The 47,328-nt window shown below is 71.0% G+C and carries 49 protein-coding genes and 2 pseudogenes (1 of these 51 running past the window's edge); 26 read left to right on the forward strand and 25 right to left on the reverse strand.

Going from position 1 to position 47,328, the window contains the following annotated elements; translation table 11 throughout:
* The 3 genes from ACTMTI_RS39305 to ACTMTI_RS39315 form a co-directional block, all read right to left on the reverse strand.
* Positions 1-725, reverse strand: partial view of a VWA domain-containing protein gene (locus ACTMTI_RS39305; RefSeq protein ID WP_441125846.1) — the 5' portion only. 223 nt of this gene lie to the left of the window's left edge; only the first 725 of its 948 coding nucleotides appear in the window; the start codon lies at positions 723-725; the stop codon falls past the left edge of the window.
* Entirely contained in the window at positions 722-1,654 is a 933-nt protein-coding gene (locus ACTMTI_RS39310; RefSeq protein ID WP_441125847.1) for a DUF58 domain-containing protein, read from the reverse strand. The genes ACTMTI_RS39305 and ACTMTI_RS39310 overlap by 4 nt, the downstream gene beginning before the upstream one ends.
* A gap of 90 nt (positions 1,655-1,744) precedes the next feature.
* Positions 1,745-2,746 carry an AAA family ATPase gene (locus tag ACTMTI_RS39315; RefSeq protein WP_441125848.1) on the reverse strand — a complete coding sequence of 334 codons (1,002 nt, stop codon included), beginning with the start codon at positions 2,744-2,746 and terminating at the stop codon, positions 1,745-1,747.
* 55 nt (positions 2,747-2,801) lie between these two features.
* Between ACTMTI_RS39315 and ACTMTI_RS39320 the strand changes: the two genes are divergently transcribed.
* A complete protein-coding gene (locus ACTMTI_RS39320) occupies positions 2,802-3,575 on the forward strand; it encodes a hypothetical protein (RefSeq protein ID WP_441125849.1) in 774 nt (257 codons plus the stop codon).
* Positions 3,576-3,621: 46 nt separating this feature from the next.
* A complete protein-coding gene (locus ACTMTI_RS39325) occupies positions 3,622-4,482 on the forward strand; it encodes a DUF2268 domain-containing protein (protein WP_441125850.1) in 861 nt (286 codons plus the stop codon).
* 125 nt (positions 4,483-4,607) lie between these two features.
* Here ACTMTI_RS39325 and ACTMTI_RS39330 read toward each other — a convergent pair whose 3' ends face one another.
* Together ACTMTI_RS39330 and ACTMTI_RS39335 are read right to left on the reverse strand one after the other, a co-directional pair.
* Positions 4,608-5,255, reverse strand: a complete 648-nt coding sequence (locus ACTMTI_RS39330) for a response regulator (protein ID WP_441125851.1) — start codon at positions 5,253-5,255, stop codon at positions 4,608-4,610.
* Positions 5,252-6,475, reverse strand: a complete 1,224-nt coding sequence (locus tag ACTMTI_RS39335) for a sensor histidine kinase (protein ID WP_441125852.1) — start codon at positions 6,473-6,475, stop codon at positions 5,252-5,254. Before ACTMTI_RS39335 ends, ACTMTI_RS39330 begins: the two co-directional genes overlap by 4 nt.
* 145 nt (positions 6,476-6,620) lie before the next feature.
* Between ACTMTI_RS39335 and ACTMTI_RS39340 the strand changes: the two genes are divergently transcribed.
* On the forward strand, positions 6,621-7,187 hold the full coding sequence (locus ACTMTI_RS39340) for a ClpP family protease (protein WP_441125853.1): 567 nt from the start codon (positions 6,621-6,623) through the stop codon (positions 7,185-7,187).
* Between the two features lie 2 nt (positions 7,188-7,189).
* Positions 7,190-7,807, forward strand: coding sequence for an ATP-dependent Clp protease proteolytic subunit (locus ACTMTI_RS39345; RefSeq protein ID WP_441125854.1), 618 nt, complete (start codon positions 7,190-7,192; stop codon positions 7,805-7,807).
* A 62-nt stretch (positions 7,808-7,869) separates the two neighbouring features.
* Here the strand turns inward: ACTMTI_RS39345 and ACTMTI_RS39350 are convergent, their stop codons facing one another.
* Positions 7,870-8,397: a hypothetical protein gene (locus tag ACTMTI_RS39350; RefSeq protein WP_441125855.1), complete on the reverse strand. Its 528-nt coding sequence runs from the start codon at positions 8,395-8,397 to the stop codon at positions 7,870-7,872.
* A 237-nt stretch (positions 8,398-8,634) separates the two neighbouring features.
* Between ACTMTI_RS39350 and ACTMTI_RS39355 the strand changes: the two genes are divergently transcribed.
* Entirely contained in the window at positions 8,635-9,396 is a 762-nt protein-coding gene (locus ACTMTI_RS39355) for a TSUP family transporter (RefSeq protein ID WP_441125856.1), read from the forward strand.
* Positions 9,397-9,405: 9 nt separating this feature from the next.
* Here the strand turns inward: ACTMTI_RS39355 and ACTMTI_RS39360 are convergent, their stop codons facing one another.
* Positions 9,406-10,554 carry an MFS transporter gene (locus ACTMTI_RS39360; protein WP_441125857.1) on the reverse strand — a complete coding sequence of 383 codons (1,149 nt, stop codon included), beginning with the start codon at positions 10,552-10,554 and terminating at the stop codon, positions 9,406-9,408.
* Between the two features lie 52 nt (positions 10,555-10,606).
* Positions 10,607-11,362, reverse strand: a complete 756-nt coding sequence (locus ACTMTI_RS39365) for a DeoR/GlpR family DNA-binding transcription regulator (RefSeq protein WP_441125858.1) — start codon at positions 11,360-11,362, stop codon at positions 10,607-10,609.
* Between the two features lie 44 nt (positions 11,363-11,406).
* Between ACTMTI_RS39365 and ACTMTI_RS39370 the strand changes: the two genes are divergently transcribed.
* From ACTMTI_RS39370 to ACTMTI_RS39380, 3 genes are read left to right on the forward strand one after another with little or no spacing between them, the layout of a single operon-like run.
* On the forward strand, positions 11,407-12,378 hold the full coding sequence (locus ACTMTI_RS39370; protein WP_441125859.1) for a helix-turn-helix transcriptional regulator: 972 nt from the start codon (positions 11,407-11,409) through the stop codon (positions 12,376-12,378).
* A gap of 42 nt (positions 12,379-12,420) precedes the next feature.
* On the forward strand, positions 12,421-13,035 hold the full coding sequence (locus tag ACTMTI_RS39375; protein ID WP_441125860.1) for a LysE family translocator: 615 nt from the start codon (positions 12,421-12,423) through the stop codon (positions 13,033-13,035).
* Positions 13,036-13,057: 22 nt separating this feature from the next.
* Positions 13,058-13,270 carry a hypothetical protein gene (locus ACTMTI_RS39380; protein WP_441125861.1) on the forward strand — a complete coding sequence of 71 codons (213 nt, stop codon included), beginning with the start codon at positions 13,058-13,060 and terminating at the stop codon, positions 13,268-13,270.
* An 86-nt stretch (positions 13,271-13,356) separates the two neighbouring features.
* On the opposite strand, the gene ACTMTI_RS39385 is transcribed toward ACTMTI_RS39380, so the two are convergent.
* A complete protein-coding gene (locus ACTMTI_RS39385) occupies positions 13,357-13,719 on the reverse strand; it encodes a cupin domain-containing protein (protein WP_441125862.1) in 363 nt (120 codons plus the stop codon).
* Positions 13,720-13,806: 87 nt separating this feature from the next.
* On the opposite strand from ACTMTI_RS39385, the gene ACTMTI_RS39390 reads away from it, so the two are divergent.
* Complete coding sequence (locus tag ACTMTI_RS39390; RefSeq protein WP_441125863.1) at positions 13,807-13,929, forward strand: hypothetical protein; 123 nt, start codon at positions 13,807-13,809, stop codon at positions 13,927-13,929.
* 34 nt (positions 13,930-13,963) lie between these two features.
* On the opposite strand, the gene ACTMTI_RS39395 is transcribed toward ACTMTI_RS39390, so the two are convergent.
* Positions 13,964-14,725 carry an SDR family NAD(P)-dependent oxidoreductase gene (locus tag ACTMTI_RS39395; protein WP_441125864.1) on the reverse strand — a complete coding sequence of 254 codons (762 nt, stop codon included), beginning with the start codon at positions 14,723-14,725 and terminating at the stop codon, positions 13,964-13,966.
* A 142-nt stretch (positions 14,726-14,867) separates the two neighbouring features.
* Here ACTMTI_RS39395 and ACTMTI_RS39400 point away from each other — a divergent pair, with 142 nt between their 5' ends.
* From ACTMTI_RS39400 to ACTMTI_RS39410, 3 genes are all read left to right on the forward strand, one after another.
* Positions 14,868-15,908, forward strand: coding sequence for a LacI family DNA-binding transcriptional regulator (locus ACTMTI_RS39400; RefSeq protein WP_441125865.1), 1,041 nt, complete (start codon positions 14,868-14,870; stop codon positions 15,906-15,908).
* Between the two features lie 185 nt (positions 15,909-16,093).
* Positions 16,094-17,419 carry a lanthionine synthetase LanC family protein gene (locus ACTMTI_RS39405; RefSeq protein WP_441125866.1) on the forward strand — a complete coding sequence of 442 codons (1,326 nt, stop codon included), beginning with the start codon at positions 16,094-16,096 and terminating at the stop codon, positions 17,417-17,419.
* A gap of 109 nt (positions 17,420-17,528) precedes the next feature.
* Complete coding sequence (locus ACTMTI_RS39410) at positions 17,529-19,802, forward strand: HelD family protein (RefSeq protein WP_441125867.1); 2,274 nt, start codon at positions 17,529-17,531, stop codon at positions 19,800-19,802.
* A 4-nt stretch (positions 19,803-19,806) separates the two neighbouring features.
* Here the strand turns inward: ACTMTI_RS39410 and ACTMTI_RS39415 are convergent, their stop codons facing one another.
* On the reverse strand, positions 19,807-20,736 hold the full coding sequence (locus ACTMTI_RS39415) for a LysR substrate-binding domain-containing protein (protein ID WP_441125868.1): 930 nt from the start codon (positions 20,734-20,736) through the stop codon (positions 19,807-19,809).
* Between the two features lie 71 nt (positions 20,737-20,807).
* Between ACTMTI_RS39415 and ACTMTI_RS39420 the strand changes: the two genes are divergently transcribed.
* Both ACTMTI_RS39420 and ACTMTI_RS39425 read left to right on the forward strand, forming a co-directional pair.
* Positions 20,808-21,758 (forward strand): reductase, encoded by a 951-nt coding sequence (locus tag ACTMTI_RS39420; protein WP_441125869.1) that lies wholly within the window; start codon positions 20,808-20,810, stop codon positions 21,756-21,758.
* A gap of 1 nt (position 21,759) precedes the next feature.
* Positions 21,760-22,641 (forward strand): aldo/keto reductase, encoded by an 882-nt coding sequence (locus tag ACTMTI_RS39425; RefSeq protein ID WP_441125870.1) that lies wholly within the window; start codon positions 21,760-21,762, stop codon positions 22,639-22,641.
* 45 nt (positions 22,642-22,686) lie between these two features.
* On the opposite strand, the gene ACTMTI_RS39430 is transcribed toward ACTMTI_RS39425, so the two are convergent.
* The gene (locus ACTMTI_RS39430; RefSeq protein ID WP_441125871.1) at positions 22,687-22,836 is read right to left on the reverse strand and encodes a hypothetical protein; all 150 of its coding nucleotides are present in this window, start codon (positions 22,834-22,836) and stop codon (positions 22,687-22,689) included.
* Positions 22,837-22,903: 67 nt separating this feature from the next.
* On the opposite strand from ACTMTI_RS39430, the gene ACTMTI_RS39435 reads away from it, so the two are divergent.
* Positions 22,904-23,173, forward strand: a complete 270-nt coding sequence (locus ACTMTI_RS39435; protein ID WP_441125872.1) for a hypothetical protein — start codon at positions 22,904-22,906, stop codon at positions 23,171-23,173.
* 37 nt (positions 23,174-23,210) lie between these two features.
* Here ACTMTI_RS39435 and ACTMTI_RS39440 read toward each other — a convergent pair whose 3' ends face one another.
* The gene (locus tag ACTMTI_RS39440) at positions 23,211-24,116 is read right to left on the reverse strand and encodes a sterol desaturase family protein (protein WP_441125873.1); all 906 of its coding nucleotides are present in this window, start codon (positions 24,114-24,116) and stop codon (positions 23,211-23,213) included.
* Between the two features lie 5 nt (positions 24,117-24,121).
* A complete protein-coding gene (locus tag ACTMTI_RS39445) occupies positions 24,122-25,030 on the reverse strand; it encodes an AraC family transcriptional regulator (protein WP_441125874.1) in 909 nt (302 codons plus the stop codon).
* Positions 25,031-25,057: 27 nt separating this feature from the next.
* Here ACTMTI_RS39445 and ACTMTI_RS39450 point away from each other — a divergent pair, with 27 nt between their 5' ends.
* From ACTMTI_RS39450 to ACTMTI_RS39475, 6 genes and pseudogenes are all read left to right on the forward strand, one after another.
* On the forward strand, positions 25,058-25,459 hold the full coding sequence (locus tag ACTMTI_RS39450) for an ArsR/SmtB family transcription factor (RefSeq protein ID WP_441125901.1): 402 nt from the start codon (positions 25,058-25,060) through the stop codon (positions 25,457-25,459).
* 261 nt (positions 25,460-25,720) lie between these two features.
* Positions 25,721-26,410 (forward strand): TetR/AcrR family transcriptional regulator, encoded by a 690-nt coding sequence (locus tag ACTMTI_RS39455; protein ID WP_441125875.1) that lies wholly within the window; start codon positions 25,721-25,723, stop codon positions 26,408-26,410.
* Positions 26,403-27,326: an ATP-binding cassette domain-containing protein gene (locus ACTMTI_RS39460; RefSeq protein WP_441125876.1), complete on the forward strand. Its 924-nt coding sequence runs from the start codon at positions 26,403-26,405 to the stop codon at positions 27,324-27,326. The genes ACTMTI_RS39455 and ACTMTI_RS39460 overlap by 8 nt, the downstream gene beginning before the upstream one ends.
* The gene (locus tag ACTMTI_RS39465) at positions 27,323-28,921 is read left to right on the forward strand and encodes an ABC transporter permease (RefSeq protein WP_441125877.1); all 1,599 of its coding nucleotides are present in this window, start codon (positions 27,323-27,325) and stop codon (positions 28,919-28,921) included. The genes ACTMTI_RS39460 and ACTMTI_RS39465 overlap by 4 nt, the downstream gene beginning before the upstream one ends.
* A 313-nt stretch (positions 28,922-29,234) precedes the next feature.
* On the forward strand, positions 29,235-29,819 hold the full coding sequence (locus ACTMTI_RS39470; protein WP_441125878.1) for a recombinase family protein: 585 nt from the start codon (positions 29,235-29,237) through the stop codon (positions 29,817-29,819).
* Positions 29,820-30,650: 831 nt separating this feature from the next.
* Positions 30,651-31,061, forward strand: a pseudogene (locus ACTMTI_RS39475) (transposase); the annotation flags it as partial.
* A gap of 11 nt (positions 31,062-31,072) precedes the next feature.
* Here the strand turns inward: ACTMTI_RS39475 and ACTMTI_RS39480 are convergent.
* Positions 31,073-31,540, reverse strand: a complete 468-nt coding sequence (locus ACTMTI_RS39480) for a LysR family substrate-binding domain-containing protein (RefSeq protein WP_441125879.1) — start codon at positions 31,538-31,540, stop codon at positions 31,073-31,075.
* A gap of 26 nt (positions 31,541-31,566) precedes the next feature.
* On the opposite strand from ACTMTI_RS39480, the pseudogene ACTMTI_RS39485 reads away from it, so the two are divergent.
* Positions 31,567-32,517 (forward strand): annotated as a pseudogene (locus tag ACTMTI_RS39485) (Tn3 family transposase); the annotation flags it as partial.
* An 80-nt stretch (positions 32,518-32,597) separates the two neighbouring features.
* Here ACTMTI_RS39485 and ACTMTI_RS39490 read toward each other — a convergent pair.
* Both ACTMTI_RS39490 and ACTMTI_RS39495 read right to left on the reverse strand, forming a co-directional pair.
* A complete protein-coding gene (locus ACTMTI_RS39490) occupies positions 32,598-33,338 on the reverse strand; it encodes an SDR family NAD(P)-dependent oxidoreductase (RefSeq protein WP_441125880.1) in 741 nt (246 codons plus the stop codon).
* Entirely contained in the window at positions 33,335-34,186 is an 852-nt protein-coding gene (locus tag ACTMTI_RS39495; protein ID WP_441125881.1) for an NAD(P)-binding domain-containing protein, read from the reverse strand. Before ACTMTI_RS39495 ends, ACTMTI_RS39490 begins: the two co-directional genes overlap by 4 nt.
* 65 nt (positions 34,187-34,251) lie before the next feature.
* Between ACTMTI_RS39495 and ACTMTI_RS39500 the strand changes: the two genes are divergently transcribed.
* Positions 34,252-37,356 carry a BTAD domain-containing putative transcriptional regulator gene (locus ACTMTI_RS39500; RefSeq protein WP_441125882.1) on the forward strand — a complete coding sequence of 1,035 codons (3,105 nt, stop codon included), beginning with the start codon at positions 34,252-34,254 and terminating at the stop codon, positions 37,354-37,356.
* 105 nt (positions 37,357-37,461) lie between these two features.
* The gene (locus tag ACTMTI_RS39505; RefSeq protein ID WP_441125883.1) at positions 37,462-37,692 is read left to right on the forward strand and encodes a hypothetical protein; all 231 of its coding nucleotides are present in this window, start codon (positions 37,462-37,464) and stop codon (positions 37,690-37,692) included.
* A gap of 97 nt (positions 37,693-37,789) precedes the next feature.
* Here the strand turns inward: ACTMTI_RS39505 and ACTMTI_RS39510 are convergent, their stop codons facing one another.
* Complete coding sequence (locus ACTMTI_RS39510) at positions 37,790-38,719, reverse strand: tyrosine-type recombinase/integrase (protein ID WP_441125884.1); 930 nt, start codon at positions 38,717-38,719, stop codon at positions 37,790-37,792.
* A gap of 102 nt (positions 38,720-38,821) precedes the next feature.
* Positions 38,822-39,397, reverse strand: a complete 576-nt coding sequence (locus ACTMTI_RS39515; RefSeq protein WP_441125885.1) for a TetR-like C-terminal domain-containing protein — start codon at positions 39,395-39,397, stop codon at positions 38,822-38,824.
* A 67-nt stretch (positions 39,398-39,464) separates the two neighbouring features.
* On the opposite strand from ACTMTI_RS39515, the gene ACTMTI_RS39520 reads away from it, so the two are divergent.
* Positions 39,465-40,793, forward strand: coding sequence for an alpha/beta hydrolase (locus ACTMTI_RS39520; protein ID WP_441125886.1), 1,329 nt, complete (start codon positions 39,465-39,467; stop codon positions 40,791-40,793).
* Here the strand turns inward: ACTMTI_RS39520 and ACTMTI_RS39525 are convergent.
* On the reverse strand, positions 40,745-41,227 hold the full coding sequence (locus ACTMTI_RS39525) for a Tn3 family transposase (RefSeq protein ID WP_441125887.1): 483 nt from the start codon (positions 41,225-41,227) through the stop codon (positions 40,745-40,747). The two genes, ACTMTI_RS39520 and ACTMTI_RS39525, sit on opposite strands and share 49 nt — an antisense overlap.
* A 215-nt stretch (positions 41,228-41,442) precedes the next feature.
* Here ACTMTI_RS39525 and ACTMTI_RS39530 point away from each other — a divergent pair, with 215 nt between their 5' ends.
* Complete coding sequence (locus ACTMTI_RS39530; protein ID WP_441125888.1) at positions 41,443-41,823, forward strand: hypothetical protein; 381 nt, start codon at positions 41,443-41,445, stop codon at positions 41,821-41,823.
* Between the two features lie 100 nt (positions 41,824-41,923).
* Here ACTMTI_RS39530 and ACTMTI_RS39535 read toward each other — a convergent pair whose 3' ends face one another.
* From ACTMTI_RS39535 to ACTMTI_RS39555, 5 genes are all read right to left on the reverse strand, one after another.
* The gene (locus ACTMTI_RS39535) at positions 41,924-44,041 is read right to left on the reverse strand and encodes a tyrosine-type recombinase/integrase (protein ID WP_441125889.1); all 2,118 of its coding nucleotides are present in this window, start codon (positions 44,039-44,041) and stop codon (positions 41,924-41,926) included.
* Complete coding sequence (locus ACTMTI_RS39540; protein WP_441125890.1) at positions 44,041-45,207, reverse strand: tyrosine-type recombinase/integrase; 1,167 nt, start codon at positions 45,205-45,207, stop codon at positions 44,041-44,043. Before ACTMTI_RS39540 ends, ACTMTI_RS39535 begins: the two co-directional genes overlap by 1 nt.
* Positions 45,176-46,003, reverse strand: coding sequence for a Tn3 family transposase (locus tag ACTMTI_RS39545; RefSeq protein ID WP_441125891.1), 828 nt, complete (start codon positions 46,001-46,003; stop codon positions 45,176-45,178). The genes ACTMTI_RS39540 and ACTMTI_RS39545 overlap by 32 nt, the downstream gene beginning before the upstream one ends.
* A gap of 50 nt (positions 46,004-46,053) precedes the next feature.
* Positions 46,054-46,635 carry a recombinase family protein gene (locus ACTMTI_RS39550; protein ID WP_441125893.1) on the reverse strand — a complete coding sequence of 194 codons (582 nt, stop codon included), beginning with the start codon at positions 46,633-46,635 and terminating at the stop codon, positions 46,054-46,056.
* A 207-nt stretch (positions 46,636-46,842) separates the two neighbouring features.
* Positions 46,843-47,151 (reverse strand): hypothetical protein, encoded by a 309-nt coding sequence (locus ACTMTI_RS39555; protein WP_441125894.1) that lies wholly within the window; start codon positions 47,149-47,151, stop codon positions 46,843-46,845.
* Positions 47,152-47,328 lie beyond the last annotated feature (177 nt).

A 47,328-nucleotide genomic window follows, 5' to 3' on the forward strand; every position in this document is an offset into this window, starting at 1 on the left:
GGCACGTTCACCGGCCTGCCGTCGATGTTGACGGTGCCCTCCTGGGTGCCGTACGCGATCGTGGAGACCGGCACGCGGGCCTGCTGGGCCGCCTCGATGGCCTCGTTGACGGACCTGCCGGAGGTGTTGTCGCCGTCGGACAGCAGCACGATCGCGGCGGGCGGCGGGTCGGTGGCGGCCTGCTGGTCGAAGGAGCGCAGGGAGTCGAGGGCGTTGAAGACGGCCTCGCCGATCGCGGTGCCGGGGCGGGTGGTGAGGTTGCCGATCGCGGTGATCACGGCCTGGTGGTCGGTGGTGGGGGAGATGACGACGTTGGCCGAGCGGGCGAAGGACACCACGCCGACGTTGAAGCGGTCGGGCAGCTCCCTGGCGAACGCCTGCGCGGCGGCCTTGGCGGCGGCGATCCTGTTGGGCTGGACGTCGTCGGCGTCCATGGACAGCGACACGTCCAGCGCGATCATGATGGTGGCGCGGTCGCGCGGCACGCGTACCTGGTCGGCGGGTTTGGCGGCGCCGATGACCAGGAACGACATCATGACGAGGAACAGCGCGGGGGCGACGTGGCGGCGCCAGCCGGGCCCGGCGGGGGCGACGAGGTTGAGCAGGGCCAGGTTGGTGAAGCGCACCGTGTAGCGGCGGCGGGCGAACATCGAGGCGATGTAGCCCGCCACGAGCAGCAGCACCAGGACGAACAGCCACAGCCAGCCAGGAGCGAGAAACGTCATGTGGGTCTCCTGTGGGCGAGGTGGCTCGTGCGGCGCTGGCGCAGGACGAACTGCGCGACGTCGAACACCCAGTCCCGGTCGGTCCGCAGCACGAGGTGGGCGATTCCGGCGCGGCGCAGCGCCAGGCGGGTGCCCTCGCGCTGCAGGGCGGCCGCCTCGGCGTACGCTTGCCGGATTTTGGGTGAAAGATGCACTTCGCGTACTTTCCCGGTCTCGGGGTCGGCGAACGCGACCCGGCCCACGTCCGGCAACTCGAGCTCGCGCGGGTCGATCACCTCGACGGCCAGCACCTGGTGGCGGGCGGCCAAGCGCCTGATGGGGCGCTCCCAAGGGCGTTCGGCGTCGGGATCGAGGTCGGGGTGGGCGTCGAGGAAATCGGAGACGATCAGCCGCATGCCGCGGCGCCTGCGGCTGGCCGACAGCACCTCGATGGCCTCGGCCAGGTCGGGCGGGTCGGGGACGATCCGGCCGCGCGGGGCGTCCATGAGCGAGTGCAGCAGCCCGTACAGGGCGGGGCGGCCGGTGCGGGCGGGCATGCGGTGGATGTACTCGTCGTGCAGCACCAGCGCGCCGAACCGGTCGCCCATCCTGCTCGACAGGAACCCGATCGCGCCGACCGCGGACACGACCAGGTCGCGTTTGTCGGTGTCGGCGGTGCCGAAGTCCATGCTGGGCGACAGATCGGCCAGCGCCCAGGTCTCCAGCTCGCGGTCGGCGATCAGGTCGCGCACGTGGGGGACGGTGGTGCGGGCGGTGACGTTCCAGTCCATGCGCCGCACGTCGTCCTCGCCGGGCACGTAGACGCGGCTGTCGCCGGCCTCGCTGCCGGTGCCGGGCAGCAGGCCCTGGTGAGCGCCGTGCAGCAGCCCGTCGAGGCGCCTGGTGACCGTCAGCTCCAGCCGCCGCAGTGCCTGCTCCGCTGTGCTCATCGGTCGCTCACCGCTCCCCATTCGCTTCGCGGCCGCACTTGTCCCTCGCGCGTCCACTGCGCTCACTGCGTCGAGTTCGCTCCGTCGTGCTCAACGGTTCTGGTTCCAGACGACGAGGGGCGGAGGCACGGCGTGCAGAATCTGCTTGACGACCTGTTCGGGGTCCACGCCGTCGGCCAGGGCGTCGAAGGTGAGCATCATCCGGTGGGCCATGACGTCCACGGCGACGTCGCGTACGTCGTCGGGCAGCAGATAGTCGCGGCCGCGCAGCAGCGCCAGCGCCCGCCCCGCCGAGACCAGGCCCAGCGTGGCACGCGGGCTGACGCCGATCTCGATGGTCTCGGCGAGGTCGCCCAGGCCGTACTCGGTGGGGGAGCGGGTGGACATGACCAGCCGTACCACGTAGTCGGCGACGAGCTGGTGCACCGAGACCTGCTCGGCCGCCTCCTGCAGGGCCAGCAGCTTGTCCGGATCGAGCACCCGCTCCGGCACGGGCGGGGTGACGCTCATGCGGTGCAGGATCTCCAGCTCCTCGTGGGCGCTGGGATGCGGCACGCGTACCCGGAACAGGAAGCGGTCGCGCTGCACCTCCGGCAGCGGATAGACGCCCTCGGACTCGATCGGGTTCTGGGTGGCCAGCACGATGAACGGCTTGGGCAGCGGGTGGGTGACGCCCGCCAGGGTGACCTGGCGCTCGGCCATCACCTCCAGCAGCGCGGACTGCACCTTGGCCGGGGCGCGGTTGATCTCGTCGGCCAGCAGGAAGTTGACGAACACGGGGCCGAGCTCGACATCGAACTTCTCGTTGGAAGGGTGGTAGACCCGGGTGCCGATGATGTCGCTCGGCACGAGGTCGGGGGTGAACTGGATCCGGGCGAACGTGCCGCCCACGACGGTGGCCAGGGTGGAGGCGGCGAGGGTCTTGGCGACGCCGGGCACTCCTTCGAGCAGGCAGTGCCCGCGGGCCAGCAGGGCCACGATGAGTCTTTCGACCATGTGGTCCTGCCCGACGATGACACGCCGGACCTCGTCCAGACTTTGACGCAGCAGTGCCGCGCCGTTCTCCCCTGGCAACTCTTCGGCGACGCTCATGACGCCATTCCACCAAACGAGCCGCAAACGTGCACCACGCCACGTCTGTGCTTTCATGGCAAACGTGGCAAGTCCGTTGCAGTACGGAGATCCGCCCCGGCTGGGGCCCTATGTGGTCCAGGCGCGCCTGCACCAGGCGCCGGCCGGTTTCGTCTACCTGGGCCAGGCGCCTGACGGGCGCGCGGTGTCGCTGGCCGTGCTGACGAGGGGGGCCGCGTTCGACGCCGCGGCCCGCGACCGGTTCGTGACCGCGATCAAGGAGGCCGCCGGGGAGCGGTCCGGCGTGCGCGGCTGGCTGGGACGGGCGGCCAGGCCGCGCGGCGGCGCGGTGCTCGACGGCATGCCCGAAGTCCTGGACAGCGACAGCGGGCAGGCGCCGTGGGTGGCGGTGCCGTACGTGCCTGGCCGGCCGGGGGCCGAGCGGTTCCTGGAGCCGGTCATGGTGGGCGGCACGCTGATCGGGCAGGCGCACGGCCCCGACTTCGTCCCGTACTGGCTGACCGACCGCGCGCCCGCCCTGCCCAGGCCGGCCACGCAGCGCCGGCCGCTGACCGAGACCCGCAAACGGGTGCTGATGGCCGCGCTGGCGCTGGTGCTGCTGGTGCTGCTGGTGGTGACCATCCTGCTGCTGCTCCTGCTCGGCCGGCGCGACAGCGAGACGCAGCCCAGGCAGCTGCCGCCGACGATGTTCGTGCCGACGCCGCCGCCGACCCCGCAGACGCCGCAACCGCAGCCGTCGCCGTCGCCGTCGCCCTCGCCGACCGAGAGCGGGCAGGCCACGCCCGGCCGTTCACCCGGGGACGACCCCGGCGAGGAGTCGCCGCTGTAATCGGGGGTTGAGCCTCACGTTGCGTGTGGCTCTAGCGTCCGCAGGCATGGAATTCATCATTCACGACACGCTCACGGCGATGGCCGATCTGCTCGGGCGGCCGCTGGAGAGCCGGCCCGGCGCGCTGCGGGAGCTGCTGGCGCCGATGCGCTCGGCGATCCCGATGCCCGGCGACATCGTCGACATCCACCACCAGGGCGGCGGCTTCCGCGTCGACGCCGACGACCCCCGCTACCTGCCCGCCGTACGGCGCATGATCGAGGCCGACGTGCTCGGCCAGGTGCGGCACGAGCTGGAGCGCGCCTCGGAACGCCTGCGCAAGGCCAAGCAGGCCGACTCGCTGCAGGTCATGTTCGTGATGGGCGATCCCGGCGACGAGCACCTGATGAAGGGCTCGGGCGGCTATTACGGCATGGGCGGCGCGCCCGGCTGGCTGTACCTGCTGGCCTGGCCCTCGGAAGAGGTGATCGGCCGGATCGCGCACCTCGCGGTGCACGAGTTCCACCACAGCGTGCGCTTCGCCAACGTGGAGTGGAACCCGGTCACGGTGACGGTCGGCGAGCACGTGGTGGCCGAAGGGCTCGCCGAGGCGTTCGTCCGCGAGCTGTCGGGGCCGCAGGCCATGGGGCCGTGGTCGGCGATGGTGACGGGGGAGGAGTTCGACCGCGCATACGAGCTGATCATGGCGGACTTCGGCCTGGCCGGGATGCAGCACACCTCGGCGTACGTGCTGGGCGACAGCGCCATGCGCAAATTCGGGCAGGAGCCTCGCGGCATTCCCGACATGGCAGGGTACGCGGTGGGGTTGCGGCTCGTCGATCAGGCCCTGGCCGCCACCGGCCTGACCGCCACGGAGGCGACCCTGCTGCCCGCGGCGGAGCTCATGCGGCGCGCAGGCATCCGCTAGCGCCTGCCCGGTACGGCGGCCCCGGCCGGAGCGGCCTGCTCCAGCGGGGCCTCCTGCGGCCGGGCCTTGTTCAGCGGGCCTCCTGCGGCCGGGCCTTGTTCAGCGGGCCTCGTTCGGTGGGGCGTTCAGCCAGGCGAGACGAAGCCGGACTCGTAGGCGGCGATCACGGCCTGGGTGCGGTCGCGCGCGCCCAGCTTGGCGAGCACGTTGCCGACGTGCGTCTTGACGGTCTCCTGGCTGACGACCAGCTCGGCGGCGATCTCGTGGTTGGACAGCCCTTTGGTCATCAGCCGCAGCACGTCGCCCTCGCGCCCGGTCAGCCGGCCGATCCCGGGCACGCCGGCGCCACCGGCCGGGCGGCGGCCGGCCAGCGCCCGGATCGCGGCGGGGAACAGCAGCGACTCGCCCGCCGCGACCAGCTTGATCGCCTGTACGAGGTCGTCCGGCCTGGTGCGCTTGAGCAGGAATCCGCTGGCCCCGGCGCGCAACGCGTCGTAGACGTAGTCGTCGTTCTCGAACGTGGTCACCACGAGCACCTTGGGCGGGTGGTCCAGGGCCAGCAGCCGCCCGGTGGCCTGGATGCCGTCCAGCGCGGGCATGCGCACGTCCATCAGCACGACGTCGGGCCGTTCGCGGCGTACCACGGGCACGACCGTCGCCCCGTCGGCGGCCTCGCCGACCACGGTCAGGCCGGGTTCGGTGTCGATGATGATCCGCAGGCCCGCGCGGATGAGGTCCTCGTCGTCGGCGATCACGACTTTGAGCGGCGTCATGGGCTCGACCGTAGTGGCAGGCGTACCGTGACCGTCCATCCGGCGTCCGTGGGGCCGGCCTGGAGCTCTCCACGCAGGAGCCGGACGCGTTCGCGCATGCCGGCCACGCCCCTGCCGCCGCTGCCCCGGCCGTCGGCGCCGCCGCCGGTCCCCTTGCCTCGGGGGCGGCCGCTGTCGCTCGGGTTGGTGACCTCGAGCCGCAGGTCGTCTCCGTGGACGGCGGCGGCCAGGCGCACCGGGCCGTGGCCGTGCCTGATCGCGTTGGTGAGCGCCTCCTGGAGGATGCGGTAGGCCTCCCTGGAGACCACGGCGGGCACACCGGACAGGTCGCCCACCTCCTGCCGCACCTGGGCGCCAGAGGCGGCGACGAGCTCGTCGAGATCGGCGAGCGTGGCCTGCGGGGCTTTGCCGGTCAGGTCGCCTTCGCGGAGCACGCCCAGCACGTGGTCGAGATCCTCCAGGGCGGCGCGGGCCGACTGCTCGATGGCGGCCAGCGCGCCCCTGGCCGCGGCGGGGTCGCGGTCGAGGATCCGGCCCGCGGCCGCGGCCTGCAGGGTGACCACGCTGAGCGCGTGCCCGACCGAGTCGTGCAGCTCGCGGGCCAGCCGGTTGCGTTCGGCGAGCGTACGGGCGTGCTCCTCGGCGGCCGCCAGGCGCTCGGACGGGGTGGGGCCGAGCAGGACGGGCGCCAGCCGGGCCAGCAGCTCGCCCGCCCCCGCCGCCGCCGCGATCAGCGCCACCAGCAGAGCCAGCCCGCCCAGCGCCCACAGCACCGCCGCCGACCCCGGCGTGACCAGCTGCCCGAGCACCGTCATCGGCCGCCCAATGAACGCCAGCACGAGCGTGAACACCGTGAACGGCACGATCGCCAGCGTGCAGCCGCTCAGCACGCCGCCGACCGCAAGGTGCAGCGTGAACCAGGCGGCGGTGCGGCGGCGTTCCTGCCAGGAGCGCCGCTCCTGCCGCGGCGGCGTCTCGACGCGCGCCCCCAGCAGTCCTTGCGCCGCGCTCACCTCCAGTGCCCGCACCGGCAGGAACAGGCCGGTCACGGCCACGACGGGCAGCACCGCCGCGAACACGCCGACCTGGGCGGGCAGCAGCAGGTTCGCCGGCTCGCCGTGCCGGACGGCCGCGATCAGGACGCCGGCCATCATGTACGGCATCAGCAGCGCCCCGCCCAGGATGAGGCACACCCATCGGCGGAACAGGTTCTTTCTCACATCCGCGATTGTATGTCGACGGTTATTCGCTCTGGGAGTAATGCGCCCTTAGAGAAATGCGCCCCCAGCGAAAAGATTCCATAATTACCGGCCACCGGGTCTAGCGTTTTTTCTTGGAAATGCCCGCAGAGAAAGGTGATGCGTCATGACGGAGACCACCCAGCGCGCGGCCTGGCCTGACCAGCTCAGCCAGCGCCTGCTGAAAGAGCGCATCGTCGTCCTCGGCCAGGAGGTCGACGACGACATTTGCAACCGGCTCTGCGGGGAGCTCCTATTGCTGGCGGCCGAGGATCCCAAGCGGGACATAACGCTTTACATCAATTCCCCGGGCGGATCCGTGTCCGCGGGGATGGCGCTCTACGACATGATGCAGTTCATTCCGTGTGACGTGGCGACGGTGGCGATGGGATTCGCCGCCTCCATGGGCCAGGTGCTGCTGACGGCGGGCGCGAAGGGCAAGCGCTACGCCCTGCCCAACGCCCGCATCGTCATGCACCAGCCGCTGGGCGGCATCGGCGGCTCGGCCAGCGACATCCAGATCCAGGCCGACAACATGCGCTACACCAAGCGCCGGATGGCCGAGATCATCGCCCATCACACGGGCCAGCCGCTGGAGCGCATCCAGGCCGACTCCGACCGCGACCGCTGGTTCACCGCCCAGGAGGCCCTGGACTACGGCATCGTCGACCGCATCGCAGAAGGGATGAACTGAAGATGAGCGGCCGTTACGTGCTTCCCTCGTTCACGGAGCGCACCTCGTACGGGATGAAGGAGATGAACCCGTACAACAAGCTGTTCGAGGACAGGGTCATCTTCCTGGGGGCGCCGATCGACGACACCGTGGCCAACGACGTCATGGCGCAGTTGCTCACGCTGGAGTCGCTCGATCCCGACCAGGACATCAACCTCTACATCAACTCGCCGGGCGGCTCGTTCACCTCGATGACGGCCATCTACGACACGATGCAGTACGTCCGGCCGCAGATCCACACGGTCTGCATCGGCGAGGCGGCCTCGGCGGCGGCCGTCCTGCTGGCGGCCGGCACGCCGGGCAAGCGGGCCGCGCTCCCGCACGCCCGCGTCCTGCTGCACCAGCCGCACGCCGAGGGCGGGCGCGGGCAGGGCAGCGACCTGGAGATCCACGCCAGGGAGATCCTGCGGATGCGTGACCAGCAGGAGGAGATCCTGGCGCGGCACACGGGGAGGGGAGCTCTGGAGGTCAGGAAGGACATCGAGCGGGATCGGATCTTCACGGCCGAGCAGGCCCGCACCTACCGGCTGATCGACGACATCTACGCCTCGAGAAAGCGCACCCTTCTCCCGTCCCGCTGACCCCGCCGCACGCGGGGTGGTCCGCCTCCGGCGCGGTCACCCCGCCAGGGTCGCGTGGGGCCCTAGTACTTCGGGCAGTCCTGCTTGGCCAGAATCAGGCTCATCCCGGCGACCTCGTTCTTGAGCCGCGATACGTAGAAGAGGTAGAGCGCCTTCTTGTTGCCCGGCACGGTGACGGCTGGATACCCGCCCGGACCACGCCGCAGATTGGGGTAGGCGGCCTTCAGTTGCGCCCTGGTGGAGCCGATGCCGATGCCCCGAGGCGTCTTGACGCCGGAGGGAGCGACGATCATGGAAAGGCCGTACTTCTTGGAGATGTACATCCCTACCCGGTAGTTGGGGTACGGGTTCTCCTTCAGGTCCCAGCCCGTACATCTGGCGGAGTCCCCGACTGGTTTGTGGACGATTCTCCCGGTCGCCCTGGCCTTCGCAGCGGTCATGCCGAGCTTCAGGCTGCCATACCCGTACGGCCCCAGCGTCGCCTTTTGGCTGGCGAGCGCCGCGGGCGCGACGGCGACCGGCACGACACCTCCGGCCAGCGCCACCACCAGCGCCGAACGGCCGATCCGCAGGGCGGTCGTCTGCTTCACCGTGGTTCCTCCTTGATCATTGACTCGGCCACCTTAGTGAGAGTTCGGATCTTTTGTGGAGGATTCGCGCGATTGCGGACCTGCGTCGTCGCCCGACCCGCCCGTGACCGGCTCCGCCGCGGCGTCCGCGACCGGGGACGAGGGCGGTGGGGTCTGCGGTGATAGGGGGCCTGAATCCACCTAAAGTGCGACTTGTACACTCTTGACGTTTCTTGGGGGAAAACGGGGGAGTGGCACGTGCCGCTGGAGCAGGTCCTGGTGTTGCTGGCCGCGGCGGCGGGTGCCGGGTGGATCGATGCCGTCGTGGGCGGGGGTGGGCTGCTGCAGCTTCCCGCCATCATGATCACCGGTATGCCGACCGTCGAGGCGATGGCCACCAACAAGCTGTCGTCCGTCTTCGGCACCACCTCGGCGGCGGTGGCGTACGCGCGCTCCACCAAGGTCGACCGGCAGGTGGCGCTGCCCGGCGCCGGGCTGGCGCTGCTCAGCGCGGGGCTGGGGGCGTGGGCCGCGGCGGCGATCTCCGCGGAGGTGCTGCGGCCCGCCGTGATGGTGGTGCTGGTGGCGGTGGCGGCGTTCGTGACGTTGCGGCCCGCGCTGGGGTCCGTGCCGCAGCCGCAGTTACGCACCAACGCCAGGGTGTACTCCGCCGTGGCCGTGGCGGGGGTGGGGATCGCCTTTTACGACGGCATCATGGGGCCGGGCACGGGAACGTTCCTGATCATCGCTTTCACCACCATCCTCGGGCTGGACTTCGTCTCCGCCTCGGCCTCGGCCAAGATCATCAACATCGGGACGAACGTGGGCGCGCTGGTGGTGTTCGGGATGCAGGGGCACGTGCAGTGGGCGATCGGCCTGAGCATGGCGGTGTGCAACATCGCCGGCGCCCAGCTCGGCGCCCGGATGGCGCTCAAGCGAGGCGCGGCGTTCGTGCGGATCGTCCTGCTGTGCGTGGTGGCGGCCATGGTGGTCAGGCTGGGCTGGCAGCAGTTCGGCTGAGCGAGCCGGTCAGCCGGCGGGTTCCTTGGCACGGGCACGCAGTGCCGTGGCGGTCAGCGCGACGAAGGCGGCCAGCAGCGCCGGGACGGCGAGGGCGCGCGGCAACCCCGTCAGCTCGGCCACCGCGCCGATCACCACCGGCCCCGACAGGAACCCCAGGTAGCCGATGGCCGCAACCCGCGCCAGCGCCCGCCCCGCGAACGCCGGGTCGCGGTGCCCCGCGGCCGAGAACACCTGCGGCACGATGCACGACAGCCCCGCCCCGAAGCAGCCGAACCCGATCACGGCCGCCACCGGATGCCCGCCCAGCAGCCCCAGCCCGAGTCCCGCGGCGGCCAGCAGCCCGCAGCAGCGCACCAGCGGCACCGGCCCGAACCGGGCGGCCAGGCGGTCTCCGGCCAGCCGTCCGATGGTCATCATGAGGGAGAAGGCAGCGTACCCGGCGACGGCGAACCCCGGCGCGGCGGCCAGGTCCTCGCGCAGGTAGACCGAGCTCCAGTCGGCCGCGGCCCCCTCGCCCACCAGGCAGCAGAACGCCAGCACGCCCAGGAACACGATCCCCCTGGGCAGCCCGCCCCCGCCCACGCCGCCCGAGCCGGGAGCCGCCGACGGGACGGTGCGCAGCGCCCACCGCGCGGCCCAGACCGCGAGGATCGCGATGAGAGCCCCCATCGACCAGAACGTGGCCGCGGGCGTCAGCGCGGCGTGCGCGAACAGGCCGCCGGTCGTGGCCCCCGCGAACCCCCCGATGCTGAAGACGGCATGGAACGACGACATGATCGGCCGCCCATGGGCCCGCTCGACCTCGACGGCGTTCGCGTTCATGGCCACGTCGATGGCTCCGTGCACGATTCCGAACAGCAGCAGCGTGCCCACCAGCGCGGTCAGGCCGCTCGCGTAGGCGGGCGGGACGAGCACGACGCCCTGCAGCAGCGCGGCCGGGATCATGACGCGGCTGCTGCCGTGGCGGTCCACCAGGCGGCCGACCACGGTCATGCCGATGACCGCCCCGGCCGCGATGGCGAGCAGGGCCAGGCTGAGCTGGCCGTCGCCGAGGCTGAGGCGCTCCTTGATGGCGGGGATGCGCGCGGTCCAGGTGCCGATGGCCGCGCCGGACAGGAAGAACAGCAGATGGACGGCCGTGCGCTCGCGCCTCACCGGCCCGCTCCAGCGGCGGCCCGCGCCGCTCCGGCCCTCGTACGTCCAGGCCTCACGCGGGCACCTCCCTGACCGTGACGCCGGCCGCCAGCAGGGCGTCGCGTTCCTCGCGCGGTATGCCGGAGTCGGTCACCACCACGTCCAGGCGCGAGATCGGGCACACCGCGCCGAAGGCCGTGCGCGCGAACTTGCCGGAATCGCAGGCCACGATCACCCGCCTGGCCACGCCGATGGCCGCCTGCTTGACCGCGACCTCGGGAAGGTCGTGGGCGGTCAGGCCCTGTTCGGCGGACAGGCCGCAGCAGCCGATCACCGCCGTGTCGAAGCGCAACGCCTTGATCGAGCTCTCCGTCAGCGGGCCCATGACGTTCAGCTCGCCCTTGCGTACCTCGCCCCCGGGCAGCACCAGCCGCACTCGCGGCGCGCCGGCCAGCAGTGACACCGCCTGCAGGGCCAGCGGCAGCACGGTCAGGCGGCGCTCGGTCAGGGCGCGGGCCACCTCCAGCGCGGTCGTGCCGCCGTCGAGCACCACCGCCTCGCCGTCGGCGATCAGCGTGGCCACCTCGGCACCGATGCGTTTCTTGGTCTCCACCGCCTCCCGCTCGCGCACGCCGAACGGCGGCTCCTCGCCGCGCAGCAGCAGCGACAGCGCGCCGCCCCGGACCCGGCGCACCACCCCCTGCTGGGCCAGCTCGTCCAGGTCGCGCCTGATGGTCATCTCCGACACGCCGTGCTCGGCGGCGAGCTCGGCGACCGACACGGTGTCCTGTTCGCGTAACGCCTTCATGATGGATGGCAAACGTTCCATGTGTTCATATAAACACCGTAAATGTGCGCAATACAATGATGTGTATGCGTGCCAGCCGTCTGCTCTCGCTGCTCCTGCTCCTGCAGTCGCGTGGCCGCATGACCGCGCCCGAGCTGGCCGCCGAGCTGGAGGTGTCGGTCCGTACGGTGTACCGCGACGTGGAGGCGCTGGCGGCGGCCGGCGTGCCGGTCTACGCCGATCGCGGTCCGGCGGGCGGCTACCAGCTGCTGGACGGCTACCGCACCAGGCTCAACGGGCTGACGGCCGAGGAGGCGTCGTCGCTGTTCCTGGCGGGGTTACCGGGTCCGGCGGCCGAGCTGGGACTGGGCGAGGTGGCGGCGACCGCCGAGCTGAAGCTGCTGGCCGCGCTGCCGCCCGAGCCGCGCTCACACGCCTCCCGGATGCGCGAGCGGTTCCTGCTGGACGTGCCGAGCTGGTATCGCTCGGGCGACGACGTGCCGCATCTGAGCCAGGTGGCCGAGGCGGTGTGGGACCAGCAGCCGCTGCACATGACCTACCGGCGCTGGGGGCGGCAGGACGTCGACCGGGTGATCCACCCGTACGGGCTGGTGCTCAAGGGCGGCTCCTGGTATCTGGTGGCCGCTCCGGCGGACGGTGAGCCGCGCACGTACCGGGTGGCGCGGATCCTGACGCTGGAGACGTTGCCGGGGCGCTTCCCGCGGCCGGAGGGGTTCGACCTGGCGGCGTTCTGGCGCGAGTTCGCCAAGGAATTCCGGGAGCGGATGTACACCGCCGAGGCCGTCATCAAACTCGCCCCGGGCAAGGGCGAGCTGCTGGCGTACACGCTGGGCCAAGACGTCGTCGGCGCCGCGCTGGCCGCGGCGGGGGAGCCCGACCCCGAGGGCTGGGTCACGCTCACCCTCCCCGTCGAGTCGATCACGCACGCGCGCTGGCTGCTGCTGCGCATGGGGGCCGACGTCGAGGTGCTCAGGCCGCCCGAGCTGCGCGCGCTGATGGGCGAGGCGGTGGCCGAGCTGAGCAAGATGTACGGCTGAAATCCAGGAGAGATTCCGGGGCGGTTCTGTCACGATCTTCGCATGTATCTTCTCGCGTTCGCGGGCGCGTGCATCCTGGTGGCCATGGTGCCCGGGGTCAGCACGGCCATCATCCTCCGCCAGACACTGCGGGCCGGCCGCGGCAGCGGGCTGGCCGCCACGCTGGGCAACGAGACCGGCATCCTGCTGTGGGGGCTGGCCGCCGCGTTCGGGCTGTCGGCACTGCTGGTGGCCTCGCAGCTGGCCTACGACATCATGCGCGTCGTGGGCGCGGTGGTGCTGGTCGTGATGGGCGCGCAGGCGCTGTGGCAGGCCCGGCGCGGCGCGCCCGCGCCTCCCGAAGGGGCCACCGTGGCGGGGTGGCGCGGCTCGTACCTGGCCGGGATCGGGACGTGCCTGGCCAACCCGAAGGCGGCGGTGTTCGCGATGTCGTTCCTGCCGCAGTTCGTCCCGGCCGGGCAGAACGTGCCGGCGACGCTGGTGACGCTCGCCGTGGTGTGGGTGCTGATCGACCTGCTCTGGTACGGCGCGCTCATCTGGGCGGTCGCCAAGGCCAAGGAGTGGCTCGGCCGCCCGGCGGTGCGGCGCCGGCTGGAGCAGATCTCCGGCGTGGTGCTCATCGGGCTGGGTGTGCGCCTGGTGGTCGAGTCCCGGTGACGGGCTGGATTACCGTTAGGGCATGACGAACGACCTGGCTGCCCTCGTGCTGCAGGCGCAGGACGAAGATCCGCTGCGGGCCCTGCACGCCACCACCGCGCTGCGCCGTGAGATCGAGCGCCTGGAGGCGGTCCAGGTGCGGCGGGCCCGGGTGGCGGGGCTGGCCTGGGCGCAGATCGCCGACGCGATCGGCGTGAGCAAACAGGCCGTGCACAAGAAATACGGCCGGCGCTAGCGCTGCTCCCGCACCGACGGCCAGGGCACGCGGAGCAGCCTGGGGCAGCCCGCGCCCGGGTCGGCACAGTGGGCGCGGGCCACGGGCTAGCCCGTCTTGGCCTTGGCGTATTCGGCGGCTCCGCCCGCGAAGTCGTAGACGATCGCCGGTTCCTCGCCGACCACCCACGCGTCGTGCCCCGGCGGGCAGACGAAGATCTCGCCGGGGCCTACCTCGGCCTCGGCGCCTTCGTCCATCCGGATGCGCAGGCGTCCCTGCACCACGAGTCCGTTGTGGTGGACCTCGCAGGAGTCCGTTCCCGCGATGGGTTTGACCGATTCCGACCAGCGCCAGCCCGGCTCGAACGTGGCCACGCCGAAGCTCAGCCCGCTCAGGTTGAGCACTTCCAGATGGCCCCTCGGGAAGTCACGGCGTTCGTCCGGCTTGTCGATGCTCTTGACCTCGATCATGACGTCCCCCTTCCGTCGGATCCAGTCTTTCACCGGGTCTAAACCGTCACAAGCGCCTGAACTGCGCCTTTACGGGTGCTCGACCCGATGGGTGGACTGGACGACGCCCGCGTGCAGCCGTTCGTCACCGCCATCGCCGAGCGCGCCTGCCCCGGCCCCCGGCCGGTGCCGCGGGCGCGCAGGCCGTGCCGGGGTGAGGGCACCTGGTAGTGTTCCAGGTTATTAATCTACAAAGTAAAGGCGCTCAGTGGACGGCGAAGCCGCCGTCGACGAAGAGCATCTGGCCGGTGACGAAAGCGCAGGCATCACCGGCCAGGAACACCGCCGCCCCCGCGAAGTCCGCGGGCACGCCGTTGCGCCCGGTCATGTGGCGGGCGGCGAGGGCTTCGACGCGGCCCGGGATGGCCTGGGCGGGCTCGGTCAGCGGAGTCAGCACGAATCCGGGGATGATCGTGTTGACGCATACCCCGCCGGCCGACCACGCCTCGGCCTGGGAGCGGGTCAGGCCGGCGAGGCCGGCCTTGGCGGCGCCGTACACGCCGCTGTCGCCGAAGGCGCTGACGGTCTGCTGCGAGCCGATGTTGATGATGCGTCCCCAGCCGCGCGCGGCCATCTTCGGCCCGAAATGCTGGCCGAGGAGGTACGGGGCGGTGAGGTTGACGGCGATGGTCTGCTCGTAGTCGTCCAGGGTGAGCTCGGCCATGGGCTTGCGGATGTTGTTGGCGGCGTCGTTGACCAGGATGTCGATGTCGCCCGCGGTGTCGCAGACCCGCTGGACGTCGTCGCGGTCGCCGAGGTCGGCGCTGATGCGGCCAGCGGTGACGCCGTGCTCGCGCAGCCGGGTGGCGGCCTGGTCGAGTTCGTGCCGCCTGCGGGCCACCAGGACGACCTCGGCCCCGGCCCGGCCGATGGCCTCGGCCATGACGTACCCGATGCCGGAACTGCCGCCGGTCACCAGGGCGCGGCGGCCGCGAAGGGAGAACAGTTCGCGCAGAAAGTCAGACACGATCGGACAAGCTAGCATCCTCCCGTCCCTGGCACGCCGGCCAGTGGGCCGCCACCGTACCTTGATCGAAGAAGCGCGCTCGGGTGCGGGGGGAGGGGCGCGCGCTCGTACAATCGGCACGTCCCAGGGGAGAGGCAGGCGGATGACCACGCGCGAGCGGCCGCGGCGGGTGACGATCGCCGATGTGGCTCGGCACGCCGGGGTGTCGACGACGGCGGTGTCGAAGGTGCTGCGCAGCGCCTACGGTGTCAGCCCGGCCATGCGCGAGCGGGTCAAGGCCGCCATCGACGAGCTCGGCTACCGGCCGCATGCGGCGGCGCGGGCGATGCGCGGGCGAACGTTCACGATCGGGGTTCTGCTCCCCGATCTGCGCAACCCGTTCTTCCCCGACATCCTCGACGGGCTGTCAGAGCAGCTCGCCGGCACCGACTACCAGGTGATCATGGTGCAGGGCGGGCCGGACACCAAGGCGGAGACGCGGGCGATCGACGCGCTGGTGGACCGGCAGGTGGACGGCATCCTCATGATCGCGCCGCGGGTGAGGCGGGTGCGGCTTGAGGAGGTGGCCGCGCAGATGCCGACGGTGGTGCTGGGCCTGCACGGCAAGTCGGCGGTGTACGACGTGGTGCACGACGATGACGAGCTCGGCGCGGAGCTGGTCGTGCGGCACCTCATCGGGCTGGGGCACCGCAGGATCGCGCACGTCGGCTACACGCCGGGCCTGCGGGAGCGGACCTCGGGGGTGCTGGACGAGATCAGGGCGGCGACGTACGAGCGGGTGATGCGCGAACACGGCCTGGAGAGCGAGATCGCGGTGGCGACGGCCGCCTACACCGAGGAGGGCGGCTACCAGGGGGCGCGAGAGCTGCTCGAACGCGCGCCGCGCCCTACGGCGATCTTCGCGGGGGCGGACCTGGCCGCGTTCGGGGCGTTGCGGGCGCTGCACGAGGCGGGGCTGTCGGTGCCGGAGGACCTGTCGCTGGCCGGCTACGACAACACCCGGCTGGCGGCCCTGTCGAACATCTCCCTGACCAGCGTGGATCAGGACGGCGCGGTGATGGGGCGGACGGCGGGGCGGCTGCTGCTGGAGCGGATCGAGGGGCGCACGTCGTCGGTGCGGTTCTCCGTCACGCCGACGCTGGTGCCGCGCCGCTCGACCGGTCCGCCCCCGCCCGGCGCGTAGCGGGCTGCTCCTACCCCGGCTGGGGGTGTGCCGTGGGCGGCCCTCACCGGCCTGGGGCCGGGGGCGCGGGACGGGACGTTGACGAGCGAATCGCCGGGGGAGTGCGTGGGCGGTCGACGGCGGCGGGCCGGTTTGGGAGAATGTGAGGCCCTGCAGTCGGCGACCAGGAAGCGTCCCGGTGTGCCATGAGCTTGGATCGGGCCCGCTCGGCGGGCGAGCCTGCGCAGGCCCCGCTGCGGGTCGCGATCGGGGCGGCGCGCTGGATCAGGAGCGCGGCCGCCGACGACGGCCGCTGGCTGGCCAACCCCGACGCGCGCGGCAGGTCCGCGCTGGCTCCCGAGCCCGCCTCCTTGTACGCCGGCGCCCCCGGCATCGTGCTGTTCTTCCTGGAACTGGCGGCGGCCACGGGCGAGGAGGAGTATCTGCGGGACGCGCGGGCGGGCTGCCGCTACCTGGTCTCGGCCTGGCGCGAGGTGACGGACGTGACCTTCCACCACGGGCTGAGCGGGATCGCGGTGGCGTTGTGCGAGGCGGGCTGGGCGCTGGGCGACGGCGTGCTGGAGGAGGCGGCCGCGGCGGCGATGGACCGGGTGGTACGCGCGGCGCGGCCGATGCCGGGCGGACCCGGCTGGTCGGGCGATCCGGCGCAGCGCGGCGACGGGGGCGTGGTGCTGGCGCTGTTGCGGGCGGCGTCGATGCTGGGCGTGCCGGCGTTTGCGGAGCTGGCGGTGGAGGCGGGCGCGCGGGCGGCGCTGCAGGCGGTGCCGGGGCATCGGTTCGGCGACTGTCCCGGGCTGCCGGTGGACGCCGTCACGCCGGGGTTCCTGGCCGGTACGGCGGGGACGGCGTTTCTGCTGGCCCGCCTGTACGGGGTGACGGGGGAGGCGCGGCTCCTGGAGGCGGCGCGCAGGGGCGCCGGTTTCGTGCGGGCGGTGAGTGTGGTGCGTGGCGGGTCCGCGCTGGTGCCGCATCATGTGCCGCAGGGCCGGGGCCTGCATTATCTGGGGTTCTGCTCTGGTTCGGCCGGAGTGGCGCGGATGTTCTACGAGCTGTACCGGGTGGCGGAAGATCCGGGTGACCTGGACTGGGCCGAGCGGCTGGCGGCCGGGGTGATGGTCAGCGGGGCGCCGGGCCGACGGGTGCCGGGGCTGTGGGACACCGCGTGCCAGTGCTGCGGGGTGGCGGGGCTGGTGGAGCTGTTCGTCGGCCTGTGGGCGGTCACGGGGCGGCGGGCGTACCGGGATTTCGCGGAGGTGCTGGGCGCGGAGCTGGCCGGGCGGGCGAGCGACGACGGTGGAGGTTTGCGGTGGTATCAGGCCTATCGGCGGTTACGTCCTGGTGAGGTGAGCGCGGACACCGGCTACATGGCGGGTGCGGCGGGAATCGGCGCGGCGCTGCTGCATCTGGAGGCGGCGTTGCGCGGTGAGCGGGCGCGGCGGGTGGTGCTGCTGCCGGACAATCCGTTCCCGGAGATCCCGGCACCGGCGGGCGTGCTGCGCGGCCTGGAGTAGGCGGGGGGCGACGGAAGGGGTTTGCGCGCGGGCACGCGCGAGGAGTAAGCTCGAATGCTCCACAATTGGCACGAGCTTCATAGCCCTCCCGTTAGGAGTATACCAGCGAATGACTAATCGTCAAGATGGTCTCGCGGAAGCCCTTGACAGCGAGCAGCGGGTCGTGGCGTGGCTGTACGGCCTGCTCGACGACGCCAGGGGCCGGGCTCAGGCGGCGCTGCGCGAGGTGTACACCAGGCGCGGCGGCACGCGCCAGGCGATGGTCGAGCGCGAGGCGATGGCTTCGGCGCAGGCGCGCCGGCTGGCGCAGCTCAACGCGGTCGAGCGCGGCCTGTGCTTCGGCCGCGTCGACGACGCCGAGGGGAACAGCGTCTACATCGGCAGGCTGGGGCTGCGCGACGAGCACCACGAGTCGGTGCTGATCGACTGGCGGGCACCCGCGGCGCGCCCGTTCTACGTGGCCACGGCCACCGACCCGCGCGGGCTGGTGCGCCGCCGCCACCTGCACCTGAAGGACCGCAGGGTGGCCGGCATCGACGACGAGGTGTTCGACCTGGAGCGGATGAGCGAGGACGACCGGCGCGCGCTGGTGGGCGAGGCGGCGCTGCTGGCGGCGTTGCGGCGGGGCAGGACGGGCCGGATGGGCGACGTGGTCGCCACCATCCAGACCGAGCAGGACCGGGTGATCCGCGCCTCGCTGCAGGGCGCGCTGGTGGTGCAGGGCGGTCCCGGCACCGGCAAGACGGTGGCGGCGCTGCACCGGGCGGCGTACCTGCTCTACACCCACCGCGACACGCTCGAGCGGCGCGGCGTGCTGGTGGTGGGGCCCAACGCGATGTTCCTGCGCTACATCGGCCAGGTGCTGCCGGCGCTGGGGGAGACGCAGGTGGTGATGACGACGGTGGGCGAGATGTTCCCCGGCTTGCGGGCGCGCGCCGTCGACGCGCCGGCGGCGGTGGCCAAGGGCGACGTGCGGATGGCCGAGGTGCTGGCGCGCGCGTTGGAGCTGCGCCAGCGGGTGCCGGAGGGTGATCTGGTGGTGGAGCTGGACGGGCTGCGCCTGCGGGTGCCGCACGCGCAGTGCGTACGGTTGCGCGAGCGGGCGCGGGCGGTGCGGCTGCCGCACAACATGGCGCGCAAGCTGTACGTGACCGAGCTGCTCAAGGAGCTGGCCAGGGCCGAGACGCGGGCGCTGGAGGAGTCGCTGCACCTGGAGGAGCTGGCCAACGGCGATCCGGAGCTGGAGGAGCTGGCCCAGCCGCTGGATCTGGAGGGGGACCTGGACGAGCTCGACCTGGAGCTGGCCTCGCGGCGGTTGTGGGACGAGCCGGAGGTGCGCCGGGTCGTGGACGACCTGTGGCCGGAGCTGACGCCGATGCGGCTGGTGGCCGAGCTGCTGTCGTCGGCGCAGACGCTGGAGTCGGTGGCGCCGCCGGGGCTGGCCTGGCAGGAGCTGGTGCGGCCGGTGGAGGCCGGGTGGACGGTGGGGGACGTGCCGCTGCTGGACGAGGCGGCCGAGCTGCTCGGTGAGGACGACTCCGCGCGGCGGGCGGCGGCCAAGCAGGCCGCGGCGGAGCAGGCCGAGCAGCTGCTGTACGCGGGGGAGGTGCTGCAGTCGACGGGCGTGCTGGAGGAGGGCATCTTCGCGCGGGCCGACGTGCTGGCCGAGCGGCACGCCGACGACGGGCTGGACCTGACCACGGCCGATCGGGCGGCGGCCGACCGCACCTGGGCGTACGGGCACGTGATCGTGGACGAGGCGCAGGAGCTGTCGGCGATGGCCTGGCGGATGGTCATGCGCCGGGTGCCGGCCAAGTCGCTGACGGTGGTGGGCGACATCGCCCAGACGGGGTCGGCGGCGGGGGCGCGCTCGTGGGCCGAGGTGCTGGACCCGTACCTGGAGGGCCGCTGGCGGGTGGAGCACCTGATGGTCAACTACCGCACGCCGGTGGAGATCATGGAGGTGGCGGCGGACGTGCTGCGGGCGTTCGACCCGGGGCAGCGGCCGCCGGAGTCGGTACGGGCGGGCGAGTCGCGGCCACGGGCGGTGCGCCTGCCGGTGCCGGCCCTGCCGGCGCTGGTGGAGGAGGAACTGGCCGAGATCGGCGAGGGCCGGGTCGGCGTGGTGACCTCGGACGCGCGGCATGAGGAGGTGGCGCGGCTGTTCCCGCAGGGGGATCTGGACGCGCCGGTGGCGGTGCTGACGGTGGGGCAGGCCAAGGGGCTGGAGTTCGACGCGGTCGTGGTGGTGGATCCGGCGGGGATCCTGGCGCAGTCGCCGATGGGCGGCCGGGACCTGTACGTGGCGGTGACGCGGGCCACGCGGCGGCTGACGGTGGCGTACGAGGGCGAGCTGCCGGGGGTCCTGTCCCGCCTGGCATAGAAATCTACAACGTAAAGGCGGCGTCTTCGTTGTTTTCCTTGTCGGCGGCCTGCAACAACCCCTGCACCAAGCCCTCGACCAGCGGCTGCGGACGGCGCCGCAGCACGGTGGCCACTCCGATGTAACGGGCCGGGCGGGGCGGCCGGATGGGAACGATGGCGAGGTCCGTTGCTGAGTGGTCGAGCGCGACGTGGGGGATCAGTGAGACGCTGACACCGGCGGAGGCGAGCGACTGAGCGAAGAAATAGTCGCTCGTGGCACCCGCGAACCTGGGCTCGAAGCCGGCGCGCTCGGCGTAGCGCCGCAGGAACGCCTCGCTCTTGGTGCAGCCGAGGACCCAGCGCTCGCCGGCGAGTTCGGCCAGATCGAGCGAGCGACGGCCGGCGAAGCGATGGCCTTTCGGCAGGACGACCGACAGGGGATCCTCCATCAGCGGGGTCCAATGGAGGTTCGATCGGTCACCCGGGGGGAGAGGGAGCGGGCCATCGAAGTGATAGGCGAGGGCGAGATCGGCCGTTCCGTCGCGGACGAGCGGAAGGCTGTCCTCCGGCTCCCGTTCCAGCACGTTGATCTCCACGTCGGGATGATCGGCCACGAACGCGGTGAGCGCGCGGGGAAGGAGGCGGCGTCCGCCGCTGCTGAACGTGGCGATCGTCAGCCTGGCGCGGCCGGCGGCGATCCGGTCGATCTGTTCCTGTGCGTGGTGGAGTTCGGCGAAGACGGCCTCGGCGGTTTCGACGAGGAGCCGGCCGGACTCGGTGAGCACCACTCCCCGGGTGCTTCGCTCGACGACCGCCGTGCCGATCGACCGTTCCAGGGTGGCGATCTGCTGCGACACCGCCGAGGGCGTGAACAGCAGCGCGGCGGCGGCCTTGCTGAAGCTGCCCTGTCTGGCCACCTCCCGGAGGATGCGGAGCCGCTGCATGTCGATCATTAGTTTTCCTTACAGCCGTTTAAGCAGATCGGCACTTCTGCTCATGACCGTATCCGGGGAGGCTCGGTGCCGTGAACAACGTATGCGTCATCGGCGGCAGCCGTTACTTCGGGTTGCGCCTGATCGAGTTGCTTCGTGACTCGGGTTCCCGCGTCACGGTGATCAACCGCGGGTCGGCGCCGCCGTCCCCTGGGGTGACCCACCTCGTCGCCGATCGCGACGACGAGGCACGTCTCGGCGCCGTGCTCGCCGATCGCGAGTTCGACGCCGTGATCGACCAGGTCTGCTACACGCCGCACCAGGCCGCGATCGCGCGCCGGATCTTCGGTGGCCGTACCCCGCGGTATGTGATGACCTCGACCATGGAGGTCTACGATCCGGCCACCTCCGCGCTGATTTCGCCGGCCGCCCCGGGGGTTCCGGTCGCCGAGGAGGCGGTCGATCCCGCCTCCTGGCCGGTCCCGCCCGGGCAGCCGTGGCATGATCTGCGGCGGATGGAGGGCGTGCTCGGCGAGGCGACGTGCTATGCCGAGGGCAAGCGGCAGGCCGAGGCGGTCTTCGCCCGGGAGAGCCCGTTCGAGTTCGTCGCCGTGCGCAGTGCGCATGTCCTGGGCATCGGGGCCAGGGACTTCACCCGGCGACTCGAGCACTACGTCGAGCGGATCCTGGCGGGCCGGCCCGTCGAGGTCCACCGCGATCCTTTCCCGACATCGTTCATCAACGACGAAGAGATCGCCGGCCTGCTGGCGTGGACGGTGGGGGCCGGCTTCACCGGCGCCGTCAACGCCTCCTGTCATGGTGAGGCCGGCGTGCGCGGCCTGTGCGACCTCATCGCGGCGCAGACCGGGCGGGTGGCGGACTACCGGCTGGTGGACGGTGCCGAGGCCTCGCCGTTCTCGTTCGACCGCTACTACGCCATGGACAACAGCCGGGCGGCGCGGCTCGGGTACGCCTTCTCCGCGACCGCGGACTGGCTGCCGAAGGCCATCGCCGCGGCGATCGAGCTGCGGAAGGGCGGCTGACATGCGTACTCGCCGGATCGGCGACGTCGAGGTGGGCGCGGTGGGACTGGGCGCCATGCCCCTGTCCATCGAAGGACGGCCCGATGAGGGCAGGGCGGTCGCCACCGTCCACGCGGCTCTGGACGCCGGGGTGACCCTGATCGACACCGCCGACTGCTATCACTGGCACGCGGGCGAGATCGGGCACAACGAGGAACTGATCGCGCGGGCGCTGGCCACCTATGGCGGCGACACGAGCTCCGTCCTGATCGCCACCAAGGGCGGACGTGGCCGGCCGGGAGACGGCTCCTGGACCGTGACGGGTACGCCCGAGCATCTCAAGCGGGCCTGTGAAGGGTCGCTCAAGCGGCTGGGGGTGGATGCCATCGGCCTCTACCAGTTGCACAAGCCGGATCCGGAGGTCCCCTGGGGCGAGTCCGTCGGGGCGCTGCGCGAGCTGCTGGACGAAGGCAAGATCAGGATGGCCGGGCTGTCGAACGTCGACGTCCACCAGATCCGGCAGGCGCGCCGGATCCTCGGCGACCGGCTCGTCTCGGTGCAGAACCGCTGCTCTCCGGCCGTCCGGGACAGCGACCTGGAGGTGGAGCTGTGCCGGCGGCTCGGCATCGCGTTCCTTCCGTGGAGCCCGCTGGGCGGCATCTCCCGTAGCTCGCTCGACGGTCCCTCCGCGCTGGAGCCGGCCGAGTCCGGCCGCGAGGCCTTCCACACGGTCGCGGCCGAGCGCGGCGTGAGCCCGCAGCGGGTGTGCCTGTCGTGGCTGCTGGCCCGGTCCCCGGTGATCGTGCCCATCCCGGGTGCCAGCCGTCCCGAGACGATCCGTGACTCCGCGGCGGCCGCCGACCTGATTCTCAGCGAGGACGAGCTCGCCCGGCTGGGCACCTGAGCCGCGCCTCGTGCCGGGGCCATAGCGCACCCGCCCCTGATGGGTTCAGCCGCCGAGGACCTCCGGCGGGACGCCCAGCTCCTTGGGACCGACCAGGCCGAACGACGGGCCGCGGGTCAGCCGCAGCAGCATGGGCAGAGCACGGTCCGGTCGCCGGCCGCTGTGCGGGCGGACGGGCCGGCGAGGATGGTGCACACCTGCTCGCTGCTGCAGTCGGCGGGGTCGGTAGCACGGGGCGGCGTTGTTCGCGTTCTTCGCTGGCATGGCCGAGTCCGAACGCGAGTACATCCGGGAGATGTCCCTGGAGGGCCAGGCCTCGGCGCGTGAGCGCGGCCGCCACGGCGGCCGTCCGAAGGTGTTCGACGACGACATGGCGGCCTACGCCCGCAGCCTGCGCGAGCGGGATGTGCCGGTGCCGGAGATCGCGGCCAAGCTGGTCATCCCCGCGGGCAAGAACAAGGGCCGCCACCCGTCGCTGGCCAGCGTCTACCGGGTGCTGGCCGAGGAGGCCGGTCCCGGCGTCGGTGCCTGACCGCCCGATCCCAGGGGTCTGGCGTGGTGGGGCCGGATCATCTCACCGCCTGCTCCTGGGCGGCGGGCTCATGCCCGGCGGGTTCGGCCTGGCAGGCGCCGGAGGCGCGGAAGGGTTCGGCGAGCTGGGCCAGGTAGGCGGTGGGGTAGTCGGGTTTGGCGGCCATGCCGAGCTGGTCGGAGGTGAAGCGGCGGGCCGGGTCGTAGGAGAAGGTACCGAGCAGGTGGTCCCAAATCAGGGTGAACAGGCCGAAGTTGACGTCGCCGACGCCGGCCCACTTCAGATGATGGAAGCGGTGGCCCTCGTTGAGGGCGAGCACGTACTTCAGGGCGCCGATGCGGTAGTCGGCGTTGGAGTGCTGCAGCAGCAGCTGGACGGCGACGGTGACGGCCAGCGCGGAGGCCACATCGACGGGCAGGCCGATGAGGATGAGCGGGGCGACGCCGGCGCTCATCTCCAGCGTCTGGTGCAAGGGGTGCTTCATCAGGCCGTTGAAGCCGTAGAAGCGCTTGATGGAGTGGTGGACGGCGTGGAAACGCCACAGCAGGCCGATCTTGTGGCTGGCGTAGTGGGTCAGCGTGATGCCCAGGTCGGCGATCAGGATGGCGGCCAGCACCTGCAGAGCGAACGGCCAGGAGTGCGGCCAGGCGTCGGCGACGGTGACGGTGGCGGCCAGCAGCGGGATGGCGCCCACGCTGACGAGCAGCAGCAGCTCGTTGACGCCGGCGTGAGCGACGTCACGGCCGCCGTCCCCGGCAGGGCTGTTCCACTCCGCCTCGTACGGCAGGGCTCGTTCGGCGGCGAACGAGCAGCCGATCGCCGCCAGCAGCAGGCCGATCAGCCACAGCTTGGAGGCGCCGGAGGCGGCCAGGGCAATGGCAGCGCCGTTGATGCCCAGCAGCATGAACGGCACGTAGCCGTAGCGGACAACTGATTTCAGCATGCGCATCAGCGTCGCGGCCGCCGGCCCTTTCGGGCTTGGATGGATCCGCTGGGCTGCGAACCAGGGCGTACGAGGTGAACCAGGCGGGAAGGGGCCAGGCCGAACATCTCGTGGCAGACGCGGGTCAGGTGGGAGCTGTCGGCGAAGCCGGCGCCGTGCGCGGCCTCGGTGAGCGTGGCGCCGCCGCGGACGGCCTCGATGGCGTGCAGCAGGCGGGCCCAGCGCCGCCAGGCCGGAAACGGCAGCTGCAGGTGCTCGGCGAACAGATGCCCCAGCCGGCTGGCTGACACGCCGGCCTGGGCAGCGAGGTCGCCCAGCAGCAGCGGCCCGTCGATGAGTTGCGGGACCGCCTCCAGCGCGCGGGACAAGGCAGCGGGAAAGCCTCTCGTCTCGGCTGCCGGCCCGATCGAGCACAGCATCCCGGGCAGATCCGCCGGGCCGGTGACCAGCCCGGTGATCATGCTGGTGACTGCGGCGTTGGCCAGCGGGCGGGCGGCGGTCTGCCACGTGCCCGCCATGTCTGGGGCGCCGGCTGCGACGATGCGGGCGCCGGCCGCGCGCCCGGCTGGATGGGCCGGGTCGAGGTAGGCCAGCAGGCCACGAGCGCCGGGGGCGGCCCGCAGTTCGTGCCGGACACCGGCCGGGATGATCGCGGCCTCGACCGGGAGCTGGTGGCCGTGCCGGTCGGTCAGCATCACCTCGCCATCGAGCACCAGCAGGACCTGCACCGCGGCGTGCGCATGCGGTTCGGCCGACCCGATCGCGCCGGTGAAAGCGAGCACGCCCGAGGCGGCCGTGGCCGTGCCCGCCCAACGCGCTGCCTGCGCCTGCTCGCCGCCCGGCATTCCCGCCGGGGCCGGCGGGCCGTCGGGCGTGGTCGTGACGCCCATCGTCGCCTCCCCTTGCAAACTCATCACGAATCCAAGCTTCATATTGCGATGATGAGTGAGGATGGCGGCGGGCGATGTGTCAGCGCCGACATCGCGGCCGGGTTGCCGCCTGCGGCGGCGTTGTTCCACTCGCTGGCCGATGAGACCCGGCTGCGGATCGTGCAGCGCCTGGCCCGCGGCGAGGCCCGGGTGGTGGACCTGACCGCGGAGCTGGGGCTGGCCCAGTCCACGGTGTCCAAGCACCTGGCCTGCCTGCGCGACTACCACCTGGTCGACTACCGGGCCGAGGGCCGCCAGTCGTTCTACGCGCTGACCCGGCCGGAGCTGATGGACCTGCTGGCCTCGGCCGAGCACCTATGGAGCGCCACCGGCCACGCCGTGGCGCTGTGCCCCACCTACGGTGCCCCCGCCGAGCAGATTCCCGCCGACGTCGATCAGATGGAGGCCCGGTGAGCAGCCGGCAACTGTGCCAAGTGCCATGAGAGTGTCAGTGGTTTTTGCCGTCGGATGTCAGTGGATTCCCCCGCCACGAAAGTGTCAGTAGCGACCCCCCTGGGCGGCGGGGCATCCGGGGCCCGCCACCGCCTGATTCCTGCTCGACCCCCAGCCTCCCCGAAGATCGCACCCCCCTCGCGCTAGACGCCTCCTATGCAGCTGCATAGTATGCTCCCCATTCGAGCAACTCTCTATGCGGTTGGATAGGAGCCATGGGCTGTGACGACATCAAGACCCGACCCTGAGGACCTGACCGCTCGCGCGCGGATCAGAGACGCGGCCCTGCGGCATTTCGGGGAGCATGGCTTCGAGAGGGCGACAACCCGAGCGATCGCCGAGACCGCGGGCGTCTCCCCGGGACTGCTGCGCCATCACTTCGGGTCCAAGCAGGCGCTGCGTGAGGCGTGCGACGCCCACCTGGTCAAGCTGATCAGCAGGATCAACGAGCAGGCCAGCGCCGACACGGCCGCCGGCGGCGTAAACGGCGTGAACTACGTCGCGGCCTCCATGGCAGCCCTCGGCCCCTACCAGCGATACCTGGCGCGCGCCCTGACCGAGGGATGGGCCGAGCCGGTGTTCGACGCGATGGTCCAGATGAGCGAGCAGTGGCTCGCAGGGCTCGACGAGCGCCGCTCCGATCCCCCCTTCGCCGACCGCAAAGCCAGGGCGACGGTGGGCACGGCGATGGCCCTGGCCGTCGGAATCCTCCACAAGCACGTGTCCCGAGGGCTGGGTGTCGACGTGTCCAGCCAGGAAGGCGCCCACCTGCTCGCCCTGACCGTGCTCGATATCTACTCTCACCCCTGGCTCAGCCCGGAAGAGGCCGCCGCGTACCGCGACGCCCTGGACAAGACCCGGACAGACACCGGAGCCACACTCCGTTCGACCGAGGAGCACTCCGATGAGTGACGCGATATCCGTAACAGGCTTAGTCAAGACGTTCGGCGCCACCCGCGCACTGGACGGCCTCGATCTCGTCGTGGGTACCGGAGAGGTGCACGGCTTCCTGGGGCCGAACGGCGCGGGCAAGAGCACCACGGTCCGGATCCTGCTCGGCATGCTTCGCGCCGACGCGGGCACCGCCCGGCTGCTCGGCGGCGATCCGTGGGGGGATGCGACGGAGTTGCACCGCAGGCTGGCCTACGTACCCGGCGATGTCACGCTGTGGCCCCATCTGTCCGGCGGCGAGGTGATCGACCTGCTCGGACGGCTGCGCGGCGGGCTCGACGAGCGGCGCCGCGCCGAGCTGCTGGAGCGCTTCGACCTGGACCCCCGCAAGAAGTGCCGCGCCTACTCCAAGGGCAACCGGCAGAAGGTGGCCCTGATCGCCGCGCTGGCCTCTGACGTCGAGCTGCTCATCCTCGACGAGCCCACCACCGGGCTGGACCCCCTGATGGAGGAGGTCTTCCGCGAGACGGTACGCCAGGAGCAGCGCCGCGGAAACCGGACCGTACTGCTGTCCAGCCACATCCTGGCCGAGGTCGAAGCGCTGTGCGACCGGGTGACCATCATCAAGGACGGACGCACGGTCGAAAGCGGCACCCTGGCCGGCCTGCGCCATCTCACCCGCACCTCCATCCAGGCCGACCTGGCGGCGCCGACGGATGGGCTGGCCGGCCTGCCCGGTGTGCATGACCTGCGCACCGAGGGCAGCCGGGTGTGGTTCGACGTCGACACCACAGACCTGGACGCCGTGCTGCGCCACCTCACCGACACCGGCGTACGCGGCCTCGTCAGCCAGCCCCCCACCCTGGAGGAGCTGTTCCTTCGGCACTACGACCGCACCGGCAGGAGCGACGGGCGACACGTAGGAGCGGCACGATGAACTCTTTCACTGGCGCCGCTCACCTCGCCCGCCTGGCGCTGCGCCACGAACGGGCCATTGCCCCTTGGTGGATCCTGCTGATCGTGACCTTGGCTCTGACGATGGTCGCCTACGTCAACAGGAACATGGGCACCTACGAGCTGAAACTCGCCTACATCGACATCATCCGCAGCAACGCCTTCCTCCAAGGGCTCGGCGGCGGGTTCGCCGAACCGCGGCTGGAGGTGCTCGCCACGTGGCGCAGCGGCGGGTTCCTCTATGTGGCGAGCGCGTTCGCGGCCGTCATGTCCGTCGTCCGGCACACGCGCCGGGAGGAGGATGCCGGCCGCAGCGAGCTGGTCCGCTCGGCCGTGGTGAGCCGCCACGCTCAGCTGACCGCCGCCATGCTGGTAGCGGCGGGGAACAGTCTGCTCGGCGGGCTCTTGACGGCCGTCGTGCTGATCGGGATCGGGCTCGAACCGATCGGATCGCTCGCCTACGGGACCGCCATCACGGTGGCGGGCTGGGTGTTCGCAGGCATCGCCGCCGTCGCCGCCCAGCTGGCGCGCAACGCCCGTACGGCCACCGCGATCGGCCTGTCCCTACTCGCCATCTCCTTCGTGATGCGCTATGCCGGTGATGCGAGCGCGCAGTACTGGCTGAAGTACCTGTCCCCGATCGGCTGGAGCCATCTGGTGCAGGCTTACCAGGACGAGCGGTGGTGGATGCTCGGGATCTCGATCCTGGCCGGCGCCGTCCTGTCCGCCGTTGCCTATCAGCTGCTCGGCCGCCGCGACCTCGGCGCCGGGCTGTTGCCCGAACGTCTCGGGCGCGCGACGGCACCGGAGCTGCGCGGCCCGATCAGCCTGGCCTGGCGGCTGCACCGCGGCCTGCTGGTGAAATGGACGGCCGGGGTCGCTTTCTTCGCGGCGGCGACCGCCGGGTTGAGCCCGCTGGGCCGGGATCTGCTCTCGCGACCGAGCATCGTGGTCGACAACATCAGGAACACCCTCGGCGTACCCGCAGATGCGATGCTCGGCGCCTACTCCTGGTACATGATCCTGATCCTCGCGTACGCCATCGCCCTCTACCCGGTGCTCATGACGCTGCGGCTGCGCTCGGAGGAGATCTCAGGCCGCGCGGAGGCCGTCCAGGCCACCGCAGTGACCCGGCTCCGGTGGGCGGTCGGGCACCTGATCGTGACCGGGCTCGGCACGACGGCGCTGATGGCCGCCGCCGGGCTCGTGTTCGGCACGCTGTACTCGGTGCTCGTGGGCGACCTCGCCATCGACATGCCCCGCTTCCTGGCCGGGGCGCTGGGCGCCGTGCCAGCCGCCTGGTGCGTCGGCGCGATGTGCCTGCTCGCCTACGCAATGCTGCCGCAGGCGAGCGCGGCGATCTCCTGGGCCGTATGGATCCTGACCGCCGCGCTCGGGCAGGTCGCCGGCCCCCTCTACGGGCGGTGGGGCGGCAGCCCGCTGGAGCCGTTCCACTACATCCCCAACGCCTTCGCCGCAGCACCCATGGACGCCAGACCGATCCTGGCCCTGCTCGCCGTCACCGCGGTCCTGCTCGGCGGCGGACTGCTCGCCCTCCGCCGCCGCGACTTCGGGTAAGACCACAGGGACGCCGGCAGATCCGCCCGCTCTCCTGGTCAGCGGCCCCGGCCAGCCGCTAGTCAGCCCGTCGAAGTACCCGAGTAGAGGTTCGGGGTCATGACGGCGACGAAGCGGGCGGGGACGTCGCCAACGTTGGCGAAAGGTGTGCGGCATCCCGATCGGCACGAGCAAGCCCGGTGTCCGTTAGGGGAACCTTCAACGAGACACCGAGATCATCCATCGCCTGGCGTGGCGACCTGCGGAACTTCGTCTCGTTAGACCAGTCCGCGAAACTGTCCGGTGACGGGGGGCTAAACGGTACGCTTCCCGGGTGGGAGAACTGATCGGCTACGCTCGATGCTCGACCGTGCTGCAAGACCTCACCGCCCAGCGCCAGGCGCTGACCGGGCTCGGTGTCCCCGATGACCGGATCTACCTGGACAAGGGGCTCACCGGCACCAACCGGGCCCGGCCCGGCCTGGACCAGGCGCTGGCCGCCGTACGTACCGGAGACACCTTGGTCGTCCCCAAGCTGGACCGGCTCGCCCGCTCCGTGCCCGATGCCCGCCAGATCGGCGACTCCCTGGTCGCCCGTGGCGTCAAGCTGTCGGTCGGCGGCACCCTCTACGACCCGGGCGACCCGATGGGCAAGATGTTCTTCAACATCCTGGCCACCTTCGCCGAGTTCGAGGTCGACCTGCTGCGGCTGCGCACCCGCGAGGGCATGGCGATCGCCTGCTCCAAGGGCAAGCTCAAGGGCAAGCAGCCCAAGCTGTCGGCCCGCCAGCAGGCCGAGCTCGTGCGCATGCATTCGTCCGGCGAGTACAGCATCGCGGATCTGATGGAGGTCTTCACCGTCGGCCGCGCGACCGTCTACCGGGTCCTGGACCGGGCGAAAGCCCAGCAGAGCGCATGAGCGGGAGCCGGCCGACCCCGGAGCAGTGGGAGGCGGCGCTGTACCGGCTGCGGCAGCTGAATGATCAGGGAAAGTCCGTCACGGCCGAGGTCAAAGCGATGGCGGCGCGGCTGGGCGTGGCCGAGCGGACGGTGTGGCGCCGGCTGAGCCGCCCGCGGCGGCCGCGTCCGCGGTTCACCTTGTCGCCCACCGACATCGCGGCGTTCACCGACTTCGGCGGGGAACGTCGCGGCGGTGCACCGGGCTCGTACGGCCGCGATCGCGGGACATACGACGGTCGCCGGGGTGCCGATCGACGCCGACCTGCTGCAGGGGTGGGCGGGCGCGCCGCCCGTGGCGCTGCGGTCGCTGTACCGGGCCTTCGCCGAGGAGCTCACGCCGGCGTTCGTGGCCGGGGTGACCGGCGGCGAGCGAGCCCGGCGGGCCAAGCTGGTCTATCTGCAACGCCCGGCGACCTTCCGCAACCAGGTGTGGGAGGGCGATCACAAGAACCTGCCCATCGTGGTCCTGCCTCCCCGCGGCAAGGCCGTCACCCCGTGGGTGACGATGTTCATCGATGACGCCACCCGGGTCATCACCGGGTGGGCGATCGCGCTCACCCCGCACGCGGGCACGGTGCTGACCTCGTTAAGGATGGGCATGCTGGACGATGCGGCGTACGGCGTCGCGCATGGGGTGCCCCGGCTGCTGCGGCTGGACCGGGGCCCGGAGTTCGCGGCGGCCGCGGTCACCACCGCGACCAGCGCGCTGGGCACGGAGACCCGGCAGATGCCGGGCTACCACCCGCACCGCAAGGGCAAGATCGAACGCGCGTTCCTGACCGTGGACGAGATGCTGTTGTGCACGCTGCCGGGCTACACCGGCGGACCACGGCGGCTCAATGGCGCCTTGGACGGGCCGGTCGATGACCGCCTGGCGGCGCGGGAGGCCTACGGCGAGTCCGCGGCCGCCGGCGAGCGGGCCGGGCTGCCGCTGGGGCTGGAGACCTTCGCGCGGATCTTCGGCGACTGGGTGGCGGCCTACAACACCGAGCACGTGCACAGCGAGCTCGGCCGCACGCCGGAGCAGGCCTGGCAGGCGGATCCGACCCCGGTGCAGGACGTGCCGGAGGAGCAGCTAGGGCATCTGCTGCTGGTCGGCAAGCCCCGCACGATCGGGCCGCACGGGATCCGGTTCAACAACCTGCACTGGGTGGATCCGGGCGGGCTGATCCGGGAACGCCGCGGTGAGCGGGTGCAGATCCGCTACATGCCCTACGACGACCGGCAGATCCACGTGTATTCCGGCGGGGAGTTCCTGACCACCTGCATGCCGCGCGACGCGCTGAGTCCCGAGCAGGCGTGGTTGATCAGGTCATGGAAGGGCGGGTTGTTCTCACGGGGTGCGAGCCGCAGCGGCAGATGAGCGAGGTGCTCCAGGCGCAGGACGGGCTGTGCGGCCAGCGGATGGCCGGCAGGCAGGGCGACGTAGAGGGGATCGGTCCACAGCGGGATCAGCCTGAGACCGGGCGCTGTGGTCAGGGCGCGGACCAGGGCGGCGTCCAGCTGTCCCTGGCGGACGGCGGTCAGCCGCTGGGCCGCCGGAATCTGCTTGAGCCGGACCTGTAGCCGGGGCACGAGGGCGTGCAGCTGCGCCAGAGCGCGATAGAGGCGTTCGCCTGGGCCGTGGATCGTGCCGAGCCGGAGGATGCCGTCGGCGCCGGTGACGATGTCGGCGGCCACCTGCCGGGTGCGCTCGCCAGTGCACCGATACCCATGGAGCTTCGATCGTCGGGTTTGCGTTCGCGCATTTGCTGGGCTTTCAGCTGCTGCCGAGGTTGAAGAACATCGGCTCGGCGCGCCTGTATCGGCCGGGGCTGGGCGAGGACGAGGCGTGGCCGGAGCTGGAGGAGGTGCTGTCGAACAAGACCATCGACTTCGACATCATCGGCCGCCAGTACGACCAGATGATCAAGTACGCCACGGCGCTGCGGCTGGGCACCGCCGAGGCCCACCAGATGCTGCGCCGCTTCACCCGCGGCGGATCCACGCATCCCACCTACCAGGCCATCGAAGAGCTGGGCCGGGTGATCAGGACGATCTTTATCTGCGAGTATCTCGCGGACGAGGCGCTGCGCCAGGAGATTCACGAGGGCCTGAACGTGGTGGAGAACTGGCACTCGGCCAATAAGGACATCTTCTATGGCAAGGCCGGCGACCTGACCGGCGACGACCGCGAAACAGTCGAGGTGTCCGCGCTGGCGCTGCACCTGGTCCAGGCCTTCATCACCTACCTGAACACGATCCTGATCCAGACCGTGGTGCGCGATGCGAAGTGGCGCAAGAAGCTGACCCCGGTCGATCTGCGCGGCTTGTCAGCGCTGTTTTGGACCCACCTGAACCTGTACGGCAGGCTGGAACTGGACATGAGCCGGCACCTGGATCTGGATCTGGACAGGCGGGGTCAGCCGGAGGATCGCCGCGGCGATGCCGCGCTACGGCAGGGCGGCGGCGATGGCGCGGCCGCCGAACAAGGTCGCGAACACCTCGATGGGCAAGATGGCGCGGCGGGTGGTCTCGGTGTGGCCGGAGGGGGTGCGCAGGTGGATCAGGCCGTGATCGTGGCCGGCGAGCAGGACCAAGTGCCCGCCCTGGCCGGGGGCGGGCAGGGCGGGCCGGGGCTGCGGATCTCCTCGTGGACCGAGGCCATGACCAGGTGACCGCCGAGCAGCAGGGCGGGCAGGCCCTCCTGGGGCATGATCGTCTTCCCGAGGGAGGCGGGAAGACGTGATTCTAGCGGTTAGGACGCCGCAAGGTGTCGTGCGCCACCGTCCACTGTGAGCGTGGCCCCGGTGGTGAAGGTGGCTTCAAAGGCGAGGAAGAGGACCGCGGCCGCCACTTCCTCCACCTGCCCGTGCCGTTTCATCGGCGTGAGCTCGTCGCCCAGTTTCCCGAAGGCCGCACGGTCCTCGTCCGAGGCCACGATGCCCATAGTGGGGGTCTGGACGAAGCCCGGGCTTACCATGTTGACCCGGATTCCTCTCGGCAGGAGCGCTGCGGCGACGCACCTGGCCATGGCGCCGATGGCGGCCTTCGCGCCGGAGTACGCGGTGAAGACCGATCCGCCTCCCGTCTCGGCCACGGAGGTCGTGAAGACGATCGAACCGCCGTCCGTGATCAGCCCGGCCAGACGCTGCGCGACGAAGAACGGTCCCTTGGCGTTGACGGCGAAAGCCCGGTCGTAGGACTCCTGCGTCACCGCTTCGAACGGCTCGATCGCCGCGGTCCCGACGTTGACGAACACGAAGTCCACCTGGCCCAGCCGCTCGGCCGCTGTCCGGCCCAGCCGCTCGATGTCCGCCATGTCCGTGACGTCCGAGCGCACCGCGTGCACGGCCGGCGAGATCTCCTGGAGCGCGGCGACGTTGCGCCCAGTGGCCAGCACCTCGGCGCCCGCCTCCGCCAGCGCTTGCACCACGGCCAGGCCGATGCCGTGGGTGCCGCCGACCACGACCGCCTTCTTGCCTGTGTACATGCTCATCGTGTCTCCTTGGTGAGGTAGTCGAGCAATCGGGTCGGGCTGTCGCTGCCGTATCCGTCTGCGACAGCCTGCTCCAGCCGCGCCTGCTGGGCGGCGAGCCAGTCGGCGGGCAGGGCCGCGTCCCGGCTCGCCCGTACGACGTGGCCGATGGCGAGCGCGTTGGTGTTGATGTTGGACACGTCCGTGGCGTGCTCGCCCTCATCGATGGCCTTGGCGTTCTCGAGGCTGGCCATCGGCCCGATCACATGGGTGAGCCACGCGTTGGCGTACGGCTGGAATTCCGTGGCGCTGACGCCTGCCGTACCGACCAGTGCCTGCGCGTGCGCCAGACCCTGGCCCGCCGCGTACAGGATGGCCAGCAGCGCGAGGTCGTACAGGAGCGGGACGCCCGGGTCCTCGGCCAGGTGGACGGTGCCGCCGCCGAAGACCCGCAGCATGGGCTCGCGGGACTCGAAGAGGTCCTTCGGCCCGCCGTAGAAGAGCTGCGCCTGGGGCAGGCCGATCATCTGCGGAACGGCCATGATCGCTCCGTCGAGGTAGGCGGCACCCCGCTCGGCCGCCCACGCGGCCGCCTTCCTGGCCTCGCCCGGGGTGCCGGACGTCAGGTTGATCACGGTACGGCCGCGCAGGTCGGTGGTCGACAGCACCTCGTACATGACCTCGTACGTCGACAGGCAGACGACCATCGTCGGGCTCGACTCGGCCACCGAGGCCAGCCGGGTCACGCCCTCGGGAACTGCGGTGGCCGACCTGTTCCAGGCGGTCGTCTGATATCTGTTCCGCGCCAGCGCGGCGGCCAGGGCCTTGCCCATGAGACCCAGGCCGATGACGGTTACGGGAGTGTTCATGGCACGAGCCTGCCGGGCGAGGGTTCTGGTTCGATGCCGGTCGGATGCCGCCGTACTGTGGTCTCATGCGTTTCGGGGTGCTGGGTCCGCTCACCGTGCGGGCGGAAGACGGCCGCGAGGTCGATATCCCCGAGGCGAAGGTTCGCACCGTGCTTGCCGTCCTGCTGGCCGACCACGGGCGCGTGGTGCCCGCCGACCTGCTGATCGACGTCCTGTGGGGCGAGCGGCTGCCGGAGCATCCCGTGGCCGCGTTGCGGGCGAAGGTGTCCAGGCTGCGCAAGGCCCTGGGCGATCCGGCGCTCGTGGCCTGGCGCGCTCCCGGCTACCTCCTGGACTCCGGGGACGTGGACGCGGACCGCTTCGAGTCGCTGCTCGCGCGCGCCCGGGCGGCCGAGGATCCCGCGGAGAAGGCAGCCATGCTCGGTGACGCGCTGGCATTGTGGCGCGGACCCGCGTTCGTGGAATACGCGGACGAGGAGTTCGCCCGTGCGGCCGCCCTCCGGCTGGAGGAGCAGCGGCTCGCCGCGATTGAGGAACAGGCGCAGGCCCGGCTGGCGCTCGGCGAGCGGGGGCTGTCGGCCGAGCTGGCCGACCTGGTCGCCCGCCACCCGCTCCGGGAGCGCCTGCGCGCTGTTCACCTGCGGGCCCTCTACCGTGACGGCCGGCAGGGCGAGGCGCTGAACGGCTATCACGAAATCCGCACCCGGCTGGCCGAGGAGCTGGGTGTGGACCCGGGCCCGGAGCTGCGCGCGCTGCACCAGTCGATCCTGCGCGGGGACCCTGCGCTCGGCCCCCGCCGCACCAACCTTCCCGTCCCGCTCACCGAGCTGGTCGGCAGGCAGAAGGCCGTCGAGGAGGTAGGCGAGCTGCTCGCCGCCGCCCGCCTGGTCACCCTCACCGGCCCGGGCGGTGTCGGTAAGACCAGGCTGGCGCTGGAGGCCGGCGCTCGGCTGGCGCCCGGCTACGACGACGGCGTGTGGCTGGCCGACCTGACCGGGCTCGACCGGCACAGCGACATGGACCGGGTGGCCGAGGCGGTGGCGGCCGCCCTGGGCGTCCGGCACGACGTTGCGGACCGCCTGGCCTCGGCCGTGCGGAGCAAGCACCTACTTCTGCTGCTGGACAACTGTGAGCACGTGGTGGACGCGGTCGCCGAGCTCGCCGAGCAGCTGTTGACCAGCGCGCCTGGGCTACGGGTTCTCGCGACCAGCCAGGTCCCTTTGGACATTCCCGGCGAGCACGTGCACGCCGTGCCGCCGCTGGACCTGGAAAGCGCCGTCCGGTTGTTCGCCGCGCGTGCCGCCGCCGCGGCACCGGGCTTCGCCCTGGACAAGCCCGCCGTGGAGACCATCGCCAAGCGGCTGGACGGCCTGCCGTACGCGCTGGAGCTGGCCGCGATCCGGGCCCGCACTCTGAGTGCCCGCGAGCTGGCGGCCCGGCTCGATGACCGCTTCCATCTGCTGGACACGGGTCGGCGCGCCGTCCCGCCGCGGCAACAGACGCTCCGCGCCATGATCGATTGGAGTTGGGAGCCGCTCACCGGCTCCGAACGTGCCGTCCTGCGACGCCTCGCCGTCCACGCCGACGGATGCACGCTGGAGGCGGCCGAGACGGTCTGCGCGGGCGACGGCGTGCGCTCCTCGCAGGTGCTCGGCCTGCTGGCGCGGCTGGTGGACCGATCCCTGGTGGTCGTGAGCGGTGACCGGTACCGGCTGCTGGAGTCCGTCCAGGCCTACTGCCTGGAGCGCCTCGAGGAGGCCGCAGAGCCGCAGGCCGTGCGGGAGCGGCACGGGGCGTACTACACCGCGCTGGCCGTACGCACCCGGCCGCACCTGCACGGGCCTGATCAGGGGCACTGGCTGCGCCGCCTCGACGCCGAGGCCGCCAACCTGCGCTCGGCGCTGGATGATGCGGTACGGCGGCGCGCCGCGGACCGGGCGCTTCGGCTGGTGACCGCGCTGTCGTGGTACTGGTTCCTGCGCGGCCGCCTCGGCGAGGCCCGCCGCTCACTGGAGCTGGCGCTGACGCTCGGCGGCGACCAGGAACTGCGGGCCGTGGCCGCCGCCTGGCACGCCGGCGTGAGCCTGCTGATCCGCGATCAGCCCGCGGCGGCCTTGCCTGGGCACCTCGACGAGCTCTGCGCGCGGATCGCCGACCCGCGGGACCGTGCCGAGGCGCAATGGCTCCTCAGCCTCGCCCACTCCGGCTTCGACGACCCGTCCGTCAGCCTAGGCCTGGCCGGCCGGGCACTCACGACGTTTCGCGCGCTGGATGACACGTGGGGAATCGCTGCGGCGCTGAGCGTCCACGCCTCCCACACCGCCGTGCACGACCTGGACGCGGCCGGCCACGACGCCGAGCACAGCCTGGCGCTCTTCCGCGAGGAAGGTGACCGCTGGGGACTGCTACAGGCCACGCACCTGCTCGGGTCCTTCGCCCAGGTCAGCGGCGATTACGAGCGCGCCCGCGCCCTGCACCGCGACGCCCTGGACATCGCCGAAGACCTCCAGCTCTGGCCCCAGGCCGCCGACAGCCTCGCCATGCTGGGCCGGATCGCTCTGCTGACCGGCTCCTACGCCGAGGCCGACCAGTACCACGAGCGGGCCAGGCGGCTGGCCGCAGACCAGCTGAACACCCGCACGGAACAGTTCGCAGAGGTGGGCCTGGGCCTGGCCGCCAGGCGACGCGGTGACCTCGACACCGCAGAGCGGCATCTGCGTGCCTGGCTGGACTGGTGCCGTCAGTGGCGAGGCGATCCGGGCACCGCGCTCATCCTGGCCGAACTCGGCTTCGTCGCCGAGCTCCGCGGCGACCCCGGCATGGCCTTCGACCTGCACCGGGAAGGGCTGGAGGCCGCCCGGACCATCGGCGACCAGCGCGCCGTGGCGCTCGCTTTGGAAGGGCTGGCAGGAGCGCACGTGGGTGCGGGCGATCACCGGACGGCGGCCCGCCTCCTGGGCGCCGGCTCAGCGGCACGTGACTCAGTGAGGGCTCCGTTGCCGGCGGGCGAGCGGGGTGACGTCGACCGAATCACGGTCGCCGCCCAGCGCGCCATGGGGGCGGACGCCTTTGCCCAGGAGTTCGCCCGCGGACGCCTGCAGGGTGCCGACGCGCCCATCGCCGTCCTGCAACGGCACCACCGGACTTCGTCCGGCTGCGGTCCCGAATAAGAGGTCACCAGGTCTCTCGGGTCTCATCGGACAGACACGCTGCGGACAACGCCCGCGGGCTCACCTGACTCGGCCCGCCGCAGCTCAGACATGCGGGTCGGGGGAGTGGAAAAGCCGCACCATGGCACTGTTTCCCCGTCGGCCGGTGTCGTGGGCGACCACTTCACCTACGCCAAGCGCACCTTCGTCGACCCTCGTGAGCGCGACCAGATGATCCTGCTCGGCAGTGCCCCAAGTAGGCCTGTCGTTAACGAAGCCGTCACCAGGTACATGCGAGCTGCGTTCGCCCTGGTCAACGCCTGCAGCGTGGCCAGGTGGGTCTGCAAGTTGCGCTGAAATGCTCCGCCCAGCGGCGTGGCAGTCCTACCGATCGTCGGTGTCAGCGGTGTAGGCCCGGAACTCCTATAGCTCCGGTGAGCCGCCACTCAGTTGATCAGTGGGTACGGCGGCGGCGCGGTGCCAGGACCTCGGTGACCTTGGCGATGGCTTCGGCGCCGGGTTTGACGTAGCGCATGGCGGTGCGCGGGTTCTTGTGCCGGGTCTTGCCCATGATGAGCTGCAGCGGGACTTCGGCTTCGCCGAGGTGGGTGGCGGCGCTGTGGCGCAGCTGGTGCAGATCGAGCCCGGCGTGTTTCTCCAGCAGGACGCGGGCGCGGGCGCGGCCGGTGTGCGGGCAGATGTCGGCCGCGGCCGGGCGGCGAGCGGGGACCGGGCGCCGCTCGGACAGAAACAGCGGACCGTGCGTGCGCGTGCTGCCGTCCGATAGGCGCAGTAGCCGGGGCAGCAGGTGGGCGGTGCCGCTGTCCCAATACACCCACTCGGTGGCGCCGCCCTTGGAGCGGACGGGGGCGCGCCGGTGCTCCAGGTCGAGGTCCTCGACGTTCAACGCCAGGATCTCCGCGGCTCGGGCCGCCGTCTCGTACAGCATCCGCCACAGCGTCTTCTCCCGGAGCGGGATGTCGCGGCGTGACAGCAGCCGGTGGATCGTGGTCCTGGCCACGGCGCGGGTCTCGTCGACGGTTTCCCTGCGGCGTTCAGCGTCGGCCGGGACCGACGGCGCGGCCCAGTGCTTCTTGGCCTGGCACCAGGCGAGCCAGGACGTGACGGTGGCGCGGTTGCGGTTCCAGGTCGCCGGCGCGCTCGCCCCCCACAGTTCGGTGAGCGCGGTGCCGATCTCGGCGTCGGCGACCTCGGCGAGCGGCCGGTCCCGGCCAAGGAGGGCGATGACGCGGTCGATGGCCGAGGCGTAGGCGCGGTGGGTGTTGGGGTTGGCCGTGCGCGGGGTGGCGAGGAAGGCGTCGGCGGCCGCGGCGAGCGTGACGCGCCCGCTGCGCAGAGCGGAGATCTTCGGCGCGGCGCTCATGCCGACCGCCGCGCGACGCCTGCGGCGATGTACCGGATAACGTACCGGAGTCGCGTACCACCGCGGTGACTGTATCTCCTGGTCGCAGCGCACGACATGAGGTCAGGCTGCCCAGCCGCGCAGCGCGGCGGGGATCGCCGAGCGGAAGGTGGCCTCGGCCGTGGCGGTGTCGAGGGCCCCGGCCAGTTCGAGCGTCACCAGACCGTGCAGGGTCACCCAGAGGGAGAGCGCGATCGAGGTCGCGTCACCCGAGAGTGCGGAGGCCGATCGAGCGCGGTCTATCGCCTCGATGAGCGGCCTGACGGGATCTGCGGCGCCCACTTCGCCGGACGGGTCGAAGCTCTGCACGCCGCCGAACAACACGGTGTAGAGGTGGCGGTGCTCGCGCCCCCATCGCCGGTACGCGACCGCCAGCGCATAGAGGTCGGCGAGGGGGTCATCGGAGGTCGGCGCCGCCGACAGTTCCCGGGACAGCCCGGCGACCGCCCTGTTGCGCACTTCGGCGATCAGCCCGTCCTTGCCGTCGAACAGCGAGTAGACCGCGGCGGTCGCGGTCCCGGCGGCGGCGGCCAGGGCTCGGATGGTGATCGACTCCCGTGGGCGGGTGGCGAACATCTCGGTCGCGGACTCGATGAGGCGGTCCTTCACGGTGTCGTCGTTCGTTCTCGGCCTTCCCACGACGACCAGCCTAGCCGAGCTGGTAGTGTTTCCAAACATCGTTTTGAAACAGCGTTTGGAAACTCATATGTCTCTCCCCGTCCCCCTCCGCCTCCTCGGCCGTCTGATCCTGGCCCTGCTCGCCGTCGTGGGGCTGGCCGGGCTGTTCCTCGCCCTCGTCGTAGTGACGGACGGCGCGCGCTCCGGGCTCGCCGCCTGGCTTACCGCCCTCGCAGTCGGCATCATCGCCGCACTGTGGCGAGGCCGGGGCCGTACCTGGCCGGGCCGGCTGTGGCCCTTCGTCCCGGTGGTCGCCGCCGCCGCGCTCACAGCGTCGGTCTGCGTCCCCACCGTTCCCACGACCCGGCAGTACCTGCCCGACCTGCCCTTCGTCGCGACGAAACGCTGGAGCCTGAGCACGGGAAGCCGGGTCGCCGTCTACCACTATCCCCCCGCCGCCGACGCCCCCCGCCGTCCCACGCCGCTCGTCTACCTCCACGGCGGGCCCGTCCGCTCCATCTCTGTGCTCGACCACCGCTTCCTGCGGCTCCTGGCCGGACAGGGCTACGACGTGTACGCCTACGAGCACCCCGGCGGCGGGCGAAGCGACCTGCTGCCCATGGAGCAGTACACAATCTCCAGGTCCGTACGCGACCTCGCCGCCTTCATCGACCGCCTGAACAAAGGCCCGGCCGACGTCCTCGGGTTCTCCGCGGGCGCAATCGTGCTCACCCGGGCCCTGGCCACCCCGGACCCCGCCGCCCGCGTACATCGGGCGATCATCGCCGAACCCGGCCCCATGGACGGCCCCACCGCACTCACCAGCGGGCAACCGGGGAGAGCGTCCGCGCGTGGCCTCGCCCCGGCCCCGACCGGAGCGCGGGCGACGCACGTCCCCCGGTACGCCGTCGCGCTCGCCCTCATCCAACTCGGGCTCCTGCCGCCCGACACCGGCCTGATCACGCAGGCCGAAGGCGTCAACGCCTTCAAGGCCGCCGATCTCGGCAGCGACACCGCCTCCGCCTACTGCGCGCGCGACGCCGGCCGCATCCCAACCGAGGACACCGCGGAGAACTTCTCCTTCAACGCCGCCGCCAGCCTACGGATCCAGCAGACGATCAAAGACTCACCCTCCATCGCCCCCGGGCTGAGCCGCTCCCGGACCCCCGCAATGCTGATGATCGCCGAATGCTCCTCACAGACACGCCAATGGCAGACCAGCATCCTCGCCACCGACCCCGCCATCGAGCGAACCCAATACATGCCCGGCGTCGGACACCGCATGTGGAACGGCCTCGACGACAACAACGAGCGCGCCGCCGCCGTCATCACAGCGTTCCTCCAGGGCGAGCCGTCGCCCCTGCCCAATTACCCAACCCGCACCGGCATCTCCGCCTTCCTCCGCGACCACAGGTGAGGCTCGCAGCGGGCCGATGTCATCCCACCGGAGGTCCGCTCACGCCGCAGTGAGGTCGAGCCGAGTCTCCATGTCCAACCGGAACCGGCCGTCAGGGCCAGGTAGACCGGGTGCTTGGGGCCGTTGCCCTTCATAAAACGGCGCAGGACCTGCTCGGTTTCCGCTGTCCGCAGCCGCAGCGCCGTCGCGTACTTGATCATCTGGTCGTAGTTGCGGGCAATGAGGTCACAGTCGATCGGACGCTTCTTGAGGATCTTGTCCACCTTCGGCCAGGCGGTCTGGATGGCGTCGGGACTGTACAGCTCGATCGCGCCGATGTTCTTCATCCGGGGCAGCAGCTTGAAGCCCAGCAGTTCGGTGAAGGCGAACCGGACGGTGGTGGTTATGTGGACACTGTCAAGGCTTGTCGCCCGCTCAGGCCGACCGATCGCCATCACTCCGGTACCCGCCTGCCAGGCTGGGGCGCTCGCCGTGCGAGGCCCACCACTCGGGTCAGCCCGACCGGACGCAAGATAGCGCTGAGTAACGTTGATTATGATCAGTGCTCGCAGAATGAACCGGCGCGTGCCTGCGACTCTTATGTGATCATTGGCGAGTGCGACCTGTGGGTGAGACTTCCCGGCCATCTGCTCTGAAGCGGGTGTCACTCGTGGCGGCCATCGCCGCCACGCCTTTCCTCCTGCTGTACGCCGCCGCGATGGCCCCGCAGTGGATCACCGATCACCGCCTGGCGAGCCTCGAGAATCTAGCCCTCAAGCATCCATTGCCACCGGGCACGACGTTCGGCGGGTCCGAACCCCAGGGGCCCGTGACTGGAGACTCCGGCGACTGCTGGGCCGGTTTCGCCTTCAGCCTCCGCACCGAACGCCCACCCGAGGAGATCAAGCGGTACTACGAGGCGGCCCCCTTCATGCGGACCGACGCGAACTTCTCCGAGCTGAGCGTCAGCGCCTTGCAGGAGTCTGCCGACCACGTATCGGTCGCCGTCGACACGATTTCCTCTGGCACCGGGGACCTCCGCTGCTGGTGAACGCCACTTACGGTCCCAGATGCCAGATGTAACTCTCAGTTACTTTCCCTCGGGTGAATCAACCCGAGCGGCGGACTCGCGATGGATGTGATCGGCTCGCTCAGTCCGTCGACCTGCATGAAGACCTTCCTGAAGCGTTGCAGTCACCCGGAGCGGTGGTCTCGCCGAGGTCGGTGAGCAGGCATTGGAGGCGGCGGGCGATGGCGGTGTGCCGTTCGGCCTCGCGAGCCCAGCCGCGGTCGTCCGCGTCCTGGACGAGTTGTTGTTCGACGTCGAGGCGGGCCCTGAGCCGTGGCGCGTATTCGGGGGTGGTCACGAACTTGGCGCAGGTCAGGTAGAGGTCACACTCGCACGGGCCTTCGGCGGGCAGACGCAGGCAGTGGCCGAGTTCGAGTTCGGTCTTGAAGAAGTTGGTCTTCAGCCAGTGCACCGCCTCGTCGGGCAGGACGCCGGACTTCACGTCGAGTGCGGCGGGGCCGGCGATGACGGCGCCGGGGGCCAGGACAGACTTGTAGTCGCGTAAGACCTCCTGGTCGCTGATCTGGGCGTAGACGAGTGCCATGGAGACCGAGGAGTGGCCGAGGACCTTCATGATGGTGTGCAACTTGGCGCCGCGTTCTGCGAGCTGGGTGCCGACGGTGTGCCGGAACCTGTGGGCGGAGATGGTGCCCCGAACTCCGGGGCCGTTCTTCTTCCCGCCGGGGACGACGAGCCCGACCTGCATGCATGCCTGCTGGATCGGGGTGTTGAACAGGTAGTAGAGCGACAGCTGCTTGCCGTGGTCCATGAACAAGTAGCGGATCTGCTCGCCGGTGCGGGGGTCGGTGAAGGGCCGGTCTGTGCCGGTCTTGCGCAGGTCGATGACCTTCTGCAGGGCGTCGGCGGCGTCCTGGTGGATCGGGACGGCGCGTTCCTTGTAGGTCTTGCGGCCGGGTAAGCGCAGCCGTGGCGTTCCGTCGAGGTAGTGGTCGAGGCAGTCGATCGGCAGGTGCCGGATCTCGTCACGGCGGGCGCCGGACCAGCGGGCAACCAAGAGCGCCGCGCGCTGGAACGGGCAGGTGATCTCGTTGATGATCGGCATTACGAGGTCGAGCTCGTGATCGGGGATGAATCGGGGGATCCGCTGCTGCGTCCTGGGCGCGTCTCGCGGGCTGATCGGCGCAAAGCCGGGGACGTCGTCGTACTCCCACGCGGCAGCGTCCCGGAACATCAGTGCCAGTGCGGAGATCCGCTGGTTGCGGGTGACCGGGCCCAGCGGCTTGCCGGTCTTCTCCGTCGGTGTCTCGGCGAGGGACTCGGCCCAGCCCAGGCAGTGATCGCGAGTGACGTCGGCGAAGGAGACGACTTCGGGGTGGTGTTCGGCGAGCCACTCGCCGAACTTGCGCAGGGCGATCTCTAGCTTCTCCACCGTCAAGGGGGCGTCGGTCAGCCGGTGGGCGGCCAGCCACTTGTCGGCGACTGTCTGCATGCGGGGCGGCAGCACCAGCGGCGGCTTCCAGGACGGCATCAGCTTGCGCGGCTGGGAGGCGATCTGCCCGCGGTGGAACAGGACCACCTGCAGTTGATGCAGGTGGGTGATCCACTGCTTGGCGGCGTTGTCGCGGTAGTTCTGCGCCGAAGGATAGAAGAGATGCAGGTCGTCGCGTTCGCTGAACAGTCGGACGGCCTCCAGTGCCTCGGTGATGTGGTCCTCGGTGAGCTCGCCGGCGTGCCGGATGCCGGTGTGCAGAGCGATCCGGCCGACCGTCCAGCGCATGGCCTGCCGCGCGGAGTTGCCGTTGTAGCCGAGCGCGACCGCTTCCTCGATCAGCTCGTCGGTGCCCAGGTCGATCCCCATGGCTGCGGCGCAGTCGTCGACCCGGATCTGACCGGCGCCGAACGTCCACGCGTAGTCGAAGGTGACGTGGCCGCGAAGAGCGAGGAACAGCAGATAGGGGCGCGCATGGAAGGACACCGGGAAGGAGGGGGCCTTGTGGGTTTCCCCGGGGAGCCGTCCGACCCGCTCGACCAGCGGGGCGGCGAACCAGTCGCTCATCCGCGGCCATGCGTCCATGAACGCTCGATACCGGCGGATCTTCTGGTTGCGGTAGTTGGGATTGATGTCCTGGTCGCGTACGTAGGCGAGATACTCCGCCTCGCGGCAGTGCCGCCGCCTCGGCCTGCCCGTCGGGGTGACCGGGGTCGCCGCGAGAGCGGCGACCGACATGTGTCCGGCCATCAGGACTTCCCGTCCTCGGGGCCGTCCACGGCCTGGCCGCCGAGCGCCCGGTTGTACTCGCCCACCACCGCCGGATCAGACACCCTGGTGTAGATCCGGGTCGATTCCGGCGAGGCGTGGCCCAGCCGCTTCTGCAGCGCCAGTTCCCGCATGCCGCCCTCCCACATCGCGGTCGCGTGCGTGTGCCGGCAGGCGTGCGGTGTCACCCAGGGCGTCCGGATCCCGGCTCTGGTCGTGGCGCGGGTGAACATCTTCACCGGCCCGTCGTAGCTGAATGCCTCCAGCCGCCTCTTGCCGCGGCCACCGATCAGGAATACCAGCGGGCTGTCGGCGTCGGCCGGGCGCTCGTCCATTACATAGACGCTGACCGCGGCCAGGGTCTCGGGTTCGTGCAGATCGACGACGCGTTCGGTGCGGGACTTGGATCGAGCGCCCTTGGGATGGTCGTTGCGGTGGCGGACGACCACGCGCCGGCGGCCGTAGGCGATGTCCTCAAGGTGCAGGCCCAGCGCCTCACCCGGCCGCAGTCCGCCCTGCAGCATCAGCAGCACGATCGCCCGGTCCCGCTTGCCGCGCAGTTGCTCCAGCAGCGCCTTGACCTGGGCCTCGCTCAGAGGCCGCGGCAACCGCTGCACCGTCTTGACCTTCACCGCCCGGCGGACCGGACGTTGCCGGCTGGCCCGCCCCATGAACGGCCGATGCCGCTCCGAGACGCGCGCCAGCGCCGGGTCCGGCCGCTTTTCGATCGGATTCAGCCGGTCGAACATCCCTGCCAGGATCACGTACTCATAGAAGGAGGCGACAGCAGCCAGGACCCGGTTCACGGTGCTCGGGGCCAGCCTGGTGGCCGGGCCATCGGCGTCCACCACGACCGTCAGTGCCATGCGCTGGCGAGGCCTGCGCGAGGGCACCGATCGCAGGTACTCCAGCAGCGCGATCGAATGTCGCGGAGCGAACTCCTGCCAGGTCAGGCCATCACGGGCGAAGAACCGCCACAGGTGGCGAAGGTCGTAGGCGTATGAGACGAGCGTGTTGGGCGAGCAGTCCCGGGCCGCCAAGAACCGCAGAAACCCCGCCACCACCTCGATCGGCTCGCCGTCCTCATCGAGCAGCTCGACGCGGCGCGCGCCGTCCTCACCGTACTGCTGCCGAACCCGCACAGACACCTCCGGACCGAACCTTCCCGATCTCCCATGAACTCGCCGCATCCTGTTGGGCAGATGGGGCAAGAGGTGTCCATGTAACAACAGCGCCGTGAGTATCGGTGTACTGGCGATCGATCTCCGCGTCGGTCAGATGCCGCAGCAGGCCCTCGATCATCGAGGCCACCTCCGAGGCGGTCGTGGAGGTCACCTGGCTGTAGATGCACACCGACCGCCGTTCGACGTGCCAGTAGACCATGATCCCCGGTCCGTGATAGCGCTCATGCCACTCGGTCATGAAATTCGCCGACCACGACCCGAACTTGCGCGAATCGGACGCGCACGAGGTGCCCTCGCCCCACAGCGCCGTGTCGCGCGCCTTCAGGGTGGCGTTGACGATGAGGCGGATCGCCTCGCGCAGATTGTCGCGGTTGATGAACAGCCGGCGGGTGCGCCGCAGCGCCGCCTCGTTGTCGAGCTGCCCGGGCGGCAGCGCGGCCGCGGCCACGCCGTCGGCCACCCGCTTGATCCCCACGTTCGTCCCCAGCCCGTGCAGGCACAACAACAACCGTCTCTGCAGCACCGCCGGGTCGATGACGATCCGCGAGGCCACCGAGGTGAAAGCGTCGGTGTAGTCGGTGACGTGGGCCACGTCCTTGAGCACGTCCAGCAGGTCGATCACGCCCCATCGGCGGGAGATCTCCGCCTTCAGCGCCTTCAGACCTGTCGGCTCCTCCTGCTTGCCCAGCGGCGGGACGCTGATCCACGGCTCGCCCTTCTTCCGGGTGATCTTCACCCCGCCGGTGGTGTCTTTACGCATCGCCTTGTCCAGCCGGTCCAGGGCGGCGGTGTGTCGGCGCGGAACAGTCGTTATCGCGCTTCTGGTCCGTGGATGATGCGGTGGATGGTGGAGCGTCCGACGCTGTACTCGAGGGCCAGGTCGGCCAGGGACACCTCTCCTTCGGCGTAGCGGCGGCGGATGGAACGCCGCGCCGGTTCGGGCAGCTTGGGCTGCTTGCCCTTGAGCTTGCCGTTCCTCTTGGCCAGGGCCATGCCCTCGCGGGTGCGCTGGTGCCCGATATTCGCTTCGAATTCGGCGACCATGGCGAGGGTCTGCAGGAAGAGCCGGCCGAACGGGTCGTTCCAGTCGTAGACGGAGGCGCCCAGGCCGAACAGCACGCCCCGGCCGGACAGGTCGGTCAGGATGTCGTTGGCTTCAGCCATGTCGCGGGCGAAGCGGTCGAACTTCGTCACTGTGAACACGGTGCCGTCCCAGACGGCGGCCAGGGCCTGGTCGAGGCCTGCGCGGTTACGGCGGGTGGTCCCGGAGAAGCCGCGGTCGATGTAGATGCGGTCGGCGGGCACGCCGAGGGCCAGGAGCTGCTCGGTCTGGATCACGACGTCTTGTTCGTCGGTGCTGCAACGCGCGTACCCGACTCGGGTTTTGTTCACGCTCTGAAGTGTTCCGGATAGGGCCCCTTCATCGGAACAGTACGCGGAACACCTATACGGAACACCCTGACCTGGAGTGCTGTCGTGGCTGGCGGGTGTTCCGGTGGGGGATCCCCTTACGGAACACCGCGTGTGACTTAGCGCTTCAGTTGGCGGGAATCGCACGCTGAAGCGCTAACCATGGCAATTGATCACTGCTGTGTGCACCTAATTGGCTTCGAGAACGAAGAACAGGAAGCTCAGGAACCTCGTGCCGGGGATCCTGCTGAGCTCCTCGCGGAACAGTTCGCGGGCTTCCGGCACGAACGGCGGTTCGCCGATGACGCTGATGCGAAAGCCCGCGGCGGTGAAGGCTTCGGTCATCGCGTGCAGCGGCCGGTCCCAGAACCTCATCTGGACGGCCTGCCCGCCCTGGGCCCATTCTTCGGTCCGGCTGCGGGTCTCGAAGTACTTACAAGGCGTTGCGTTGACCGCTTGACCCGCACCGATGAGAGGGCGCAAGCGTCCTGCGAGCAACCGCGCGGTCCGACCGGGGACTGAGAGCCCGGTGTCTATACCTTGCTCGCGACCACCATATAGTTCTCGGCCTCAAGATCGAACGTGCTCACTTCCGTCCGGAGTCCGACCCGGTGCAGCTCGACTTCGAGTTCCTCGTACCGGTAGGGCCAGCAGGACAGCAGTTCCGAGCGGACA

Origin of the sequence: Nonomuraea sp. H19 (genome assembly GCF_052068215.1) — a bacterium.
Lineage (GTDB): Bacteria > Actinomycetota > Actinomycetes > Streptosporangiales > Streptosporangiaceae > Nonomuraea.

What these genes read in the sequence shown, in the direction of transcription:
- ACTMTI_RS39435 (WP_441125872.1), top strand. Translation starts at nt 22,904, where the DNA reads ATGGCCGAGTCCGAACGCGAGTACATCCGGGAGATGTCCCTGGAGGGC.
- ACTMTI_RS39325 (WP_441125850.1), top strand. Translation starts at nt 3,622, where the DNA reads ATGGAATTCATCATTCACGACACGCTCACGGCGATGGCCGATCTGCTC.
- ACTMTI_RS39525 (WP_441125887.1), bottom strand. Translation starts at nt 41,227, where the DNA reads ATGGCGATCGGTCGGCCTGAGCGGGCGACAAGCCTTGACAGTGTCCAC.
- ACTMTI_RS39465 (WP_441125877.1), top strand. Translation starts at nt 27,323, where the DNA reads ATGAACTCTTTCACTGGCGCCGCTCACCTCGCCCGCCTGGCGCTGCGC.
- ACTMTI_RS39380 (WP_441125861.1), top strand. Translation starts at nt 13,058, where the DNA reads ATGACGAACGACCTGGCTGCCCTCGTGCTGCAGGCGCAGGACGAAGAT.
- ACTMTI_RS39450 (WP_441125901.1), top strand. Translation starts at nt 25,058, where the DNA reads ATGAGTGAGGATGGCGGCGGGCGATGTGTCAGCGCCGACATCGCGGCC.
- ACTMTI_RS39535 (WP_441125889.1), bottom strand. Translation starts at nt 44,041, where the DNA reads ATGGCCGGACACATGTCGGTCGCCGCTCTCGCGGCGACCCCGGTCACC.
- ACTMTI_RS39365 (WP_441125858.1), bottom strand. Translation starts at nt 11,362, where the DNA reads ATGGAACGTTTGCCATCCATCATGAAGGCGTTACGCGAACAGGACACC.
- ACTMTI_RS39340 (WP_441125853.1), top strand. Translation starts at nt 6,621, where the DNA reads ATGACGGAGACCACCCAGCGCGCGGCCTGGCCTGACCAGCTCAGCCAG.
- ACTMTI_RS39500 (WP_441125882.1), top strand. Translation starts at nt 34,252, where the DNA reads ATGCGTTTCGGGGTGCTGGGTCCGCTCACCGTGCGGGCGGAAGACGGC.
- ACTMTI_RS39385 (WP_441125862.1), bottom strand. Translation starts at nt 13,719, where the DNA reads ATGATCGAGGTCAAGAGCATCGACAAGCCGGACGAACGCCGTGACTTC.
- ACTMTI_RS39425 (WP_441125870.1), top strand. Translation starts at nt 21,760, where the DNA reads ATGCGTACTCGCCGGATCGGCGACGTCGAGGTGGGCGCGGTGGGACTG.
- ACTMTI_RS39345 (WP_441125854.1), top strand. Translation starts at nt 7,190, where the DNA reads ATGAGCGGCCGTTACGTGCTTCCCTCGTTCACGGAGCGCACCTCGTAC.
- ACTMTI_RS39310 (WP_441125847.1), bottom strand. Translation starts at nt 1,654, where the DNA reads ATGAGCACAGCGGAGCAGGCACTGCGGCGGCTGGAGCTGACGGTCACC.
- ACTMTI_RS39410 (WP_441125867.1), top strand. Translation starts at nt 17,529, where the DNA reads ATGACTAATCGTCAAGATGGTCTCGCGGAAGCCCTTGACAGCGAGCAG.
- ACTMTI_RS39445 (WP_441125874.1), bottom strand. Translation starts at nt 25,030, where the DNA reads ATGAGTTTGCAAGGGGAGGCGACGATGGGCGTCACGACCACGCCCGAC.
- ACTMTI_RS39520 (WP_441125886.1), top strand. Translation starts at nt 39,465, where the DNA reads ATGTCTCTCCCCGTCCCCCTCCGCCTCCTCGGCCGTCTGATCCTGGCC.
- ACTMTI_RS39405 (WP_441125866.1), top strand. Translation starts at nt 16,094, where the DNA reads ATGAGCTTGGATCGGGCCCGCTCGGCGGGCGAGCCTGCGCAGGCCCCG.
- ACTMTI_RS39510 (WP_441125884.1), bottom strand. Translation starts at nt 38,719, where the DNA reads ATGAGCGCCGCGCCGAAGATCTCCGCTCTGCGCAGCGGGCGCGTCACG.
- ACTMTI_RS39320 (WP_441125849.1), top strand. Translation starts at nt 2,802, where the DNA reads ATGGCAAACGTGGCAAGTCCGTTGCAGTACGGAGATCCGCCCCGGCTG.
- ACTMTI_RS39440 (WP_441125873.1), bottom strand. Translation starts at nt 24,116, where the DNA reads ATGCTGAAATCAGTTGTCCGCTACGGCTACGTGCCGTTCATGCTGCTG.
- ACTMTI_RS39390 (WP_441125863.1), top strand. Translation starts at nt 13,807, where the DNA reads ATGGGTGGACTGGACGACGCCCGCGTGCAGCCGTTCGTCACCGCCATC.
- ACTMTI_RS39370 (WP_441125859.1), top strand. Translation starts at nt 11,407, where the DNA reads ATGCGTGCCAGCCGTCTGCTCTCGCTGCTCCTGCTCCTGCAGTCGCGT.
- ACTMTI_RS39495 (WP_441125881.1), bottom strand. Translation starts at nt 34,186, where the DNA reads ATGAACACTCCCGTAACCGTCATCGGCCTGGGTCTCATGGGCAAGGCC.
- ACTMTI_RS39375 (WP_441125860.1), top strand. Translation starts at nt 12,421, where the DNA reads ATGTATCTTCTCGCGTTCGCGGGCGCGTGCATCCTGGTGGCCATGGTG.
- ACTMTI_RS39415 (WP_441125868.1), bottom strand. Translation starts at nt 20,736, where the DNA reads ATGATCGACATGCAGCGGCTCCGCATCCTCCGGGAGGTGGCCAGACAG.
- ACTMTI_RS39400 (WP_441125865.1), top strand. Translation starts at nt 14,868, where the DNA reads ATGACCACGCGCGAGCGGCCGCGGCGGGTGACGATCGCCGATGTGGCT.
- ACTMTI_RS39460 (WP_441125876.1), top strand. Translation starts at nt 26,403, where the DNA reads ATGAGTGACGCGATATCCGTAACAGGCTTAGTCAAGACGTTCGGCGCC.
- ACTMTI_RS39545 (WP_441125891.1), bottom strand. Translation starts at nt 46,003, where the DNA reads ATGCGTAAAGACACCACCGGCGGGGTGAAGATCACCCGGAAGAAGGGC.
- ACTMTI_RS39490 (WP_441125880.1), bottom strand. Translation starts at nt 33,338, where the DNA reads ATGAGCATGTACACAGGCAAGAAGGCGGTCGTGGTCGGCGGCACCCAC.
- ACTMTI_RS39315 (WP_441125848.1), bottom strand. Translation starts at nt 2,746, where the DNA reads ATGAGCGTCGCCGAAGAGTTGCCAGGGGAGAACGGCGCGGCACTGCTG.
- ACTMTI_RS39330 (WP_441125851.1), bottom strand. Translation starts at nt 5,255, where the DNA reads ATGACGCCGCTCAAAGTCGTGATCGCCGACGACGAGGACCTCATCCGC.